The sequence below is a fragment of the Coprobacillus sp. genome, assembly GCF_984815275.1.
The window spans coordinates 57,672-110,484 of sequence record NZ_CFJNYH010000003.1; the positions used below are offsets into that span (position 1 = coordinate 57,672).

Sequence of the window (52,813 nt, forward strand, 5' to 3'; positions counted from 1 at the left end):
TTAGAGCTTTCTCTAGCAACACTCTGTGTTTTACTAAGGAAAATGGCTGAGAATCTTTTTATCGTGACTCCTGATGAACTTCGAAAAGATATGAATAGTATCATTCATTCAAATCGTTTTGAATATAATCGTTTGGAAGTTATTGTTTATTCTCAAAAAGGAAAAGAACATGTTGATTTAAATGCATTGTTAGCATTTTGTCATCATATTCTTTCAAGTGACAAACTTCGTAATTTATAAAGGTTATAATCTTCCTGGGTGATGTATATGAATCTAAGGAAAAATATTGGAATTATTATGATGATGTTGGGTGTTTTATTAACAATTAATCAAAGTGGGCAAGAAAATGAATTTTTAAAACAAGTCGAACTTGTGATTAAAAGTTATTGGCCACTCATTTTAAGTTTTATAGGGATTTATATGATTTCTACACCACGAAAAAGACGATAGCAACTTCAAAGTGCGCTATTGACTGAGTATAGTTGGTAGTATGCAACCAGTTGTACAGTTATGATAATACTGTCAAGATGACTGGAGGAGGAAATAATATTATGGCTTTTTCAAAACAACTTATTCATTTAAGAAATATACGGGGAATGTCGCAAGAAGAACTAGCTGCATTGATGGATGTAACAAGACAATCAGTATCTAAATGGGAAACAAATCAAACCTATCCTGATAGTGAGAAATTGATAAGATTAAGTGAAATCTTTGAAGTGAGTACTGATTATCTTTTAAAGGGAACAGAGACTGAAATAACAGATGGTCAATATAATTCTCAGGCAGGTGTTCAAATGTCAGCAGAAGTCAATGATATTTTAGATCATGTTTATCATATGAGTCGAATAAAAAGAATGATGATTGGTTTAAGTTTATTAGCTGTCATTATTTTCTTATGTATATCGTGTTTTTTAGTATGGAAGTAGGGATGTTCATGAGAGCATCTTTTTAAAATATCAGAATATTATGAAATGTTTTGTAAGATTATCAGATGAAAATCTTGAAATGAATGAATATGTGAAAAAATTAATCTTATAACTTTATTTTTAGGTTATAATTTTGTATAATGAGCGCATATGGAGGTATAGATAATGAAAAAGAGACCTGTGGTTTTATGTATTTTAGATGGTTATGGATTGACTGATCGTATTGATGGGAATGCTGTGAAATTAGCAAATACACCAAATTTAGATGATTTGATGGCAATGTATCCAACAACGACAATCAAAGCTTGTGGTAATGCAGTTGGGTTACCAGAAGGTCAAATGGGTAATAGTGAAGTGGGGCATTTAAATATTGGTGCTGGTAGAATTGTTTATCAATCATTAACTTTAATTAATAAAGCAGTTGAAGATGGAACATTCTATAAAAATGAAAAATTCTTAAAAGCAATTCAACATGCAAAAGACAATAACTCAAAATTACACATTTGGGGATTGTTATCAAATGGTGGGGTTCATTCATCAAATGAACATATCTATGCATTGTTAAAACTTGCTAAAGATCAAGGGTTAGAAAAAGTTTATGTTCATGCATTCTTAGATGGTAGAGATGTTGCACCAGATAGTGGTGCTGATTTTGTTCAAGAATTACAAGATAAAATTGATGAAATTGGTGTTGGAACAATTGCCAGTGTTTCTGGTAGATATTACGCAATGGATAGAGATAAGAGAATGGATCGTGTTGAACTTGCATATAATGCATTGGTTGCTAAAAGTGGTGAAACATATAGCAATCCAGTTCAATATGTTAAAGATTCTTATGCAAAAGATACATTTGATGAGTTTGTTTTGCCAGGATATAATCCTGCTGTTGATGGAGGAGTGAGTGATAATGATTCAATCATTTTTGCTAACTTCAGACCAGATAGAGCAATTCAAATGTCAAATGTCTTTACTGCAGATGTTTATGAAGACTTTAAACCTGCTGATAAGCCTAAAAATCTTGAATTTGTATGTATGATGAAATATGCAGATACTGTTCATGGTGAAGTTGCTTTTGCGTTACCGGATTTAACAAATACTTTAGGTGATTATTTATCATCTCAAGGTATGAAGCAATTAAGAATTGCAGAGACAGAAAAATATGCTCATGTTACATTCTTCTTTGATGGTGGTATTGATAAAGAAATCGAAGGAGCAACTCGTGTTTTAATTAATTCACCAAAGGTTGCAACTTATGATTTACAGCCAGAAATGAGTGCATATGAAGTGAAAGATGCATTAATTGCAGAATTAGATAAAGATATTCATGATGTTGTAATTGTGAACTTTGCAAACTGTGATATGGTCGGACATACTGGAATTATTCCTGCGGCTATTAAGGCAGTTAGTGTTGTTGATGAATGTGTTGGAGAAGTTTATGAAAAGGTTCTTGAACTTGGTGGGACAATGTTAATTACTGCTGATCATGGAAATAGTGAAAGATTATTGGATGAAGAAGATAATCCATTTACTGCTCATACAACAAATCCAGTACCATTAATTCTTACAAATACACACTTAGAATTAAAAGAAGGTGGAAAACTTGGAGATTTAGCGCCAACAATTCTTCAATTGTTAGGATTGCCAATTCCTGAAGAAATGACAGGTGAAAGCTTACTAGGATAAGAGAAATTCTTATCCTTTTCTTTTATCTTTGTTTATGGTATATTAAACAAAATGGAGTGATTCTATGAAAAAAATAATATGTTTTCTTTTGTCTATTCTTGTTTTATGGGGGTGTTCAAGCACAGATACAGCCTCAAAAATACAAATTCAAGGAATTGAAAATATTAATTATGAAAAGTTAACACAAAATTTAAATTCAAATGTTAAATTTATATTGTATATAGGAAGACCTGACTGTGGAGATTGTCAGGAATTTTATCCAATTTTAGAAGAGTATATTGAAAATCATGAAGGAAGCGGTATCTATTATCTAAATATTAAAGATTTTAGAGATCGTGCTAAAGCGGAGAGTGCAACTAAGGAAGAAAAAGATTTCTATGATAATCTTTACAAGGAATTACATTTTGATTGGACTCCAACCATTCATATTATTTCAAATGGAAAGTTTATAAAAACTTATCAGTATCTAGATGAAGATTATATAGAAATTAAGGATCGAGAGAAACAAAAAGCGAAAAGACAGGAGTTTTTAGATCAATTTCAAGTTTTTATGGATGATTATTTTAAGGAGGATTTATAATGAAAAAGTGCCCAAGATGTGGTCATGAAGTGAATAATAATGAAAAATATTGTCCCCATTGTGGATTAGATTTACAAGAAAGATATCGAGCTATTAAGCCTAAAAACAAGGCGATGACATATTTACTATATGTTATTATCTTCTTTTCATTTATCACGATTCCTCTTTTTTATAGTCGTTTATTGAATGCTATAGATAATGATGTAACACAGTTAAATGAAGAGAAAATTGAATTGCCAAAAATCGAAGATACCCAACCGACGTCTATATTAGCAGTTTATGATACACTTGCTGATTTTCAAAAACAATTTACAAATGTCAACACAATTGTTGATGCAATTTCTCAATATGAAGCATCACTTACTCAACGAGGTGATTATACATTTGATAAGACATATCATCTTGTTATTTTAAATAATTATGATATTTATTATACATTAACCTATACAACACAGATTAATGAAAATTTAAGTGTGACTATCCAACGACAATATGATCGTTCACATACTTATAATACTGAAGAAATCACTTTTAAACATACAGGAGCAACAACATTTAATGAATTGTTCTTGAATGAAGAAGAATTAAAAATCGTCAAAACTTTTACAGGTGAACAAAAAATTACTGATGAATTAATTGCAGATTTTTCAAAGCGTCAAGATGAATTTGATACTAAGAAAAAAACATTAGGTCATTATGGATTAGGTAACTACAATGGTCGTTCTTCATTTGTCGCTCATAGACAGGGTGAAAGTTATTACTCAGAATTGGTTTATAACCATGAAGTAAAAGATTATATTCATTAAACAGATGTTTCATCTGTTTTTTTCTTTTTTTATGTGCTATAATAATCTTGTCTAGACAAGACGGAGGAATCGCGATGAAAGAAAATCAATATCAGTATATAAAAATTAAAGATTATATACAGAAGAATATTCAAAAAGGAGTTTATAAGGATGATAGAATTGAGAGTGAAAATTGTTTGGCTAAGCAATTTCATGTTTCAAGGATGACTGTTAGGCAGGCTTTATTATCTTTGCAACAAGAAGGACTGATTTATACTGTACCTAAAAAAGGTGCGTATGTTCAAAAACAAAAATCCTTAAAGACGTTAGATGGATTACAGAGTTTTAGTGAAGATGTTTCACGTTTAGAAGGAGATATTTCTTCACAAATTATTCTTTGTCAAAAAGAAAAAACGGATGATATGAAATTGCAATCTTTAGGATTGTTAGATAAAAATCAGGAAGTTTGGCATATTGTGAGGGTACGTTATATGGATCGTGAGCCCATTGCTTATGAAGATGGTTATTATCATGGAGGTCTTGTTCCAGATATTTCAGTTCAAGTTTTACAACAGTCTTTATATGCTTATTTTGAAAATGAACTTCAATTAAATATTGCTTATTCACATCAACAGATTGATGCTTGCTTGGCTGAACAATTTGCTCATTACTTGGAAATTTCAAAAGAGCAACCATTGTTGAGAATCTTACAAACAACCTATCTTAAAGATGATGTATGTCTTGAATATGGATATACATATTATCGTGTAGATAAGTATAGCTTTAATCAAATAGCTTATAGAAAGAAGGGAGATTTATGAAAGAAATCGGTATTTCTGTTTATCCTGATTTTGATGATTTAGAAACAATTAAAAAGACATTGGATACTGCAAAAGAATTAGGATACAAAGATATTTTTACATCTATAGAACTTGGTGATTTAGGATTTGAAAATACAACAATTGGAATAAATGATAAATTTCAATTTTTATTTGAATATTGTCATCAGTTAGATTTAGAAATACATGTTGATATCAATGATAGAATGTTAAAACACATAGGTGGGGCACCTGATAATCTTAAACCAGTTTTCGACCTCAAGATAAAAGTATTACGTTTAGATAGTGGTTTTACGCATCAAGAAATAGCTTTGATGACCAAGAATCCTTATGGCATTATCATTGAAGAAAATGCTTCTATGCTACAATTTCCTAAAGAGAGAATAGAAACAATTGTTAGCGAAGGAAATATTCAGCAATATTATGCCTGCCATAACTTTTTTCCACTCAATGAAACAGGATTAAGATATGAAGATGCTTTAGCTTCAGCGAAACTGTTTAAAAGTTATGGGATCAAAGTAGGTATCTTTATTGGTTCATTATATTCTAGTCGTGATTTAAATGATGTGGGAGACTATATTGTCACAATAGAAGATCATAGATATAAACCATCATATATACAAGCTATGGAGTTATTTGTTCATCCAGAATTTGATTTTATTATTTTTGGTGATAGTCATCCACGTTTAGACGAATTACAAAAAGTGAGTCAAGTTGCTCAGTATGATTGTTTAGACTTTCTATCAACTCAATATGATATGAGTAGATTGGACAAAAATGATATCAAAGGATTATATTGTGTGGAAATACCTGTTTGGTTTGATATAGATTTAGATGAAGATATTAAAAAAAGATTGACTCATATGGTTTTCTTACCACGCTCAGATCAACCAGAATTGATGGTGCGTGGAACACAGTCAAGAGATATATGTGCTTGTACTCGTTATAATCCTTTGAAAAGAGAAGCATATTCGTTAGTAATGATAAATGAATTTGCAAATCGTTATAATGGTGAACTTCAAATTCCACTAACTGATTTACCAGCAGTGCGTTACGCAAATGTCATTGGTCAAGTGAAGCCATATGCTAGGAGGTTAGTTGAACTTATACAATATGGACAGGCTTTATTTGTTCTTAAGGAGGATTAATATGCAAGAACAATTCGCTCAAAAAATGATTGAAATTTTAAATTTATTTACAGAAACCCAATCAGAAAATATGAAGACTGTTGCGGACATAATTGTTGATAGAATTAAAGAGGGTGGAAGATTCTTTGTGTTTGGAACGGGTCATTCACATATGGTAGGTGAGGAGTTCTATGCGAGAGCAGGGGGGCTTGCTTGTGTTCAACTTATTGCTCCAATGGAATTGACGTTAGGAGAACACCCATTAAAGTCAACTCAAATTGAAAGAATTGCTGAATATGCACATGTGATTATGATGCAGTACGGATTCAAAGATAAAGATATTATTCTCATTTCGTCTAATTCAGGACGAAATGCTATGCCAGTTGAACTTGCTATGGCATGTCATGAATTGGGGATGTGCACAATTGCCTTTACCAATTTAAAACATTCTCAGGTTGTAACAAGTCGTCATAGTCGTGGTCTTAAACTCTATCAAGTTTGTGATTATGTTATTGATAATTGTGGTGTTGTTGGTGATGCTATGATGGAGGTGAAAGGTGTAAAAGGACAGATGGGGGCAAGTTCTAGTTTGATAGGAATGTTTATGGCTCAAACTTTATCCATGCTTATAGCTCAAAAACTTGCTGAAGTAGGAATTGAACCACCTGTTTTCCTTAGTGCTAATGTTGATGAAGGAGATGCTTGGAATCAAAAAATAATGTCTGAATATTATCATATTTAAGAAAAGCTAGCGTTGCTGGCTTTTCTTATACGGAAATATAATGACAAGTTATTATTTTTAAGTATAATAGTAATAAGTCAATAAGGGGGAAGTTATATGATAAAGATGTTATTTAGTGATATGGATGGGACAATTATAGATTTCAATGAAATGAAACATGAACATGATAAAGAGATGTTAGAAGAATTAAAGAAACAAGGTCATTTGATTGCTTTTAATACAGGTAGAAATTTTCAAGAAGCATATTATTGTATAGATCGTCATCACTTCCCATATGATTATTTAATTTTAAATAATGGTGCTCATATTGTAAATAAAGAGGGAAAAGAACTTTTTAAGAAAATTATTCCTCAGCATGTTGGTAGGAAAATTATAGAATATGCAATGAACTTTACAAACTTATTTGTTTTCTTTTATGATGGAAAAAGGACTTTAGGACATTGTAATGGTCAAACTTATGAACATTCATCAGGTGGAAATAGAGAAATTCATGATGTTTGTTTTCAAGAAGCATATCTTCAAGTAGATGAATTTGATATCATTGCAGTACATCAAGTGGATGAAGGTGATAGAGATATTTTAAAGATTCAAAAGTATATTCAAGATAACTTTAGTCAATATGCAGTTGGAACATTAAATACACATTATTTAGATATTACAGCAAGTGGCTGTAGTAAAGGCACTGGTATTACAGTTCTTAAAGAATTGTTGAACGAAAAGGTTGAGACATATTGTATTGGAGATTCATTTAATGATATTTCAATGTTTGAAGTCTCAGACCACGCATATACGTTTCAGCATGTTTCGTCCACTATTTATCAGCATGCTGATAAAAAAGTGAATTATGTTTATGATGTCATAGATGATATGTTAGGAGGAAAAAGAGAATGAGTTGGCAAGAAAAATTAAGAAATGTAGAACCATATCAGGCTGGAGAACAACCAAAGATCAAGAATTTGATTAAATTAAATACCAACGAAAATCCTTATCATCCAGGTGAAAAAGTGATTTCAGCAATCAGTGATTTTGATGCTGCTATCTTATCATTGTATCCTAATCCTGATGCTGATGATTTAAAACATAGTCTTGCTCAGTATCATGGTCTCAAAGATGAACAAGTCTTTTTAGGAAATGGTTCAGATGAAGTTTTGGCACTTATTTTCTTAACTTGTTTTAATGGTCAGGCTCCTGTTTTATTTCCAGATATCAGTTATTCATTTTATCCTGTATATTGCGAACTTTATGATTTGAATTATGAAATGATTCCATTAAATGAACATTTTGAAATTATCAAAGAAGATTATTATAAAGAAAATTCTGGGATTATTTTTCCTAATCCTAATGCACCTACAGGTCTTTTGGTTTCACTTGATTTTATAGAAGATATCTTAAAGCATAATCAAAACAGTATTGTCGTTGTTGATGAAGCTTATATTGATTTTGGAGGAGAAAGTGCAGTCACACTACTAGAAAAATACCCTCATCTGTTAATTACACAGACTTTTTCTAAATTTAGATCTCTAGCTGGTATTCGCTTAGGTGTTGCTTTAGGAAACCAAGAAATCATTGCAAAGCTATATGATGTTAAAAATTCTTTTAATTCTTATCCAATAGATAGCTTGGCACAAGTGATTGGAAAGGCAAGTATAGACGATAGTTTCTATATTAAGGACAATGCACGAAAAATTATAGAAACAAGAGAATATACAAAAAGAGAACTTAAGAATTTAGGTTTTGAGATGCCAGATTCTTATGCTAATTTTATTTTTATCAAACACCCTCAAAAAGATGCTGAAGAAATATTTAAAAAATTAAGAGAGAATGGCATTCTGGTACGTTATTTTAAAAAACCAAGAATTGACCAATATCTACGTGTTACAATTGGTACTCAAGAACAAATGGAAATATTTATTGAAAATATAAAAAAGATAATAGACTAAAAAAACAATGGGTAACCATTGTTTTTAGAATTCAGTTAATATTTTTTGAATTGCAATAATATCTTGTTCTGTTCCTTCATTTTCAATTTTATATAAATAAGGAACATTATATGCTTCACTAATTTTATTTCCAGATTGTGCAAAAGCTTCACCATAACCTGTATCACCGCTAGCAATAACTCCTTTAATATAAGATACATGATGCTCTAAGAAAGTTTCAACTTCTGCGGGGATATCACCATATCCATCAGTATATGTGAATAATAAGAAATCCTCATCCACTTTTTCATCACCACTCATAATACGAGTTGGATTATTTATATTTAATTTGTTCATCAAGATTTCAACATGACCAGTTCTTGACGCATATACTATTTTCATTTATTTCCTCCTTTTGTTAGTCAGTGCTAACTGTGATATAAAATATCATTTCTCTCTAAAAAAAGCAAGCCATTTGATAAAAAAGCTTACTTCCATAAATAGTCAAAATAGACTTTATTCTCTTTTTCCCAAGATGCTTCATTATGTTGTCCATTTTTTATAATGTTCAAGTGAAAGGAAGCACCCCTTAAGTAAAATTGTTTTTCAATTTCATTTAAATTGTTTTTCATTAATTCAATTCCCTTTTTCCCTCTGACTTCTTTTGTACCAAAACTCATATAGACTCGTGTATCAGAATCAATAAATGCTTCCTGCAACTCGTTTTTCAGCTGGGGCATGCACATTGAAATTGCTGAGGACAGACAAGCAGCTTTTGAAAAATATATATTGTACTTAATAACTGTATAAAGTGCCATGAGTCCACCCATTGAGCTTCCACCAATGCCGGTGCATTCACGAAATGGTATTGTACGGTAGTGTTCATCAATGAAAGGTTTTAATTCTTCAATAACCCAATCCATTAATATTTCTCCTTTACCATTGATATGACCAAAATAGGAATTGTCAAATGTATAAGGAGAAAACTCATTTAATCTTTCCTGTCCTTCATGATTACACTCAATTCCAACAATAATAAAAGGTTTATCATAATCATTTAGAAAGTCTTCAAGTCCCCATGACTTTCCATAAGTCGCATCATGATCTTGAAATAAATTATGTCCATCATACATATACATAACAGGATAATGAACTTGTGTTTCATAATAGTTATCTGGTAATGCAATATGAAGCGTTCGTTCTAATTGAAAAGGTGTTATATAAGTCGTTATCTTTTTAATCATAATATTCCTCATTTCCTTTTTCTTATATGATATACTTATAAAGTATGAAATATCAAGCATAATATTAACGTGTGGAGCATGAGTGTGTTATAATACAAAAAGGAGGTCATTATGAAAAAAGCTTTGGCTATTATATTTGATTTAGATGGAACATTATTAAATACTGATTTATTAATTCAAAAAACATTTGAACATGTTTTTGAAAAATATAAACCTGGATATACTTTAAGTAAGGAAGAGCACTTATCTTTTTTAGGACCTACATTAACAGCAACGTTTGAAAGATATTTTCCTGAAAATATGATTGAAGAACTCATTGAATATTATCGTGAGTATAATCATGCGCATCATGAGGACTATGTAACAATATATCCAACAGTAAAAGAAACTTTAGAAAGCTTGAAAAAGGATAATTATCCTTTAGCTGTTGTCACAACAAAATCAACACATGCAGCTTATCTAGGTTTAGAACTTTTTGATATAACAAAATATTTTGATATTGTTTTGGGTATGGAAGATGTTAAGAATGTAAAACCAGATCCTGAAGGAATTAAAAAGGCAATGGAGACTATGAAGTGTTCAAATGCCATATATGTTGGTGATAATCAAACAGATATTCAGGCAGGAAAAAATGCTGAAATTTATACAGCAGGCGTGAAGTGGTCACCAAAAGGAACAAGTGCTATGGAATCATTGCATCCAGATTTCATGATTGATCGTATGGATGATATATTAAAGTTAATAGAGAGGATTGATTAGAATGGTAGATTTAATTGTTATTGGAGCTGGACCATCTGGGTTGACAGCGGCTTTATATGCAACACGTGCAGGTGCAAGTGTTATTGTCTTAGATGGAGGGGCACCAGGTGGAAAATTAAACCTGACTGCTGAAATTGAAAATTATCCAGGTATGATGAAAAAAGGACCTGAGTTAGCATATTCAATGTATGAACAATGCTTATCATTTGGTGCTAAGTATGAATATGGTGAAGTAACTCATATTGAAGACAAGGGAGAACATAAAATTGTTCATACTGCTGACCAGCAATATGATGGTAAATATGTTTTTATTGCAACTGGAACAAAAGAAAGAAAGATGAATATTCCCGGTGAAGATGAAATGAGTGGACGTGGTGTTTCTTATTGCGCTGTTTGTGATGGACCATTCTTTAAAAATAAGACAGTTTGTGTTGTTGGTGGTGGAAATTCAGCAATCGAAGAAGCTATTTATTTAAGTGATATTGTTAAGCAGGTTCATGTGATTGTGCGTCGTGATGTTTTAAGAGCAGATCAATATCTTATTGATAAATTAAAGCAAAAAGAAAATATTGAAATGCACTATCTCAAGAAGCCATCTTCAGTTAAATCACATGATAATAAGGTGAGTGGTTTGGTTATAGAAGATTCCAAGACAGGAGAGTTGTCTTTAATTCCTACAGATGGAATATTCCCATTTATAGGTTTGGATCCAATCAGTGGTTTTGTAAAAGACTTAGCAATAGTTAATGAAAGAGGATATATTGAAGTTGACGAAAATCAGGAAACAAGTGTGAAAGGTATTTTTGCAGGTGGAGATGTTACAGAGAAGAATTTACGTCAAGTTATTACAGCAGCAAATGATGGTGCTATTGCTGGACAATATATTGCATCATTATTAAAGTAGGAAGATGAGAATCTTCCTTTTGTGTTAAATGAAGGAAAGTTTAAAAAAGGGTACACTTATGATAGGAAATTTGGTATAGTATTAACAAAGGAGGAAGAGGTATGGATAAAATAGAAGTTGTCATTGTTACAGGGATGTCAGGTGCAGGAAAAACTCAAGCTATGGCTATCTTTGAAAATATGGAGTATCGCTGCATAGATAATTATCCAGTAGCACTGTTAAAAGAATTTGGAGACTTATTGCGTACATCAACAAAGTATTCAAAAGTTGCTATGGCTGTTTCATTGGGAGATGCCATTCTTGCTGTCCGTGTTTTTTCAAATATGGATTGGGTTGATTTAACAGTAATCTTTTTAGATTGTGAAGATGAAGTTTTATTATCACGTTATAAACAAACAAGGCGTTCACATCCATTAATGATTGGAAATGTGGCTTCTTCCTTAACAGAGGCGATTCAGTTTGAACGTGAAATGGCTGATCCTATTAGTAAATTAGCCAATATTATTATCGATACAACATTACTGAAACCAATAAAATTACAAGATAAATTAGAAATCTACTTTCATAAAGGAAATCAAGATACATTCCGTGTTTCATTTGTATCATTTGGATACAAACATGGAGTTCCTAAAGATGCTGACCTTTTATTAGATGTTAGGTTCTTGCCAAACCCTTTCTATATTGAGGAGTTAAGAGCACAAACAGGAAATGATAAAGCTGTTTATGATTATGTTATGGAACAACCAGAAACACAGGAGTTTATAGAGAAAACAATTGTATATTATGATTATCTGTTAAAGAAATATGAAGAAGAAGGAAAAATGCAAATGATTATTGGAATTGGCTGTACTGGTGGACAACACCGCTCTGTAACATTAACCAATTATTTTGCTGATCATTATGCAAAGTTTTATCAAGTTTATAAATGGCATCGTGATGCTGATCATTAGAAAGGGGAGTTATTGTGATATCATTTTCTAGAGTTGTAAAAGAAGAAATTGTTTTTAATGATTTTGATTCACATTGTGAAAAAGCAATTTTATGTGCAATGATTAAAATTATTGGTACGCTTTCTTTGAATCAATCTGGATTATCACTCACCTTACGCACAGAAAATGCGAAGATTGCTTCAAAACTGCACAAGCTTTTAAAAGATCTCTATCAACCTCATATTGAGTTTAGAGTGTCACGCAAAATGAAGTTGAAAAAGAATAATGTATACATTTTAATTGTTTCTAAAGCAAGAGAGATATTAGAAGATCTTCATTTGATGGAAGGTATTGGAATACAAAGTCTTCCTAATCTGGAACTTTTAAATACAGATGCACAAAGGCGGGCATATTTAGCTGGTGTTTTTTTAGCCTGTGGAAGTGTAAATAATCCGGATACATCTAATTATCATTTGGAAATGAGTGTGGCTGAAGAGGAATTTGCAGCTTTTCTTGAAGATCTTATGAACCAATATGAACTCAATGCAAAAATAATTAAACGTCGAAATAAATATATTGTCTATTTGAAATCAGCAGAAAAAATAGGTGATTTCTTAAGGGCGATTGGTGCTTCTCAATCTGTTATGGATTTTGAAATGACAAGAATAGATCGTTCGATGGCTAACACTGTTAATCGTTGGAATAATTGTGATATAGCCAATGAAATGAAAGCAATGAGTGCATCTACAGCACAAATTGAAGATATTGCTTATATTATTGATAAAGCAGGAGTAGAAATCTTGGATGATAAGACAAGAAAAGTTGCATTATTAAGATTAGAAAATCCTGAATTAACGCTTAATGAATTAGCTGATGTTTATTTACAGCAAACAGGGCGTACAATTAGTAAGTCTGGATTACATCATCGTTTTGCAAAGATTAAAGAAGAAGCACAAAAAATAAGGCAAATGGAGAATGATTGATATGGAAAATATTAATATAAAGTTTGGAAGAAGAGTAAAAGAATTACGTTTGATTCAAAATATTTCTCAAGAAGAACTTGCATTTCGATGTCAACTTTCTAAGAATTATGTATCAGATGTAGAAAGAGGAACAAGAAATGTCACATTAAAAGTTGTTGAAAAATTTGCACAAGGGTTAAAAGTGCCTGTTCACATTCTTTTTAGATGGCATGATGATATTGATGAATAAGTTCATTTGTTGTTTATATTTGTTGTATAAACTATGAAATGAAAAAAGGAGAATAATTATGGGATATAGTTTTATATATTTATTTTGTGTACTGGTTTTATTGATGTTAGCATTAAGATTCTTTTTACCATTTTTTATATATTTATTTCCAATATTAATTATTTTTTGGATTATAAAAGCTATCTTTAGATCAAGAAAACGTACTCATCAATCAAAAGAAGACCAAGCATATTATGAACAACATTCATCATATCAAAATCAACAAACAACATATCAAAATCATCAATCATCTGATCCAGATATTATTGATGTCGATTATAAAGTTGTAGATGAAGAGGATAATACCCAATAGAGTGTGAATTATGAAGGAGGCAGTATATGATTTGTCCTAGATGTAAAAGTGAAGTTAATGATGATATGAATTTTTGTCCACAGTGTGGTATGAAAATAGAACGATGTCCTCATTGTCATCAGCCAATAGTCAGTGGTGCAAAATTCTGTTCTCATTGTGGAAGCAGTGTTCTTAAGAATTATCAGGAAAGCCATATAGAAGGATATTATCGTCCTTTAAGCGATATTCCATATACAGAAAGTTATCATGAACCAGAAGAAAAAGTTGATTTTCAAGAAATTAAAGTGAATAAAAAGGTTAATAAAAATATTCTTGTGATTGCTGTATCTATTATGGTTGTTTTAACAGCTGTAGCATATGTTTATATTTATCATGGACCTAGTTTAAGTAATCATATAAGTGGTGGACAACAATCAACAGATCAACCTAAAGATTTACCTTTAGAGAAAATGGAGATTGGTGGAATGACATCTTTTGCAACTCATACAGGAAATATTAACCAAGAAGGTCATGTCTATCAAGATGAAGATATAATTTATGTTGTGAATGATCAAGGACACTTGGTGAGTATGGATAATAAACTTGAAAATAGAAAGACAATTATCAATGACGATTGTGATTATATTAATGTTGTAGGTAATACTATCTATTTTACAAATGATGATTCACAATTATGTAGTATTTCAACTGATGGAAAAGATAAGAAGGTTGTTTTGAATAAAGAAATTTATTATTTAATAATAAAAGACGATAAAGCATACTATCAAGCACAAGATGATGATTTAGAAAGAATTTATGTCTATGATTTAAAAACAAATAAAGAAACAAGATTAAATAATCGTAATGCTTATAACTTAAATGTTTTGGAAGATAAAATATATTATACAAGTACAGATGGTATCTATGTTGTTGGGTTAGATGGTAAGGGTGAAGAAAAAGTATTGAATGGAAAATATTATAATCTGATTTATCAGAATCAAAAACTTTATTTTTTATCTAAACAAGCAACAGGAAGTATTTCAGGAGCAAATATTAATGTTTATGATATTGCAACACGAAAGACAGAAGTTTTGATTGAAAACACAGGTGGTCTGATGAATATAACAGATGAGTATATTTTTTATACAAATAGTTCTCAAGTTATGAAATATAATTTGAAAACAAAGGAAAACACAAAGATTTATAGTAGTGGATTATGTGAGAGTATTCAGATTATTGGAGATAAGTTGATTTTAGAAGTTCAAAAAAATAGTTTTGAGAAAGATGAATATCTTATGATTATGGATTTTGATGGGCAAAATACACAAAAATTATTCTCATCACAAAATGGAGATTTCATTTAATGGTCATTGTTTTAATTGCAACGCGTTATCAGACAATATTGAATTGGATTCAAAATATTGCTTATCAAGAAATATCATCAATAGGTATTATGAAACAAAATGGTCCTAAGATTTATTTGTATGTAGATAGTCAATTATCTTTTCAAACTATTATCCGTTTGTTTAAACAGACTATCCAGAAGCAAGGTGGTGCTGCTTATGTTTATGAGTTTTATGGTATTTATAATGGAATGATTGATTATAATGCCTATATGTCTGAAACAGGAAAGCAAACTATGAAATATTATCAAAGCATAAAAAAAGATATTACGGATTTAGAAATATTGAATTATCAGCAAGCACACTCTTTATGAGTGTTGCTTTTTCTTTTTCTTAAGAAAAATATCGCTATGGACGTATTGGCATTCTGTGCTATAATAGTGCATATATTAAATATGAGGGATAATTATGCAGATTAAAGAAATTATAGAAGCGACAAATGGTCAACTTTTAAGTGGCGATATGGAATATGATGTGAATGGATTTACACAAGATACAAGAAAGATTGAAAGTGGTAATATGTATATTCCACTTGTTGGAGAGAATGCAGATGGTCATCAGTATATAGCACAGGCATTTAATTTGGGAGCAAGTTCAATTATAACTGCTCATAAGGTTCATTATCCAGATAAAAATGTAATTCTTGTTAAGGATACATTACAGGCTATGAGTGATATGGCTAAATATTTGAGAATGCATAGACAAGTAAAAGTCGTTGGAATTACAGGAAGTGTTGGAAAGACAAGTACAAAGGACATGATTTATTCAGTTGTGTCAACAAAATATAAAACATTAAAGACATTAGGGAATTATAATAATCATATTGGTCTCCCTTTAACAATTTTAAGACTTCAAAATGAAGAAGTCATGATTTTAGAAATGGGTATGAATCATCTTGGAGAAATTGAGCATTTAACTCAGATTGCTTTACCAGATGTCGCAGCAATTACGAACATTGGAACAGCTCATATTGGTGAACTTGGTTCTAGAGAAAAAATTCTTCAAGCAAAAATGGAGATTGTTAATGGACTGAAGTCAGATGGAACTCTTGTTATTAATGATGATAATGATATGCTTCATACAGTGAATTCAAAAAATTATCACATGCTGAGAGTTGGACAAAATGAGGATTGCGATTTAAAAGCTATTAATGTAGAGCTTAGATTAGAAGATTCTTATTTTGATATTGATTATCAAGGTCAGCGATATCATGTCCATGTTCCAGTTTCTGGTGAGCATTTTGTTTACAATGCTTTAATAGCCATAGCTATAGGGCTTTCTTTAGATATTGATATGGATTTATGTGTTGCAGGAGTGGAACATTTTGAGTTAACTAAGAATAGAATGGATATGATTGAGTTAAAAGAAAATATTAAAGTGATAGATGGAACATATAATGCCAATCTTGATTCAATGAAATCAAGTTTAGCCGTTTTAGCTCAGTATCCAAAAAGAAAAATTGCAGTCTTGGCAGATATGTTAGAACTAGGAGAATATGAACAAGCTTTACATGAAGAAGTTGGTAGTTATGTTGTTGAAAAAAATATTGATGAACTTCTTTGTGTTGGAGAAGCGAGTTGTTATATAGTGGAAAAGGCACAATCTTTAGGCTTGATAAATGCTTATCATTTTAAAGATAATCATGCTTTAATGACTTATTTAGATGAAATGCTGGAACCAGAAGATACAATATTGATTAAAGGTTCTAATGGTATGCACTTAAAAGAAGTTGTTGAACATTTAAAGGAGAGAGTATAAATGAAAAAATTATTGATCATTTGTGGAGGACAATCTACAGAACATATCATTTCAAGAATGTCTTGTACTTCTGTACTCAAGAATATAAACAAAGAAAAATATGATATAACTTTAGCTGGTATTGAAAAAGATGGAACATGGTATATTTTAAATCAGGCACAAGATGATCTTGTCAAAGATTCATGGTTAGAAGGTGCTGTAAAAGTAGAAGATGTCTATGGACTATTAAGACAACAAGAAGTTGTTTATCCTATTTTACATGGAATGTATGGGGAAGATGGAACGATTCAGGGTCTGCTTGAACTCGCTGAGGTCCCTTATGTTGGATGTAAAGTCCTTGGATCAAGTGTTGCTATGGATAAAATATATACAAAGAAAATTCTTGAAACAGTAGGAATTCCTCAAGTTAAATCTCTATATGTGAAGAAACGTTATGATGGAACTTTGGTTGTTGTAGACAGTACATTTGATGAATCAACAGATATAACTGGGTTTGTTCAAAAAGAACTCGGATATCCCTGTTTTATAAAAGCAAGTAATTCTGGTTCAAGTGTTGGATGTTATCGTGTAGATGAAGAAAAAGAATTAATGCCTAGACTTGAAGAAGCTGCACAATATGATAGAAAAGTTGTAATCGAAGAATGTGTTGATTGTATTGAATTAGAAACAGCAGTATTAGGAAATGATGATCCAATTGTTTCTCGTGTTGGGCAAATTATGCCACATGGTGAATTCTATACTTTTGAATCTAAGTATGAAGATGAAGAAAGTCAAACATGTATACCAGCACTTGTTGATGAAAAAATTCAAGAGGAGATAAGAAGCTATGCATTAAAAGTTTTTAAAGCTATTGATGGTCATGGATTATCACGTGTAGACTTTTTCCTAGATAAGAAAACAAATAAAGTTTATCTCAATGAAATCAATACAATGCCAGGATTTACAAAAATTTCTATGTATCCTCAATTAATGGCGGACTTTGGTATAACATACAGTGATCTTATTGATAAATTAATTGAATTGGCTTTTGATAGATAGATGCCTTCTGGTATCTATTTTTTTAGTATTTATATTTTCTATATATTGCTTAATATAATGAAATAGAGATGAAATTATGTACTATTAAAGTAAAATAATAATGACTTATATACGATTATGCATATATTTTTAACGTTAATGTAAAAAGTTAATCTACTATCTTGTTATTTTTTATAAAAACAAGTATCTTGAAATAAAGATATTGTGCTATGGAAATCAATTTAGACAGGAGGTATGATACCCATGAGTTAGTTTAAATAAAACAAATTAATAATATTATAAAATGTATTTTAAAGTCATGTCAATGGGTAACTATTCCATACAGTAGAAATGAGAAGAATTTTTATAAGTTATAAGGAAGTCTATTAATGGATACCATTGCCAAACGTATTTTAACCATATAAGTTTGATACCATATTGTTTGTCTTCTATGTGTTAACATATCAAATATATAATTATTTCATGATATATATTCAAATGTTTGCACTTGTTATATTCTATAGTTCATGAGTAATAGAGTATCAAACAATAGAGAATACAAAAAGTATAAGATTATCCCTATAATTATTCTTATATGAATAGTTTTCCTCATATTCTTACATATGTTATTCTGACAGTAATCTTATTAATAATAGCATGTATTAAAAAAACATGGAGTTAAAATATATTAAGTCAATCTCATTTTTGTCGCTGATGGTAGTTGTTGGAGTAATAAGTGGAGCTTCAAGAGTAGGCTTGTATCAAGGTGATGAAATAAAAGAATTATTGAAGTTTAGAAAATACTAGGGAAAGGATATCAGAAATGATATAATAAGGGAAAGAAAATGAAAAGAATGAGAAAAATGCTTACTATATTCTGTTTGCTATTTGTTATGTTGCTACCGATTACAACGAAAGCACAAAATTATTTTTATTCTGATTCATGGAATACATTAGAGTTTAAAGATGTGAATTCATCATCCAATAGAGTGACATATTCTACTAGATATAGTGCTAGACAAGCTTATTGCTATGTTATTGTTAGATATCATGGGCAATTTGTTTCAAATAATGGATTTCAAAACGCATATGTATCTAAAGCAACAACTGTAGATAATAATCATAAACATGAGTATTCAAGTAGTGTTAATCCATATTAAAAAGCAAGTAAGCCTTGCTTTTTAATACTGTTTATTATACTTGAAGAAATCTTAAATATATAATAAAAAGGGTGATAAAATGTATATGAAAAGGATAAAAACATTTATATTAATTATATTTTCATTGCTAATTATTTTATTGATTTATGATAAAGCAAACTCACAAGCAAAATTGTTTCATTCTTCAAAGGGTTTTAATGATAATATAATGCGATATGACATAAGTATTCCTGGAAATCTTTCCCATGAAGAAAAGGATGATTTATTAGCATTTATAATTCAACAAAGTCAACAAGAGAGTTTTATAGTTGAATATGATTTGTATGAAGACTTAGTAACTAAAAGTTATTTATCTAATAGTAAAGATAATTTTCTTAATGAAATTGAAATGAACAAAAAATATCAATTCTATTATATATTTGATTATCATCATGATACTATACAGTATTCAACACTTGATAAGTTAGATGCTCATAATGATTTATATGGTAACTTATATATATATTCTTTTGGTGATGATAATATTGAAAAATTTATTTATAAGTTGCAAACTGAATTTTCTTATTTAACAGTAAGTGTTGATGAACATTATAACGAGAGTCTATTAAATCAAGAGGAAGCCTCACAAAAATATATCTTACAAAGAGCGTTTATAATTATTTCTCTCATGATTTTGTTATATATAACAATAGTATTTGTAGATATATCTAAAAAACAAAATTATATTTCAATATATAAATTTCATGGAGATTCTTCCTTGTATATATATTGGAACTATTTAAAAAGAGAAACATCACTTTTTGGAGTTATATTTATATTTTTATATATGCTATCGATGATTATTCCTGTAACACTTGGTATAATGTTGAAAGTATATTTATCTACTAGTTTTATAATAATTTGTATTGTTTTTGTGATATGGTTACTTTTCTCTATAACATATGGTATTTTAATAAAGAATATTAAAATATATCAATCAATAAAGAAGAGTTATTCTTATCAATTTATTGTTGGGTTTCATTTTATTTTAAAAGGAGTCTTTGTATTTTTAAGTATATTGTTTCTATATCATTCTTTTACATATACATGTTCCATTATTGAAGAGTATACACATTCTCAAATATTATTAGATAAAGTCAATACGATGGTGAGATTAGAAAGTTATTCTACAAAAGTTTCAAGTAGTCCTGAAGAAATGATGGAATATTCAAGCAAAATTTCAAAAATCTTGGAGGAAAGCCATAAAGCTATTTCTATCAATGCATTGAGATATAATGATTCTATGAAGTTCTTGTTTGAAGAAGAAAATGTATATGATCCTTTATATTATTTAGAAAATGCAATCATTGTTAATCCTCATTATCTAGAAGTGGAAAATATATTGGATATCCATGGAAAACCGATTTATGAATCAAACCGTGATTATAAAGAAAAGCCAGTTATTTATGTCCCAGAATCAATGATGAATGATATTGGCGTAAAATCTATTCAAAAAAATCCTGATTTGAATTATTTTGAATTCATTCCAATTTTGGATAATCAAGAAGTCTATTCCTATCAGCCAGGATATATAAAAAGTAGAAACGGATTTATAAAAAATTCTTGTATTATTGTAGATGGATATATATCATTAGAATATTGTCTTATAGATGTAGGTACAGAGAATCTTGAGGAAGGATTCGAAAAATGGTGTCAAGAGAATCAAATTGATTCAGAGGGGATTAATGTAGAAAAAGTAGAAAATGATCTTATCATATACTTAGAACAGTTAAAGCATGAGTTAATGATATATGCAGTTGGATTTATTATAGGATGTATAGGATTAATTATTTTAATATATCAATTTCTTTCTATCTATTTAGATTATCATCTCCGAAAAATATTTATATTAACAATTCATGGAGAATCTGTATTTTATAAATATAGTGCATATTTTGAATATCAATTATACTTGTATACCTTGATGATATTTGTGTGTATTATTTTTAGATATAGTTATTTTATTCCTTTTTGTATAGTTGTTTTGTTTATTGATTATTTCATTGCTTATATGATTATGAAAAGGATTGATAAACAGGTTTATTTATTTGAAAGGAGTGGAGAATTATGAAAATAGTCGAAGTAAATCACCTAAAAAAAACTTTTCAGGATCATATTGTTTTCAACGATTTTCATCTCGTAATTGAGCAAGGGGAAATGATTTCAATTATGGGAGCATCTGGTTGTGGTAAAAGTACCCTTCTTTATATAATTGGAATGTTAGAAGATTATGATGAAGGTGAAGTGATATTATATGGTAAAGATATAAAAAAATATACACAAAAGGAAAGAAGAATGTTATATAAAAATAAAATTGGATTTCTTTTCCAAAACTATGCATTAATGGAAAATGAAACTGTAAAAGATAATCTGATTATACCAATACGTCATGAATCAAAACTAAGGCAAGAAGAGTTGATTACCAAGGTACTTGAACAAGTTGGACTTAGTGATAAATTGAGTCATAAAGTTCATACTCTTTCAGGTGGACAACAACAAAGAGTAGCAATAGCAAGATTGTTATTAAAAGAATGTGATTTGATTTTAGCAGATGAACCAACAGGGAATTTGGATGAAGAAAATAGTCAAAAGATTTATGAACTTCTAAGAAGATTAACACCAGATAAAACAATTGTTATTGTAACACATAATCCTCACCTCGCAGAAAAGTGTGATGTTCAAATAAAGTTATGATAAGACAGAAAAAATTAACTCATAGAAAGTATTGCTTATTAATTAAGAGGGGGGGAAGTTAATGAGAAAAATATTGGTAGCTCTTTGTTTTATTTCTATAATGATTGGAGGATGTTCTTCTCAAACCAATAAGAAAAATACTGAGTCGGATTCAACAAAAAATACAGTTAAAGAAAATATATTTGTAAATATTAGTGATTCAAAGACTCATTTTCCATTGTATGTAGGAGGGGCGTCTTCTAGCGTAGAAATAGATATTCCAATAACTAAAGAAATAGAAAAAAAGGTATTGGAAAATAATAAGTATGAGACACAATATTATATAGACTTCAAATTAAATGATTCTGATGATAAACAAATATTATCTGTAAAAGGTATAAGTTGGAATATTGGTGATGAAAATCCAGTCATTATTTTAGATGAATATGATGTATCAACTAAACAAATTAAAGATATTGAAGAAAATTTACAAAACGAGACTATTCGTACTTCAGTCAGTATTTACACAAATGATTATAATTCAGGAGTGTGGAAGTCACTTGCTGTTTTAAAAAAGAAGATTTAATTTAAATGTTATTTATATATAAATATACTAAAACCAATAATTAATAAGTTATATATAATGCAGATGTAAAAAACTGATATGTTGCCTTAAAAGGAAGAGATGTTCTATTTTAGCATGTTCATCTCTTTTTAATTTTGCTAAAATATAGCTATAATAAAGGAGCGATACCTAATGCTAGAACTTAAAGATATATGTGTCAATTATGAAAATCAAATGATATATCAACATGCTTATTTCAGTGCTAAACATAATGAATTAACTCTTGTTATAGGAAAGAGTGGAAGTGGTAAATCTACACTACATCAAATCATAACTTTCCAAGATAGAGGAAAATGTGAATATTATTATAATGATAAAAATATGACTATTTTATCAGATTGCCAGCAAAAAGATTTTATAAGAGATAAAATGGGAATTGTCAACCAAATTCCAACATTTATTGATGATTTAAGAATTGAGGATCATATTGCCCTTTGTCAATCTATGTTTAATGGATACAATATAGATAAATATATTGATCGTTTGGGTATCAGAGAAGTAATGAATGAATACCCACAACAATTATCGGGTGGAGAAAAGATTAGAGTTAGTATTTTATTAGCTATGCTCCATCAGCCTGAAATTCTTGTCTTTGATGAACCAACTGCATCATTAGATAAACATCATACTCAAATTATTGTTGAACTACTAAAAGAGTATGCTCATCAAGGTCATATTGTCATTATTTTTACTCATGATAATTTTATGAAAAATGAGGCTGATGTCATCTACCAAATAGATAACCATACTCTTAATTGTATCCAGTGTAAAAAAAATGTAAGTAAAATCAAAGAAGAACATTTTATTAGAGTTAATTCGAAACATTACTTACAATATATTTATCAAATGTTTCAACATAAAAGAATATTTAAAATATGCATGATTGGGTTTGTAGCATTTGCCATAGCACTCAGTTGTTTTTCAATATTATATGGTTATTCTGTAATAAACAAGTACCAAAATCAATTATCAACAATTAATAAAGCAGGAATATTATACAGAGCTAGTGATACAAATTATTATAGTCAACAATTACCTATTGGTAGTGAAGAATTACAAACAATTAAACAGAATACTCACATTGAGGGTATATGGCCTTATATTATAAATTATCATGTTGAATTAAAAAATAATGAAAATCAATTTGAAGTTTATCAGAATGGACAACTTCTTGCTAATAGAAATTTAAATGATGAGTATATTTATGGTGTTGCTACTTATAATGAAGAATATGAATATTCAGATAAGTATCTTTTAAATCAAATTGATGTTAATGAAGGGATATATATAGATTCATATTTTCTATATTATTTAATAACTGGTGAATATGATATTCCTCAAATTGATCAAAGTGAGTATAAAGAAATTATATCAAATATTGATGAGAAAACCGAAATAGTATTTTATGTCCCTATTCCTATTTATGTGAGAATGGAAAAAGATGCTCAAGATGTAATCTATAAAAATGTTAAGATGAAAATGAAAATCAAAGGTATTTATGATAAGCCAATAAATTTACAATTAGGCAAAGAAAATGATAATGATTTTTCATTGTTTTATCCATTAAGCATAGAAGAAAGATATAGAGAAGAGTTAAAGCTAGATACATTACTCATGCAAGATGGATTATTAGATTATGGTTCTGAGGTTGTCAATATGCCTTTTTACCCCACGTATTACCAATTTGTGGTAAATGATAAATATACTTTCTCAAAAGTTAAAGAAGAGATAGAATCTTTAGGGTATAAAGTAGATTCTGAATATTCTGATAAGGAAGTACAAGTAGAGATTGCTCAAAATATGAATCAAGGCGTTCTTTTAATATCAGGGTTAATTATATGTGTTGTTTTAATGTTATTATTTGGAGTGAAATTCAATCAGAAAAAAGAATATGTTGATTTTATAAAATTTTTTACAAACAGAGGATTAACATATAAAAAATCAAAGCAAATATTGAGTTTTTATTTTATGTATGAGGCATTTATATGTACAATACTATCTTGGATTTTGATGCTATTTATTGTTTTTGTTTATTATTATTTTGTTAACTCAGATATGTTTATAATTCATATGTCATTTTTTATTTTCTGTTTTGCTATGGCATTTATAATAGAAGTTGTTCTCCCGTTATTAATGATTGGTGGTGATAAAGGTGATTGAATTAAAGAATATTTTTATGAAGTTTTCAAAACGCTCTATCAAAATTGATAATCTTAAAATACCTGAGAATAAGATTACACTAATCAGAGGATTGAGTGGGAGTGGGAAATCTACTTTATTATATAAATTTGCATTAATTTCTAAAGAAAATGATTATGAATATATATATCATGAAAAAAATATAACAGCTCTTTCAGCGACACAGAAAGCATCTTTAAGAAGGTATAGTATAGGTTATGTTTTTCAGGATTTTTGCTTAATTGAGAATATGAGTATTTATGAATGTTATCAGTATTACTGTCATGTGTCAAATAGGAATGGAAATAAACGAGATTTATTAAAATTATTAAATCATGTTCACCTCAATAATTCATTGGAACAGAAAATCCATACATTATCTGGTGGAGAAAAACAGCGATTGGCTATTGCTTGTGCCTTGATAAAAAAACCAAGAATTCTTATTTTAGATGAGCCAACGAGTGCATTAGATGAAACTAATGAAAGAGAAATCTTTATGTTGTTGCAAGAAATATTGAAGCAGGATCAATGTACAATTATTATAGCAAGTCATAGTTATATTGCTAATGAATATGCTGATGAAATTTATGAATTGAATAATCAGGGTATTTCTGAAATTAGGAAAGCAGATGATATACCTTGTGATAGAGACTTTATAACTTATAAAAAAAATTGGTCATTTCTATGGTTTTATATTAAGCATAATCTTATAAATGAAAAGTTTATGAATTTTATAATGATTTTTATTTTATTAATAGGTTGTATAGGTGTTCTTGGAATTCAGCATACTCTCCAGCAATCTTTAGATAATGTTGATAAAAGAATTAATAAAATTGCAGATTATCAGATAATGATTGAAAGTCAGGATGTAGGGGAAAAGGTTGGAGTATATGATGAGGCGACTCCTATTGATGAAGATGTTATAAAAAATTTAGAACAGCAAGAAGGTGTTAGAAAAATATATCCTTATTATGATTTAAAAGTACAAGTTGATGATAAAACGATAGATGTATATCCTTTATATAAAGAAAATCGTTTAAATGGTAAATTATATCAGACTTTCCAAGATGAAAGACATTTATACCCCTCTTATCATAGCATATATAAAAATGTAGAATCCTTGAATAAAAATACCACATACTCTCAATTTATTTTTAATCATAAAGTCTATCTAAATAAATCTGTTAAGATAAGTGGCATTATGTCTATTGGAAGAATAACTGCTTATAGTAATGATTTAGATTATATGCTAATGGATTATAATGATATGGCTGAACTTGCAAAAAAAACTAATGTAGAACCAGTGAAAAGTGCTTATGTTATTTTTTGTGATAATATAAATACATTGGACGATATCATAACTTATGTTGCCAATGAATATTCTAATCTCCGCATTAATTCGAATTTCCAAGATACTCAATTACTGTTAAATATGAAATATGAAACAATGAGTATGTTTGAAATGGAAAAAATAGTGACTATTCTTTTGATATCTTTGGTATTTATCTATATTTGTTATTGGATGATGAAGAAAAGAGAAAAAGAATTAACAATTTTGATGACAAATGGTGTTATGCCTTTAGAAATGATATTTATATTAGGAGTAGATGTTATATTTAAAATACTCATATCATATATACTTACATTTTTATTAGTATATATTTTTAAAGGGAATATCCTTATTGACAGTATGGGTAATATATCTATTCTTTTATTTATAATGTTTAGTATTGTTGTTATAAGCACGGTAGCATTATCTATAGTTATAGTAAAAAAACTAAATCCTGAGAAAATATTTAGAAACTGATAATTAAATAAATAGGAGTAAGTATTATATTCGTGATTAGTTAATTAAATTGATACAACTCATATTTCAATAATTAAATATGATATGTTATACTGAAACTAAAGGAGGTTTTTTATGAAAAAGATAATTATATTGATATGTTTGTTTGTTATAACTGGGTGCACAAATGGAAAGAAACAAGAGAATGCAACGACACCACTATCAAACGAGAATGTCACATCTCAAACTGAAGAATTTAAAAATGATAATTATGTAAAGTTTCCTGAAGTGAAAAACATTGTTTCATATTTAAAAGTATCACCTCAAGAAGTGATGATTCTTAATCAAACGGATGCTAGGCTTGTTTTTGGCTTAGCTATTGATGAAGTAGATGCTCATGATGAATCAATTCCTTCGATTTATAATTATGTGAAAATGTTAGAAAAAGAGGGATATAGTGTAGAGCTGTATGATGGAACAATTTCTTCAACCTTTGTATTACAAAAGGATCATTACAAAATATCAATTACGACTATTTCAATGATTGATGAGTGGAAAGAAACTCATAAAGATGAAATGGATGTTGAAAAATTAAGTAATGAAAATTTAGTTTATGAAATAATTCAAAATAATCAATAAGTCTATTCATATAAATATGTATATATCTAATTTTAAGATAATTTAGTGAAAATCCAAAATATAATATATACAATTTTCCAAAACTAAAAATTCACAAACAAAAAACTGAAATTCTTATTGACTATAAATGGAAAAGAGTATATGATATATGCAACAACCCTATAGGAAATACAAAGATAGGAAATAGTAAATAATGATATGAAGCATAGAGAGACTTTGGTTGGTGAAAAAAGTCGAGAATACATTATTGAACTCATCCTTGAGTGGAGCACTGAAACAATAGGAGTAAGCTGCTACGGAACTTGCGACCGTTATCACGCTAGAGTATGAACTTATAAATAAGCGTACTTGATAAGGTTATTGTCGTGAGGCAATAATAAATATGAGGTGGAACCACGAAGTGAGTAACTCTCGTCCTCTATTATGAATTTCTTTCATGATGGAGACGAGATTTTTTATTATATAGGGAAGAGGGAGGCAGAACATGAACTATAAAAAGTATAAGAAGTTTGAAACAGTGAAGTTGAAAGATCGTACTTGGCCAGACAATGAAATTGTCAAAGCACCAATTTGGTGTTCTGTTGATTTACGTGATGGTAATCAAGCACTCATTACACCAATGAAAATCGAAGAAAAAGTAGAGATGTTTCAATTATTAGTTGATTTAGGGTTTAAGGAAATTGAAGTTGGTTTTCCATCTTCATCACAAATTGAATATGATTTCTTAAGATTATTGATTGATGAAAATTTAATTCCTGATGATGTGACTGTGCAGGTTTTAACACAGGCAAGAGAACATTTGATTAGAAGAACATTTGAATCATTAAAAGGATTAGATAAAGCCATTGTTCATATTTATAATTCAACTTCAATTCTACAAAGAGACGTTGTCTTTGGAAAAGGAAAAGAAGAAATTAAGAAAATTGCTGTTGAGGGAACAAAATTAGTCAAAGAATTATCTCAGGAATTTGAGGGAAAAGTTATCTTAGAATATTCACCAGAAAGTTTTACAGGAACAGAAGTAGACTATGCATTAGAAATTTGTGAAGCTGTCATGGATACATGGGGAGCAACACCTGATAATAAAGTTATCATTAATTTACCATCAACTGTTGAAATGGATACACCAAATGTTTATGCAGATCAAATTGAATGGATGTGTAAGAACTTTAAAGACAGAGAACGTGTTATTGTCAGTTTGCATCCACATAATGATAGAGGTTGTGGTGTAGCGACAACTGAGCTTGGATTATTGGCAGGAGCAGACAGAGTAGAAGGAACATTATTTGGAAATGGTGAGAGAACAGGAAATGTTGATGTGATTACTTTAGCATTGAATATGTATACTCATGGAATTGATCCAGAACTTGAATTAAGTCAAATGAATCATATCAAAGCAATCTATGAAAAAGATACAAAGATGGAAGTTCCACCACGTCATCCATATGCTGGACAACTTGTCTTTACAGCGTTCTCGGGTAGTCATCAAGATGCTATTAATAAAGGAATGCATGCTTATCACGAAAGAGGTCAAGAACTTTGGGAAGTTCCATACTTACCAATTGATCCAGCTGATTTAAATAGACAATATGAACCAATTGTTCGTATTAATTCACAATCAGGAAAAGGTGGGGTTGCATTTGTGATGGATACTGTCTTTGGTTATCAATTACCAAAAGCCTTACAAGCAGATTTTGCAAAAGCAATTCAAAATATTAGTGAAACAGAAGGTGAAGTCTCACCTGAAAGAATCTATGATACTTTCAAGAAAGAATATATTGATAATGAGACACCATATAAGTTTATTAAACAAAGATTAATTGATATCAGTGATGAAGGTGAATATGAAAGAAGAGCAGAAGTCACGATTGAAGATCGTGGAGTCATGAAAACTTTAGTTGGATATGGAAATGGTCCAATTGATGCTGTGAAGAATGCTTTTAACTCACAAGAGGATTTCTTGTATACTGAGTTAATTAATTATAGTGAACATGCTTTAACAGCTGGTTCTTCTGCTAAAGCTGCCGCTTATATTCAACTGCGACCTAAAGGCAGTGCAGTGTGTGAATATGGAGTCGGTGTTCATCCAGACATTACAACTGCAACAATTAAGGCAATGATTTCGGCAATGAACCGTATTCATAAATATATGAAAAAGGAAGGATAGATTATGGAAGAACTCATTTTATCAATTCTTGTTCATAACAGTTCGGGTGTTTTGACACGTGTCAGTGGATTGTTTGCTCGACGTGGTTATAACATTGATAGTTTAACTGTTGGACCAACAAGTACAGAGGGTGTTTCTCGTATGACTGTTGTCGCTCAAGGCGATCAGCAGATTCTAGAACAGATCGAGAAACAGTTAAGAAAGTTAGAAGATGTTATTGAAATATTTGCATTGCCACGTGTCTCTTCAGTATATCGTGAATTATTGATGGTGAAAGTAGAAGCAGATCAATCAACAAGAGCAGATATTGTTTCAATAGTAGATATCTTTAGAGCAAAAATTGTAGATGTATCACCTGATTCACTGGTTGTAGAAGTCACTGGTGATCACAGTAAGATTAATGGCTTATTAGCCATGTTAGATGGTTTCAATATCGTTGAGATTGTACGTACTGGTTTAGCTGGTATTTCAAGAGGTCTTAGTGATTTTGATATAAAAAAAGTAGAAAACAAATAGGGGGTCAAGAAAATGGCAAAAATTTATTATCAGTCAGATTGTGATTTATCTTTATTAGATAACAAAACAGTAGCAATCATTGGGTATGGTTCTCAAGGACATGCTCATGCATTAAACTTAAAGGAATCTGGAGTTAACGTTATTATCGGTTTATATGAAGGTTCTAAATCTTGGGCAAAAGCAGAAGCACAAGGATTTGAAGTTTACACTTCAGCTGAAGCTGCTAAGAAAGCAGATATCATCATGATTTTAATTAATGATGAGTTACAAGCAAAATTATACAAAGAATCAATTGAGCCAAACTTAGAAGAAGGAAACATGTTAATGTTTGCTCATGGTTTCAATATTCATTTTGGACAAATTGTTCCACCTAAGAATGTCGATGTCACTATGGTTGCGCCAAAAGGACCAGGACATACAGTTCGTAGTGAATATCAAGCTGGAAAAGGTGTTCCTTGTCTAGTTGCAGTAGAACAAGATGCAACAGGAAGAGCACAAGATATTGCATTAGCTTATTCATTAGGTATTGGTGGAGCAAGAGCTGGTGTACTAGAAACAACATTTAGAACAGAAACAGAAACTGATTTATTTGGTGAACAAGCTGTTTTATGTGGTGGTGTTTGTGCCTTAATGCAAGCTGGTTTTGAAACATTAGTAGAAGCTGGATATGATGAAAGAAATGCATATTTTGAATGTATTCATGAAATGAAATTGATTGTAGATTTAATTTATCAATCTGGATTTGAAGGTATGAGATATTCTATCTCTAATACAGCTGAATATGGTGATTATATTACTGGACCAAAAATTATCACTGAAGATACAAAGAAAGCAATGAAAAAAGTTTTATCTGATATTCAAGATGGAACTTTTGCTAAAGATTTCTTATTAGATATGTCTGAAGCTGGTGGACAAGCTCACTTTAAAGCTATGCGTAAATTAGCAACTGAACATATATCTGAAAAAACTGGTAAAGAAGTTAGAAAATTATATAGCTGGTCTGATGAAGACAAGTTAATTAATAACTAATCAATACACACACTTTTGTGTGTGTTCAGTAAAGAGTCTTAGACTCTTTAGTGATGACATACAAAGGATGAAGGGGGAAGTAATTATGTCGATGACAATGACACAAAAGATATTAGCTGATCATGCAGGTTTAAAACAAGTTGTAGCTGGTCAATTGATAGAAGCAAAATTAGATGTTGTAATGGCTAATGATATTACAGGACCAATGGCATTGCCTATTTTTAAACAAATGGCTAATGAAGTCTTTGATAAGGATAAAGTGATTTTGGTTCCAGATCATTTTACACCAAATAAAGATATTAAATCTGCTGAGAATTCAAAGGCAATTAGAGAATTCTCTTTAAATCAATGCTTAACACATCATATGGAACAAGGAAAATGTGGTGTTGAACATGCTATCTTACCTGAAAAAGGAATTGTTGTAGCAGGGGAATGTATTATTGGAGCAGATTCTCATACATGTACTTATGGAGCTTTAGGAGCATTTTCTACTGGTGTTGGAACAACTGATATTGCGACTGGTATGGCAACTGGCGAATTGTGGTTCAAGGTACCAAGTGCTATTCAATTTGTATTAAAAGGAAAATTACAACCTTATGTAAGTGGTAAAGATGTTATCTTACACATAATTGGTAAAATTGGTGTTGATGGAGCTTTATATAAATCAATGGAGTTTACAGGTGAAGGAGTTGCTGAACTTTCAATGGATGACCGTTTTACAATCTGTAATATGGCTATTGAGGCAGGAGCTAAAAATGGAATTTTCCCTGTTGATAATCAAACAAGAGATTATATGAAGAAACATTCAAAGAAAGAGTATAAAGAATATATAGCAGATAAAGATGCAGTTTATGATGAAGTGATTGAAATTGATTTGTCTTCAATTGTTCCTACTGTTGCATTTCCTCACTTACCAGGAAATGCACATACAATGGATGAAATCAATAATGAAGAGAAAATTATGATTGATCAAGTTGTCATTGGATCATGTACAAATGGAAGAATGAGTGATTTACGAAAAGCAGCTGCTATTCTAAAAGGAAAGCAGGTTGCTCATCATGTACGTGTGATGGTTGTTCCAGCAACACAAAAAATCTTTGTACAATGTATTCAAGAAGGATTGGCTGAAATCTTTGTTGAAGCAGGTTGTGCTTTTAATACACCAAGTTGCGGTCCTTGTATGGGTGGACATATGGGTGTTATGGCAAAAGGTGAAAAATGTGTTTCAACAACAAATCGTAATTTTGTAGGAAGAATGGGAGATACGCAGGCACTTATTTATTTGGCTTCTCCTGAAGTCGCAGCTGCAAGTGCAATTGCAGGATATATTGCAGATCCTAGAAAGGATGGGGAGTAACATGTTAGCACACGGTAAAGTCTTAAAATATGGTGATAATGTTGATACTGATGTTATTATTCCAGCAAGATATTTGAATTCGTTTGATGCAAAAGAATTAGCAAGTCATGCCATGATTGATATTGATCCGACCTTTGTAGAAAGAGTAGAGCCTGGTGATATTATGGTTGCTGGAAAAAACTTTGGTTGTGGATCGTCTCGTGAGCATGCGCCTTTAGCATTGAAGACAGCAGGTGTAAGTTGTGTTATTGCAAAATCGTTTGCAAGAATTTTCTATCGTAATTCTATTAATATTGGTTTTGCTATCTTAGAATGTGAAGAAGCAGCAAATGATATTGATGAAGGAAATGAAGTCGAAGTAGATTTTGATACAGGTAAAATTATAAATAAAACAAAGAATATAGAATATCAGGCACAGCCATTTCCAGAATTTTTACAAAAAATGATTCAAGCAAATGGTTTAGTAAACTATGTGAATGAAAAGAAGAAAGGATAAATGTATGGAAAAGAATATTGCAGTCATTAAAGGTGATGGAATTGGACCAGAGATTGTGAATGAAGCATTAAAAGTCTTAAATGCAATTTCAAGAAAATACAATCATACTTTTCATTATCGTGAGATTTTAATGGGAGGAGCTTCTATTGATGCATATGGGGTGCCATTAACAGATGAAGCCATTCAGGTGGCACAAAATAGTGATGCTGTCTTGTTGGGATCAATTGGTGGAGATACAAATACATCTCCATGGTATCAGTTAGAACCAGCACTTCGACCAGAAGCGGGATTATTAAAAATCAGAAAAGAATTAAATTTATTTGCAAATTTAAGACCCGCTTATCTATATGATGAATTAAAAGGGGCTTGTCCTTTAAAAGAAGAAATCACTGAAGGTGGTTTTGATATGATGATTATGCGTGAATTGACAGGTGGCTTGTATTTTGGAGCAAGAGAAACAAAAGAAGTCAATGGGCAAATGGTAGCACATGACAATTTAATATATAGTGAAAATGAAATCAGAAGAATTGCTATTCGTGGATTTGATATTGCCATGAAACGTAGAAAGAAAGTAACAAGCGTTGATAAAGCGAATGTTCTTGATACTTCTCGTTTATGGAGAAAAGTTGTGAATGAGGTTGCTAAGGATTATCCTAGTGTTGAAGTTGAACATATGTTAGTGGATAATTGTGCAATGCAATTGGTTAAGAATCCTCGTCAGTTTGATGTGATTTTAACAGAAAACATGTTTGGAGATATTTTAAGTGATGAAGCCAGTATGGTTACAGGGTCAATTGGAATGTTATCTAGTGCATCATTAAGAGATGATAAATTAGGAATGTATGAACCTAGCCATGGGAGTGCACCTGATATTGCAGGAAAAAATATTGCAAATCCAATTGCTACAATTCTTTCAGCCGCTATGATGTTAAGATATTCATTTGATATGGATCAAGAAGCAGAGGCTATTGAAAGAGCGATTGAAAAGGTTTTAAAGGATGGATATCGTACAATTGATATTATGTCTGATGGACAGACAAAGGTATCGTGTTCACAAATGGGTGATTTGATAGTTGAGAGACTATAGAGGGAGGAAAAGCATGAAAAGTGATAATGTCAAAACAGGTGTTGAAAGAGCACCTCATAGATCTTTATTTAATGCATTAGGAATGACAGAAGAAGAACTAGCTAGACCGTTAATTGGAGTTGTTAATTCTTATAATGAAATTGTTCCTGGACATATGAACTTAGATAAAATAGCCGAAGCAGTCAAGAAAGGAATTTATTTGGCAGGTGGAACACCAATTGAAGTTCCAGCTATTGCAGTTTGCGATGGGATTGCTATGAATCATACAGGAATGAAATATTCATTGGTTACAAGAGAGTTGATTTGTGACAGTACTGAATGTTTAGCTAATGCACATCAATTTGATGGATTGGTTATGATTCCTAATTGTGATAAAAATGTTCCTGGATTATTAATGGCAGCTGCTAGATTAAACATTCCAACAATTTTTGTAAGTGGCGGACCAATGTTAGCTGGTAGAAGATTAGATGGGAAACAAACTTGTTTATCAACTTTATTTGAAGCTGTTGGAGAATTTAATTCAGGTAAAATAACTGAAGCAAAATTAAAAGAATTTGAAGAAAAAGCCTGTCCTACTTGTGGATCATGTTCAGGTATGTATACTGCTAATTCTATGAATTGTTTAACAGAAGTTCTTGGAATGGGATTAAAAGGAAATGGAACAATTCCGGCTGTTTATAGTGAAAGAATTAGACTGGCAAAACATGCTGGAATGCAAATTATGGAATTGGTAGAAAAAGATATTAAACCAAGAGATATTATGACACCAAATGCTTTCTTGAATGCCTTAACTGTTGATATGGCTTTAGGATGTTCAACAAACTCAATGTTGCATTTACCAGCAATTGCTTATGAAGCAGGTGTTGATTTGAACTTAGAAATTGCCAATGAAATCAGCAAGAAAACACCTAACTTATGTCATTTAGCTCCTGCTGGAGATACATTTATGGAAGATTTGAATGAGGCTGGTGGGGTTTATGCAGTTATGAATGAATTAGATACTTTAGGCATTTTGCATACAGATGTTATGACATGTACAACAAAAACATTAAAAGAGAATATTGAGGGTTGTGTCAATCTTGACCCAAATATTATTAGACCTATTACTAATCCTTATAGCAAAACTGGTGGTATTGCAGTCTTAAAAGGGAACTTAGCACCAGATAGCTGTGTTGTAAAGAAATCAGCAGTGGCACCAGAAATGATGCAACATAAGGGACCGGCAAGAGTCTTTGATTGTGAGGAAGATGCAATTGCGGCTATTCGTGCAGGTAAAATTGTGGCTGGTGATGTCGTTGTGATTCGTTATGAAGGACCTCGTGGTGGTCCAGGAATGCGTGAAATGTTATCCCCTACAAGTGAAATCGCTGGGATGGGGTTAGATAAAGATGTTGCTTTGATTACTGATGGACGTTTCTCTGGTGCGACTCGTGGTGCATCAATTGGACATGTTTCTCCTGAAGCAGCAGTTGGAGGACCAATTGCTTTTGTTCAAGAGGGAGATATGATTGAGATTGATATTGAGAATAATAGTATTCAATTATTAGTCAGTGATGAGGAAATGGCAGAAAGAAAGAAAAACTGGGAACCTAAAATGCCTGAAGTGAAAGGATATTTGAAGAAATATGCTGCAATGGTTACTTCAGCAAACACTGGAGCAGTTTTAAAAGTTAAAGATTAAAGAAGAGGAGGAAAGATACTATGGAAATGAAAGGATCAGATATTGTTGTTGAATGCTTACTTGAACAAGGTGTTGATACTGTGTTTGGGTATCCTGGTGGAACAATTTTAGAAATCTATGATAGTCTATATAAATATCAGGATAAGATTAACCATATCTTGACTTCTCATGAACAAGGTGCATCTCATGCTGCTGATGGATATGCTCGTGCAACTGGTAAGGTAGGTGTTTGTCTAGCAACAAGTGGTCCAGGAGCAACAAATCTTGTCACTGGAATTGCAACTGCACAAATGGATTCGATTCCTCTTGTTGCAATTACAGCCAATCAGGCGGTTTCATTACTTGGAAAAGATAGCTTTCAAGAAGTTGATATTGCTGGAGTGACAATGCCAATTACTAAGCATAACTTTATTGTTAAGAAAATTGAGGATTTAGCTCCAACTATTCGTAAGGCATTTCAAATCGCTAAAGAAGGAAGACCTGGGGCTGTCCTCGTTGATATTACAAAAGATGTCACTATTAAAAAGGGTGATTATAAACCACAAGTTCCTGAAGTCATTGAAAGACGTAGTTATACTTATCCAACAGAGACAATCAAGAAAGCTATTCAGATGATTGAAAAGAGTGAAAGACCATTTGTGTTTGTTGGCGGTGGAGCTATTGCCGCTGGAGCATCTGAAGAACTTAAAGAATTTGTAGAAAAAATTGATGCACCTGTAGCTGATTCATTGATGGGAAAAGGGGCTTATGATGGAACTAACCCACGTTATACAGGAATGCTAGGGATGCATGGAACAAAAACGAGTAATTTAGGTGTTTCTCGATGTGACTTATTAATTGTTGTGGGGGCTAGGTTCAGTGATCGTGTCACTGGAAATACAGCCAAATTTGCAAGAAATGCTAAGATTATTCATATTGATGTTGATGCTGCAGAAATTAATAAGAATGTTGCAGTTGACTTGGGTATTGTTGGAGATGCTAAGAGTATTTTAGGGGCATTAAACTTATTGTTAGCACAACAAAATCATCCCCAATGGTTAAAAGAAATCAGAGGGTTAAAAGAACAATTCCCATTAACATATAATCCAGATATTTTAACAGGACCTTATGTTATTGAACAAATAGAAGCTATGACAGATAGTAATGCTATTATTTGTACAGAAGTTGGCCAAAATCAAATGTGGGCTGCTCAGTATTACCATTTTAGAAGACCTCGCCAATTGATTACAAGTGGTGGGTTAGGAACAATGGGATACGGTCTAGGGGCTTCTATGGGGGCAAAATATGGAAAGCCAGATCAAGTTGTTTTCAATATTGCTGGAGATGGATGTTTTAGAATGAATCTCAATGAATTGGCAACGGCATCTCGATATAATGTTCCAATCATTCAAGTTGTTTTAAATAATCATGTCTTAGGTATGGTTAGACAATGGCAAACACTATTCTATGATAAACGTTATTCTGCAACAATCTTAAATGATAAAGTTGATTTTTGTAAAGTTGCTGAAGGTTTAGGGTGTAAAGCTATTAGGGTGACAAAGAAAGAAGAAGTTTTACCTGCGATTCAAGAAGCCATTGATTATAATGGACCAATTGTTATTGAATGCATTATTCAAGAGGATGATAAAGTGTTCCCAATGGTTGCACCAGGAGCACCTATTGATGAAGTCTTTGATGAAAATGATATTAGTGAATAATTAAAAATAGCCTTGTAGACATAAATAATTGTCTATAAGGCTGTTTTGTTATTTTTTTCTTGTAATATTTTTGTATACTGGACGCAAATGAGATCTGAAATAATAATCAGAGGATAAGGATGACTTGCGAAATCATTTCGACTGTGATAACGGACATATGCGTCTATATAAGGGAGGGAGATACTAAAATTAGATGTTATCATATATATTTTAGGTTTCATTTTTAAATTCTTAAATGGTTTGGTTCGCTGAAAGACACGATCAAAATAAGTTCCGGACTCTGAGAAGATAATAATTAAAGTTTCTTCATCAGCATTATTGATATAATCAACTTGATCAATAAACTTGATACAAGTAAAAAGTATTTTACCATTTGTTTGTAAGTCATATTGTAGATTTAAAGCAACATTTTCAGATTGCATATATCCAAAAGCAGCAACTTTCTTATATGCGTGTATATCTTCTACCAAATGCTCAAGATCATTTTCAATATGACTATTATAAAGTGTTTTTAAATTATCTATAACACTCAAAATATAAGATTTACTTAAGGATTGAGCTTCAAAATCTTTAAAGTTGAATTTGCCTTTTGCATGTTCGTGTTCAATCGCAAATCTAGCTATTTGATTCTTTAAAGCATGAAAATCCCTTAAGCCAATATCACGGCAGAAACGTGAGATGCTGGAATTAGAAACATAGCAACTTTGGGCAAAATCAGTTAAAGTAAATTCCTCTAAATTATGAATATTTTCAATAATAAATTTTGCTATTTTATAATTATTAGAGTCTTTTGGTTCACTATTAATAGTAGATAATAGAATAATCATCAAATTAAACATAGTTTTTCCCTCTTTTCGACATATATATTATATATATCATGAAAGTTGGGAGAATACAATTTATTTCTTTATGACAAGAGTATTAGCTATCTTATCGTGGAATGCCTGTGACATTGGCTGAAAATATGCATAGCCAATAGAAACAATTGTAAGTGCATAGGCAATATATTTAAGTGGTGTTACAAAACTTGCTAAACCAAACAAAGGTAGTAATTTTCTTATGTATGTTGCAGTTATAATGATTCCACCTTCTAAAATAACAGCACCGAGTAATTCTCTTTTTAAAATAGTTTGTAATGTGAGTTCATTGGCATTTTGATCAATGACTTGTATTTTACATAGCTTCTTTCCTAATGTCTGACCTTTCCAAACAAAACTAGGAATGACAACATAATAGACAATACCAATGATAATTGCATAAATTCCAAGCAATAGTCCAATTTGAAAACTATATTCATTGAGTTCAAACATATAGGGTTGTAAGTAATCGTCTCCACGAAAATAAAAAGTGATAGGAATAACAGCAAGCATATTGGTAAGATACCAATCAATCACCATAGCAAAAAACCTACACATTCTCACTTCAATAATATCGTATTTATTTGTCATCATTGTTTTTTTCTTAGTCATATTTTTTACCTCATTTTTTATATAGTTAAGTATATCAATCTCCATATATAAGACCAAGGGATTTCCATGAAATAAAAAACTTTTCCAGATTTTGGAAAAGAGTTGATAAAAGGAAAACGAACGATGTTGTTTTCCTTATAAAAATTAAAGTCTCTTATAATCTTCCCTATTTAATAAAGAAGCAGCTTCTTTATCACAGATAACTGTAAAATTAGGATGAAGTTTTAAGACAGTTGCTGGCAATTCATCTGTAATCGGTGAATCTAAGACTTGTTTTAAAATTTCAGCTTTTTCTTTGCCTGTAACAATCATGACCAGATGTTTAACACGCATTAAACTTTTTGGACCCATTGTTAATGTAACAGGTAAATGTGGTTTGGCTGGATATGTAGGATTTGCAGCATTTTTTGTTGCACGGTCCATTGGATAAGTATAGCTATCCATTGGTGTACATCTTGGACAATTGCTACAGAAATGGCCATCAAATCCTAGTCCAATTAACATAACATCAATGCCACCAGCATCACGAATTTCCTGATCATATGTTTCCCAGTTTTCCATAGTTGTGGTATGAATTCTTTTGGCAGGAATATGGGCATCTTTAAAGAATAATTCTTGCATTTCTTCCCAGTTAGGGCCATAAGGTTTATCAAGATATGGGGCTTCATCAAATAAGTAATACTCAATATCTTTAAATTTTTCTTGATCCTTGACATAAGGAATCATCATCTTGTACAAATTGATTGGAGATTTCCCAGCAGTTAAAGAAATATTAACTCTCTTATCCTGCATCATTGTACCTAGTAAAATGTGCATAGCACTTTCACTCATTTTTTGTTCATTTTCTTCAATAATTAACTTCATAAACTTTTTCCTCCTTGATCTCGTTGTGTTTTTCACACATCTTTCACAAGAAGATAATACTCACACATGTCCCATTATAATTTTTTTTAGACTTGTGTCAAGAATATATTTTGATATTTAAATTTATGATTTTTCGAATAATTTAACACTAATTTATAAATATATAACAATTATAGATCATTATCAACTCATTTCCACATTGTGGAAATGTTTTCGACAATATGGAAAATAATTGAATTTGTAAGAGCCATAATTATATAATCAGGGTACAGATTCAGGAGGGAGGAATATTCATGAATTTCATGGAAAAATTCAATGAACTTGCAAATCGTACGCTTGTACCGATTGCAAATAAATTAGGGAATCAAAGACATCTGGCTGCTATTCGTGATGGAATGGTTGTTGCTATTCCGTTATCTATCTTAGGTGGTGTATGTTTAATTATTTCAACACCGCCATTTAAACCAGATACGTTACCTAATTGGGGATTTATTAGTGATTTGTTGTTAGGATGGTATAATTGGGCACAGGCTAACAAAGCGATGCTGCAATTACCATATAATATGACGATGGCTTTAATGGGGTTATTTGTAGCCTTTGCTATTGCATATCATTTGGCTAAGAGATATAAGATGCCAACATTAAATACTGCAATTGTTTCGACAGCTGTTTTTTTTATAGTGACATCACCAGCTGTATCTGCTGTCCCTACAAGTGCTATAAGCGAAGGATCAAATATGACTGATTTATTAGGTATGGCAGGTAATTATATACCAATGACATTCTTAGATGCGAAGGGAATATTTACAGCTATCATTGTTGCTATTGGCTGTGTTGAAATTATGCATTTTATGTTAGCTAAAAATATTCGTTTTAAGATGCCAGAAGGTGTTCCACCAGCGATTAGTTCTTCATTTGATGCAATTATGCCATTATTTGTCTGTGTTATTACATTCTATGCTATTTCGTTATTCATTCAAAATGTGAGTGGAGAATTGTTACCAAGTATGATTATGACACTTTTAGCACCAGCAATTTCAGGATTAGATTCTTTATTGGGAATTTGTTTAATTACAATTATTGCTCAGACATTCTGGTTCTTTGGATTACATGGTGCAAGCATTACACAACCAATTAGATTGCCTTTTATGCAAATGTATTTAGTTGCTAATATTACTGCATTTACTGCTGGTGAACCCATTGCCCATTTCTTTACACAACCATTTTGGTCATATGTGATAACACTGGGTGGCGGTGGAGCAACTTTAGGATTATGTATCTTACTGCTTCGTTCGAAATCAGTGGAATTAAAAACTTTGGGGAAACTTTCAATAGGACCAGCAATCTTTAATATTAATGAACCAATTATCTTTGGATTACCAATGGTGTTAAATCCATTAATGATGATACCGTTTATTTTTGTACCAGTTATTAATTCTATTATTGCTTATGCGTGTATGGCATTTCAGATTGTTGGAAAAGGTGTTATTGAAACACCATGGACAACTCCTGCACCATTAGGAGCTGCATTGGGATGTATGGATTTTAGAGCAGCTATTATGGTTATCGGATTAATTGTATTGGATATGTGTTTATATTATCCATTCTTTAAATTACTTGAAAAACAAAAATTAAGTGAAGAAAGCGGAGTTCAAACAACAGAAAACTAAATATAAGAAGATAAAACTCACACACACAAACTTCGTTTCATCATTTAATGATCTCTGATTATTATTTTATAATTAGAGATTTTTATATTTTATTATGATTTATAGTATTCTTTCGTTTTTCTTTAGAAATTATTAGACAAAATAATCATAAATTATCTATAACAATATGATAATATAATGTAAAGTTTATGTGAATAATTATGAGTTTTGAAAGAAATATGTTATGATAGAAAACAAAAGTAGGTGTAAGTGTGAGAAAAGTCAAAGGATTAACAAATGAACAAGTTCAAAATGAAATGAAATTAGGACATATGAATATATCTCCTAAGCCACTCGTAAAGAGTTATCGTCAAATTGTCATTGAACATGTTTTTAATTTATTTAATGCATACAATTTTGTAATAGCTGTTGCTTTAATTATGGTTCAAGCATGGTCTAGTTTATTTTTTGTCGTTATTGTAACTTCTAATACAGTCATTAGAATTTATCAGGAAATAAGATCAAGAAATATGGTAGCCAAACTTAATTTAATTATCTCACCAAAGACAAAAGTTTTAAGAGATGACCAAATTCAAGAAATAGATAATGAAGAAATAGTTCTTAGCGATGTTATTTATTTAGAAACAGGAAATCAAATATCTGCTGATTCTATAGTTTTAGATACAGCAGTAGAGGTTGATGAGTCATTACTTACTGGTGAAGTTGATCCTGTTTTAAAAAGAGTTGGAGATCATCTTTTGTCAGGGAGCTTTATTGTTTCAGGTGCTTGTCATGCTGAAGTAGAGCATGTCGGAATAGATAACTATGCAACAAAGATTGCTAATGAAGCAAGAAACCGTAAACCAGTGATTTCTGAACTTGTGACATTTTTTAATAAAGTCACAAAGTTTACAAGTTTTCTTGTTTTACCATTGAGTATATTGATGTTATATCAAGCATTAATTGTGCGTGATGAGTCAATGACAATGGCTATAGTTAATACTTCTACAGCATTGCTTGGGATGTTGCCAAAAGGATTGGTATTATTAACAAGTGTTTCAATGGCTGCTAGTATTGTTCGATTAGGGAAAAAAGAGGTTCTTGTTCAAGAAATGTTCAGTATTGAAACATTATCTCATGCTGATGTATTATGCTTGGATAAAACAGGGACATTAACACAAGGAAAAATGGAAGTTCAAGATCTCATTTTATTTGACCATAAATTACCTTATGATATTAATGATGTTATGTCTTCATTTGTTAGTGGTAGTCTTGATAACAATGCAACATTTCAAACATTGTCGAAATATTTCCAAGGAAATACAAAATATGACACCAAGGATAGAGTCTCTTTTTCTTCAGCTAGAAAATGGAGTGCTTCTTTCTTAGAGAACGTAGGAACAATAATTGTAGGGGCTCCAGAATTTATTATACCTGATTTGGTAATGCCACAAAGTGTTGAGGTGGCAAAACAAAAAGGTGCACGTGTTCTCCTTGTTGCTCATCATCCTGATTTTGAAACATTTCAAGATGATTTGAAAAACGCAATACCTATGGCAGCAATTGTGATTCTTGATCCATTAAGAGCAGATGCTAAAGAAACAATTGATTTCTTTAGAGAAAATGATGTTCTTATTAAAGTGATTTCAGGTGATAATCCAGTGACTGTGAGTGCGTTGGCAGCTCAAGCTGGTGTCGAAAATTCAAGCCATTATCTGGATGCAACAACATTACAAACAGATGAAGATATTGAAAATGCTATTATGAATTATAATGTTATTGGTCGAGCAACGCCTCATCAAAAACACAAAATGATATTAGCGCTTCAAAGCCATAAATTAAAAGTTGCGATGACTGGTGATGGAGTGAATGATGTCTTGGCATTGAAAGATGCAGATGTTTCTATTGCAATGGGATCGGGGTCAGATGCTGCTAAACAAATATCTCAATTTGTAGTCATTAATGGTGAATTATCTACAATGGTCGATGTTGTCAAAGAAGGACGTTTAGATACTAATAATGTGGAGCGTTCTGCTTCTATGTACTATTTAAAAACCATTTATACAATTTTGATTGCCATAGCAATGGTTTTATTGAATATGCCTTATCCATTTATTCCTTTTCAAATGACTTTATTAGATAACTTTGTAGAAGGTTTTCCATCATTTATGATTTTGTTTGAAAAGAATATTAGTAAACAAAAAGAATCAATTGCACGTCATACTTTACGTTATTCTGTTCCAAATGCGATGGCAGTTGTTTTGAGTGTTATTTGTATGAGTATCTTTTCTGATCAATTAGGATTAAATTTAAATGAATTGTTTACAATTCTTTATTTCTCAACTGCAATGATTGCTATCCACTTGATTTATCGTATTTATAGTCCAGTAAACTGGTACAGAGGTTTTGTATTGATTATTGATGTCATTGGATTTATTATTGCAACTCGTTTGTTCTGGGATTGGTTACAACTTGCGCCAATGACATGGGGATTATTCCAGTATATTTCTATCATTGTGATAGGTGGTATTATCTTATCAACAATCATCTCATACTTTATAAATCGTTATCTTGATAAAGATATAGCTGAAAGATGAAAATCATTCAGTTTTCTTTCATATGAGGAAAAAAAGAGTATAATAGAAAATAGAAATGGAGGTTTGATTATGAAAAGATTATTAAATTGTACAACAAGTGAAATGTTAAGTATGAACAAGGATGAATTAAAACAATCTATTCTTGCATGTGAAGGAAGAACTGTGATGACTGAAACAGTCTGCGCAATTCCACCTTTATTAGGAGATTTAACAAATGCTGAATTGGCTGTTTCTTTTGGAAGTGATATGGTCTTATTGAATGTCTTTGACTGCAATCATCCTACAATTATGGGTTTGCCAGAAACAGAGCAACCTGTTCAGTTATTAAAAAAACTAATAGGAAGACCTGTAGGTTGTAATCTAGAACCAATTGATAATGATGCTACTATGATGGAAGATAGATATGAAATATCTAGTGGACGTCATGCAACAAAAGAGACATTCATAAAAGCAAAAGAACTTGGTTTTGACTTTATTTGTTTAACAGGTAATCCTGGAACTGGAGTAAGTCATGCATCTATCGAAAAAGCAATATTATTAGCAAAAGAATATTTTGGTGGTCTCATTATTGCTGGAAAAATGCATTCTTCTGGAATTGATGAAGCATTGGTTGATTTGAAAAGTATTGAAGGATTTATTGAAGCGGGAGCAGATATTATCTTAATGCCAGCTGTGAATACAGTCCCTGGTTTAACTGAAAAAGAATTACATACAGCTTGTCAATTCATTAAATCTAAAGGTGCATTATCATTAAGTGCAATTGGAACATCTCAAGAAGGTAGTGATGAAGCAACCATTAGAGAGATTGCATTAATGAATAAGCGATGTGGTATTGATATTCAACATATTGGTGATGCGGGATGGTGTGGTATGGCTTTACCAGAAAATATTATGACATTATCTATTGCTATTAGAGGTAAACGTTGGACATATCATAAGATTGCATCTTCAGTCAATCGATAATATGGAAAGAGCACTTTATCACAAATTGATAGGTGCTTTTTTATAAAAACAAGAAAAAGATCTGCTAAAAAAACATATGGTTTTCTCAATTTTGACAATAAATGAGTTAATTTTCACTTCGATTATTTGAAAAAGTTTTTTTGGCATTTCTTTTTATGCATAAATGTTGCATAAAAAATAATGATGTGTTATTCTATATATGGTTAGCGAAGACTAACTTTGTGTGTATAAATGATTTTCTATCCTATGCCAACCACATAGGGTAGGAACTCTATTTAAGGAGGACGAAAGATGGATAAAATTAGTCGTATCTATGCAAGAGAAGTGTTAGATTCTCGTGGGAATCCAACAGTCGAAGTTGAAGTTAGCAGTGAATATGGAGCATTTGGTAGAGCCATTGTCCCTAGTGGTGCATCTACAGGTGTTCATGAAGCAGTGGAATTAAGAGATGGAGACCAAAATAGATATTTGGGGTTAGGAGTATCAAAAGCAGTTGATAATGTTAATGAAATTATTGCGAAAGAAATTGTAGGTAGAGATGTCACTGCCCAAAGAGAAATTGATGAAGCAATGATTGCCTTAGACGGGACTGCAAATAAAGGAAAATTAGGAGCAAATGCAATTCTTGGTGTTTCATTAGCAGTTGCAAGATGTGCAGCAGATAGTTTAAATGTCCCATTGTATAAATATATTGGTGGAGCTAATGCCCATGTTTTACCAACACCAATGATGAATATTATAAATGGTGGTGCACATGCAGATAATAATGTAGATTTCCAAGAATTTATGATTATGCCAGTAAGTGCAGGTTCATTTAAAGAGACAATTCGAATGGGAGCAGAAATTTTCCATGCTTTAAAGAAGGTCTTGAAGGCTAAAGGATTAAATACAGCAGTTGGTGATGAAGGTGGTTTTGCACCGAATTTAGCATCTAATGAAGAAGCAATTCAAACAATTCTAGAAGCTATTGAAAAAGCTGGATATCAACCAGGTACTGATGTGAAATTAGCAATGGACGTAGCCAGTTCAGAATTCTATAAAGATGGTATGTATACATTACCTGGTGAAAACAACAAATCTTTTACATCAAAAGAACTTGTTGATTTCTATGTTGAGTTATGTGAAAAGTATCCAATTATTTCAATAGAAGATGGATTGGATCAAGATGACTGGGAAGGATGGGATTATCTAACTGAGAAGTTAGGTGGTAAAGTTCAACTTGTTGGTGATGATTTCTTTGTCACAAATACAAAAAGATTACAACAAGGTATTGAAAGAGGTGTTGCGAATTCAATCTTAATTAAAGTGAATCAGATTGGAACATTAACTGAAACATTAGAAGCTATTGAAATGGCTCAAAAAGCTAATTATACAGCAGTTATTTCACATCGTTCTGGTGAAACAGAAGATACAACAATTGCTGATATTGCAGTTGCTACAAACGCTGGACAAATCAAAACTGGTTCTGCTTCAAGAACAGATCGTATTGCAAAATACAATCAATTATTAAGAATTGAAGATGAATTGTCAGCCCAAGGTCAATTTGCAGGGTTAGAGGCATTCTATCAATTGTCAAAGTCATAATCTAAAAGCCATCAATCTATGATGGCTTTTAAAAATACATATCATTTTGCACATTTAAAAAGGCTTGAAATCCTCCTGATATATAATAGGCTTGAAATCCTAATTGGGATAATTGACGAGAGAGTTCCTCAGTTCTTTTTCCACTATAACAAATCAAAACAATTGGTTTTGATTTGGAAAAAGTTAAGATATCTCTTAATAGTTGATCAGGTTGAATATTTAGAAAGTTTTTAATATGCAGTTGATTGTATTGGTGTGGATCTCTTATATCAATAAAAGTATAATCTTGATTTACAAGTTGATAAATCATTTCTGGTTCAATAGCATTATTCATAGAATCACCTAATTTAAAGTATTCATTATTTTGAAATATGTGATTTATAATAATAGTTGACTCTTCATAGAAACTCCATATAAATATGTTATTATGGCTACAGGTGATAGAGATGATGAAAAAAAAGAAATTAATAATGATACAACTGATGATGACTATACTTATTATATCGATATTGTTTAGTTTATGGATATTACATGTATTTGATATTTTTAGAGAATTGCAATTTATTTTAGCTTGTTTAATTGGTGTCATTGGGATCTGCAGTATTCTTCTTTCGCTTTATAAGTTATTGTCGAATCGTAAAGAACCTATCAAAGCATATCGAAGATAATCAGAATTTTACGAATTTTCTTTCTGACATTATTTAAAAAAGTATGATATAATGTAAGAAACTCAACGCGTTGTTTGCCCAAACGTAAATCCAGTTGGTGCAGGTAATGCGTTGTTTTATTATAAGGAGGATGATGAATGTATAAGATTAACGATATGGTGGTATATGGGAATGAAGGCGTATGTAAGATAACTGATTTAACAAAGCGCTCATTTGCAAATAAGGTTGTTGAATATTATGTATTAAAGCCTGTATATAATGAACATTCAATTGTATATATACCTATTGATAATGAAGAATTGGTATCTAAGATCAAGAGAATTCTTTCGGTTGAAGATATTCATGAATTAATTCGAACACTTCCTAATGAAGACTATTGCTGGATTGAAAATGATAATCAGCGAAAAGAAAAATATCGTGAGATTATAAAAAGTGGTAATCGTAAAGAATTGATGAAAATGATTCGAACACTCTATTTATATCAACAGGAGTTAAAGAAAGATGGTAAAAAAATTCATGCTGCTGATGATAAATTTTTTAAGGATGCAGAAAAAGTTCTATATGACGAATTTGCTTATGTATTAGATATTGAACAAGAAGATGTTGTTTCTTTTATTTGTGATCAATTTGAAGTTAATGAGGTATAGATGTATGTATGATCAAAATGATTATATTGTTTATCAAGATGGTATTGCTAGAGTTATAGAAGTAGAGAACAATCAAGTCATTATAGAAGATTATATAAGTCAGGAAATCAAAAATATAAATCACCATCATATTATCAGAAAGATTTGTTCTTTAGAAACTATTAAAGATATTTTAGAGAGAATAGAATTTATAAGAACAGTTTATGCTCCTCAAAAGAAAGTTTTAGAAGAACTCTATCAAGAGGCAATGATGAAATATGATGAACTTGAATGGGTAAAAGTTATTAAAAGTGTTTATGTAAGAGAGAAAATGAAGAAAGCATATTCTTTTGAAAGAGCGTATCGAATACAGGCAGAACACTTTTTAAATAGTGAGATTTCTATATTATTACAAATTCCTGAAGAAGAAGTGAATCAATATATTATCAATTCTATTCATGAAAATGGATAGAATGGAAACGTTATGTAAAGACAAAACATAACGTTTTTCTTCATATGAAAATGCGAAAAATAGCGATATAATGAAAGATAAGAGAAAGCCTTGATAAATGCTTCACATAAGCAAAGAAAGCGATTGAAAATCGTCAGTAAGAGTGTTATAATTCAACCATGGAGGAATGTGAAAAATGGATAAAAAAACAATTAAAGATATTGAAGTTGCTGGAAAAACTGTCTTAGTTCGTGTTGACTTCAATGTACCTAGAAACAAAGAAACAGGAGAAATTACAAACGACAACAGAATTGTTGCTGCTTTACCAACTCTAAAATATTTATTAGCAGAAGGACCAAAAGCAATTGTATTATTTTCTCATTTAGGGAAAGTAAAAACTGAAGAAGACAAAGCTAAAAATGATTTAGCTGTTGTTGCTCCTAGATTATCTGAATTATTAGGAGTTGATGTTAAATTCGTTAATTGTACTAGAGGAGCTGAACTTGAAAATGCAGTGAAAGAAGCTAATAATGGTCAAGTTATTTTAGTACAAAATACACGTTATGAAGCTGGTGAAAGTAAAAATGATCCAGAACTTGGAAAATACTGGGCATCTTTAGGTGATGTATTTGTTGAAGATGCATTTGGTTCTGTACATAGAGCTCATGCTTCTACAGCGGGAATTCCTGCTCACTTACCATCAGCAGCTGGTTTCTTAGTAGAAAAAGAAATCGCATATATTGGAAAAGCTGTAAGTAATCCAGAAAGACCTATGGTAGCGATCTTAGGTGGAGCTAAAGTTTCTGATAAAATTTTAGTTATTGAAAACTTATTAAAGATTGCTGACAAAGTTATTGTTGGTGGAGGTATGACTTATACTTTCATGAAAGCAATGGGACATAACATTGGTAATTCTTTAGTTGAAGAAGATCGTATTGAAGTTGCTAAAGAAATTATTGCTAAAGGTGGAGATAAATTAATCTTACCTGTTGATTCTGTTATCAATAATGCGTTTGCAGAGACAGGTGATATCAAAGTTTGTGGTGAAGATGTACCTGAAGGATATATGGGATTAGACATTGGACCTAAATCTGTTGAAAACATCAAAAATGCTTTAGCAGGTGCAAAAACAGTTATCTGGAATGGACCAATGGGTGTATTTGAAATGGAACCATTTGCAAAAGGAACAATTGCTGTATGTGAAGCATTAGCTAATTTAGATGATGCCAATACAATTATTGGTGGTGGAGATAGTGCTGCTGCTGTTATGCAATTAGGATATGCAGATAAAGTTTCTCACATTTCTACAGGTGGAGGAGCTTCATTAGAATACATGGAAGGTAAAGTTTTACCTGGTATTGCTGCTATTGATGATAAATAATTAGGGAGAATGAAAATGAGAAAACCAATTATCGTAGGAAACTGGAAAATGAATAAAACAATTGCAGATACAAAAGCGTTTGTTGCTGCAGTTGATAGTGCTTGTAATGATAATGCTGATTGGGGAATTGCTACTCCATATTTAGCTTTACAAGCTGCTAAAGAAGGTGCAAAAAATTTAATTATTGCAGCTGAAAACTGTCACTTTAAAGATAGTGGTGCTTATACTGGTGAAATCAGTGTTGAAATGTTGAAAGAAATCGGAATTGAATGGGTTATCTTAGGACATTCTGAAAGAAGACAATATTTTGGTGAAACTGATGAAACAGTCAATGCAAAAATGTTACAAGTTTTACACAATGATATGACTCCAATCGTATGTGTTGGTGAAACATTGGAAGAATATGAAGCTGGAACAACTAAAGATGTTGTCAAGACACAAACAGTTGCTGCTTTCAAAGATGTATGTCCAAACTGTGCTGGAAGAGTTGTTATTGCTTATGAACCAGTATGGGCTATTGGTACAGGTAAAACTGCAACGAATGAAATTGCACAAGATGTTTGTGCATATATTAGAAGCGTTGTTGCTGAATTATATGGTCAAGAAGTTGCTGATAAAGTAAGAATTCAATATGGTGGATCTGTGAAACCTGAAGGATTAAAAGAATTATTAGAACAACCTGACATTGATGGAGCATTGGTTGGTGGAGCTTCTTTAGTAGAAGATTCTTATAAAGCTATGATTGCTGCATTAGATTAATATAAAGATTCGGACTCATAACTTTTGTTATGAGTTTTTCTTTATTTTTAAATAGTTCTTGCAAGTTTGGATGAATTCATGGATACTAGGGAAGTAGAAACGAGGGTAATTATGAAATTTAAAGAATTGAATATTGATGGAAGAATACAAGATGCACTTGAAAAGTTAGGATATAGTGAAGCAACAGAAGTCCAGTCTGCAGTCATCCCAGAGTTAAAACAAGAACGTGATGTCATTGTCAAAGCAAAGACAGGAAGTGGGAAGACAGCAGCTTTTGCAATTCCGCTTTTAGATTCAGTTGTTTGGGAAGAGAATAAACCACAAGTACTGGTATTAACACCAACAAGAGAGCTTGCTATACAGGTAAAAGAAGATTTTGATAATATTGGCACTTATAAAAAAATAAAGACTTTAGCTATTTTTGGGAAACAGCCATATAAGTTTCAAACACAAGATTTAAAACAAAAAACACATGTTGTTGTAGCGACACCAGGTCGTATATTAGATCATTTACAGAGAGGAACATTTGATGCAAGTCATTTAAAATATCTAGTTTTAGATGAAGCGGATGAAATGCTAAATATGGGTTTTATTGAAACTGTTGAAAAAATTATTGAAAAATTACCAGTCAAAAGAACAACTTGTCTTTTTTCAGCAACCTTACCAGAAGAGATTAAAAAACTCGCAGCAAAATTTATGAAAAATCCAGTACAGGTCAATATAAAGCAATCTCAAGTCATTAATCAAAAGATAGAAACATATGCATATGAAGTCATGTCATATGAAAAAGCAGGTTTTCTTTTAAAGCTGATTGTTCATGAAAAGCCTTCAAGTGCTATTATTTTTTGTGAAACACAAGAAAGAGTTAATGAAGTTTATGATATGTTATATAAAAATGGTATATCTGTGCATAAAATACATGGAGGTATGTTACAAACTGATCGTCTTGAAAATATGAATGATTTTCGTTTAGGGAAAGTTCAATTTTTAGTTGCAACTGATGTAGCAGCAAGAGGAATTGATATTGAAAATATTTCTCATGTTATAAATTATGATTTACCTAGGGAAGCTCAAAATTATATTCATAGAATTGGCAGAACAGCAAGGATTGGGAAAGCAGGAATTGCTATTTCATTATTGAGTAAAGATGATTATAAACGTCGTATGTGTATTGAAGACTATACAGAGACATCATTTGATATAAAGGATAATGAATCTATTTTTAATACGGTTGTTAATTGTCAATCATTAAATGAACTAAAAAAGATGGTTGTTCAAAAGGAAAAGAAAAATAAAGTTTTACAGGAAGATATTATGAGACTTTATTTTAGTGTAGGTAAAAGAAAAAAGATAGCAGCAGGAAATTTGGTAGGAGCTATCTGTGCTCTTGAAGATGTTAATGGTGATGATATTGGAATTATCCAAGTTCAGGATATGTGTAGTTATGTAGATATTTTAAATGGTAAAGGTAAGAGTGTTGCTCAAAGACTCAACAATACACTTATTAAAGGACGGACAATGAAAGTAGAGATTGCTAATAGAAAAATGTAGGTAGGTTATATATTAAGAAAATCTTAAGAATTGTTTTGTTGACATTAATTTCCAAAATGTATACTATATGAGTATAAGTGGAGGGACAAATATGAAATTGAAGCGAATAATAGCATGTTTGTGCGCTGTGATGTTAGTTGGGTGTGGGAGTTCAGATAAACCATCTGGTTCATCAACACAAAAAGGTCTTTATGAAAATTTGGATGGTAAAGCAACACTAGGCGAAGTTATAAAGAAGATGAATAATGATGTTTCTTATGTAAAAAGTGATATTGATGAAAATGGAAATATTGTGAATAATGAAATCTATAAAATAGATAATCATTTATGTTTTGTTTCTAAATCTGTATTTGAAGAAGGTGCATATAATACATTATCTTATACAATAACGCAAGGAAATAATTTTCATTCACTTTATTTAGGTGATGATAATACATATAAATATGATATCATGAACGATTATTCTCATATTGTAGAAAAAATACATGTTGATTATTTAAATGATAAGAATTATGAAGTCTATAATGTAGAGAGAAAAGATGAAGATAATCAAATTGTTTTGACTATAAAATTAAAGATGACTGAAATAACTGGTGGTGGTATTGAAGAAACAGAAACACGATATGCAATCAGTCAAATAGTTATTAATAAGGATGGTTATATATCACAAGAAGAAATTACTTATTATACAAATGATCAATTTTCAGAAACTTCAGGAGATATCAAAACAATAAAGAATTCTGATTTTAATAGTAAGAATCAGAAAGATTTTGAAAAAGAAATTGATTTAATGAAATCATGCGATGGATTAACTGATCAAGAAGTCAAAGAAAAGTTAAATATAATAACAGAAGAAGCTTAGCTTCTTTTTTCATTAAATGAAAATATTTTAATGTTTTTGGAACGGAATTTCAATAAACAAAGTGATAATCAACATAATTTGACATCTTAATTCCAAAAAAG

At 30.9% G+C, this 52,813-nt stretch carries 53 protein-coding genes and 1 other annotated feature (1 of these 54 running past the window's edge); of the genes, 47 read left to right on the top strand and 6 right to left on the bottom strand.

Annotated features, from left to right (window positions below):
* The 11 genes from AC5M21_RS02105 to hisC all read left to right on the top strand — a co-directional run.
* Nucleotides 1-240, top strand: partial view of a hypothetical protein gene (locus AC5M21_RS02105; RefSeq protein WP_008790114.1) — the 3' portion only. Its footprint begins 162 nt before the window's first position; 240 of the gene's 402 nt are visible here — the last part of the coding sequence; the start codon falls outside the window, past its left edge; it ends in the stop codon at nucleotides 238-240.
* A gap of 27 nt (nucleotides 241-267) precedes the next feature.
* Entirely contained in the window at nucleotides 268-450 is a 183-nt protein-coding gene (locus AC5M21_RS02110; RefSeq protein ID WP_017144089.1) for a hypothetical protein, read from the top strand.
* A 101-nt stretch (nucleotides 451-551) separates the two neighbouring features.
* Nucleotides 552-926, top strand: a complete 375-nt coding sequence (locus AC5M21_RS02115; RefSeq protein ID WP_008790112.1) for a helix-turn-helix domain-containing protein — start codon at nucleotides 552-554, stop codon at nucleotides 924-926.
* Between the two features lie 165 nt (nucleotides 927-1,091).
* A complete protein-coding gene (gpmI, locus tag AC5M21_RS02120) occupies nucleotides 1,092-2,609 on the top strand; it encodes a 2,3-bisphosphoglycerate-independent phosphoglycerate mutase (protein WP_008790111.1) in 1,518 nt (505 codons plus the stop codon).
* Nucleotides 2,610-2,673: 64 nt separating this feature from the next.
* Nucleotides 2,674-3,189 (top strand): DUF6568 family protein, encoded by a 516-nt coding sequence (locus tag AC5M21_RS02125; protein WP_008790110.1) that lies wholly within the window; start codon nucleotides 2,674-2,676, stop codon nucleotides 3,187-3,189.
* Complete coding sequence (locus AC5M21_RS02130; protein ID WP_008790109.1) at nucleotides 3,189-3,995, top strand: zinc ribbon domain-containing protein; 807 nt, start codon at nucleotides 3,189-3,191, stop codon at nucleotides 3,993-3,995. Before AC5M21_RS02125 ends, AC5M21_RS02130 begins: the two co-directional genes overlap by 1 nt.
* Nucleotides 3,996-4,069: 74 nt before the next feature.
* Nucleotides 4,070-4,795, top strand: a complete 726-nt coding sequence (locus AC5M21_RS02135) for a GntR family transcriptional regulator (RefSeq protein WP_008790108.1) — start codon at nucleotides 4,070-4,072, stop codon at nucleotides 4,793-4,795.
* A complete protein-coding gene (locus tag AC5M21_RS02140; protein WP_008790107.1) occupies nucleotides 4,792-5,961 on the top strand; it encodes a MupG family TIM beta-alpha barrel fold protein in 1,170 nt (389 codons plus the stop codon). Before AC5M21_RS02135 ends, AC5M21_RS02140 begins: the two co-directional genes overlap by 4 nt.
* A 1-nt stretch (nucleotide 5,962) precedes the next feature.
* Nucleotides 5,963-6,682, top strand: a complete 720-nt coding sequence (locus AC5M21_RS02145; RefSeq protein WP_008790106.1) for an SIS domain-containing protein — start codon at nucleotides 5,963-5,965, stop codon at nucleotides 6,680-6,682.
* Between the two features lie 96 nt (nucleotides 6,683-6,778).
* On the top strand, nucleotides 6,779-7,573 hold the full coding sequence (locus AC5M21_RS02150) for an HAD-IIB family hydrolase (protein ID WP_008790105.1): 795 nt from the start codon (nucleotides 6,779-6,781) through the stop codon (nucleotides 7,571-7,573).
* Nucleotides 7,570-8,622: a histidinol-phosphate transaminase gene (hisC, locus tag AC5M21_RS02155; protein ID WP_008790104.1), complete on the top strand. Its 1,053-nt coding sequence runs from the start codon at nucleotides 7,570-7,572 to the stop codon at nucleotides 8,620-8,622. The genes AC5M21_RS02150 and hisC overlap by 4 nt, the downstream gene beginning before the upstream one ends.
* A gap of 24 nt (nucleotides 8,623-8,646) precedes the next feature.
* Here hisC and nrdI read toward each other — a convergent pair whose 3' ends face one another.
* Nucleotides 8,647-9,003, bottom strand: coding sequence for a class Ib ribonucleoside-diphosphate reductase assembly flavoprotein NrdI (nrdI, locus tag AC5M21_RS02160; protein WP_008790103.1), 357 nt, complete (start codon nucleotides 9,001-9,003; stop codon nucleotides 8,647-8,649).
* 86 nt (nucleotides 9,004-9,089) lie between these two features.
* The gene (locus AC5M21_RS02165; RefSeq protein ID WP_008790102.1) at nucleotides 9,090-9,845 is read right to left on the bottom strand and encodes an alpha/beta hydrolase; all 756 of its coding nucleotides are present in this window, start codon (nucleotides 9,843-9,845) and stop codon (nucleotides 9,090-9,092) included.
* A 111-nt stretch (nucleotides 9,846-9,956) separates the two neighbouring features.
* Between AC5M21_RS02165 and ppaX the strand changes: the two genes are divergently transcribed.
* From ppaX to ilvB, 25 genes are all read left to right on the top strand, one after another.
* Nucleotides 9,957-10,604, top strand: a complete 648-nt coding sequence (gene ppaX, locus AC5M21_RS02170; protein WP_008790101.1) for a pyrophosphatase PpaX — start codon at nucleotides 9,957-9,959, stop codon at nucleotides 10,602-10,604.
* A gap of 1 nt (nucleotide 10,605) precedes the next feature.
* Nucleotides 10,606-11,508, top strand: coding sequence for a thioredoxin-disulfide reductase (trxB, locus tag AC5M21_RS02175; RefSeq protein WP_117769013.1), 903 nt, complete (start codon nucleotides 10,606-10,608; stop codon nucleotides 11,506-11,508).
* Nucleotides 11,509-11,609: 101 nt separating this feature from the next.
* Entirely contained in the window at nucleotides 11,610-12,458 is an 849-nt protein-coding gene (gene rapZ / locus AC5M21_RS02180) for an RNase adapter RapZ (RefSeq protein ID WP_278666057.1), read from the top strand.
* 14 nt (nucleotides 12,459-12,472) lie between these two features.
* Nucleotides 12,473-13,420 carry a DNA-binding protein WhiA gene (gene whiA / locus AC5M21_RS02185; protein WP_008790098.1) on the top strand — a complete coding sequence of 316 codons (948 nt, stop codon included), beginning with the start codon at nucleotides 12,473-12,475 and terminating at the stop codon, nucleotides 13,418-13,420.
* Between the two features lies 1 nt (nucleotide 13,421).
* Nucleotides 13,422-13,649, top strand: coding sequence for a helix-turn-helix domain-containing protein (locus tag AC5M21_RS02190; RefSeq protein ID WP_008790097.1), 228 nt, complete (start codon nucleotides 13,422-13,424; stop codon nucleotides 13,647-13,649).
* 58 nt (nucleotides 13,650-13,707) lie between these two features.
* Complete coding sequence (locus tag AC5M21_RS02195; RefSeq protein WP_008790096.1) at nucleotides 13,708-14,001, top strand: DUF4834 family protein; 294 nt, start codon at nucleotides 13,708-13,710, stop codon at nucleotides 13,999-14,001.
* Between the two features lie 26 nt (nucleotides 14,002-14,027).
* Entirely contained in the window at nucleotides 14,028-15,344 is a 1,317-nt protein-coding gene (locus AC5M21_RS02200; protein WP_008790095.1) for a DUF5050 domain-containing protein, read from the top strand.
* Nucleotides 15,344-15,697, top strand: a complete 354-nt coding sequence (locus tag AC5M21_RS02205) for a hypothetical protein (RefSeq protein ID WP_008790094.1) — start codon at nucleotides 15,344-15,346, stop codon at nucleotides 15,695-15,697. The genes AC5M21_RS02200 and AC5M21_RS02205 overlap by 1 nt, the downstream gene beginning before the upstream one ends.
* A gap of 94 nt (nucleotides 15,698-15,791) precedes the next feature.
* Nucleotides 15,792-17,141: a UDP-N-acetylmuramoyl-tripeptide--D-alanyl-D-alanine ligase gene (locus AC5M21_RS02210; RefSeq protein ID WP_302280509.1), complete on the top strand. Its 1,350-nt coding sequence runs from the start codon at nucleotides 15,792-15,794 to the stop codon at nucleotides 17,139-17,141.
* A complete protein-coding gene (locus tag AC5M21_RS02215) occupies nucleotides 17,142-18,179 on the top strand; it encodes a D-alanine--D-alanine ligase family protein (protein WP_302378327.1) in 1,038 nt (345 codons plus the stop codon).
* Between the two features lie 824 nt (nucleotides 18,180-19,003).
* Nucleotides 19,004-19,318 (top strand): hypothetical protein, encoded by a 315-nt coding sequence (locus tag AC5M21_RS02220; RefSeq protein WP_302280512.1) that lies wholly within the window; start codon nucleotides 19,004-19,006, stop codon nucleotides 19,316-19,318.
* A gap of 85 nt (nucleotides 19,319-19,403) precedes the next feature.
* Complete coding sequence (locus AC5M21_RS02225) at nucleotides 19,404-21,428, top strand: bacteriocin-associated integral membrane family protein (protein ID WP_302280513.1); 2,025 nt, start codon at nucleotides 19,404-19,406, stop codon at nucleotides 21,426-21,428.
* Nucleotides 21,425-22,051 (top strand): ABC transporter ATP-binding protein, encoded by a 627-nt coding sequence (locus AC5M21_RS02230; protein WP_008790089.1) that lies wholly within the window; start codon nucleotides 21,425-21,427, stop codon nucleotides 22,049-22,051. The genes AC5M21_RS02225 and AC5M21_RS02230 overlap by 4 nt, the downstream gene beginning before the upstream one ends.
* Before the next feature lie 61 nt (nucleotides 22,052-22,112).
* The gene (locus AC5M21_RS02235; protein WP_008790088.1) at nucleotides 22,113-22,616 is read left to right on the top strand and encodes a hypothetical protein; all 504 of its coding nucleotides are present in this window, start codon (nucleotides 22,113-22,115) and stop codon (nucleotides 22,614-22,616) included.
* 171 nt (nucleotides 22,617-22,787) lie between these two features.
* Nucleotides 22,788-24,815 carry an ATP-binding cassette domain-containing protein gene (locus AC5M21_RS02240; RefSeq protein ID WP_008790087.1) on the top strand — a complete coding sequence of 676 codons (2,028 nt, stop codon included), beginning with the start codon at nucleotides 22,788-22,790 and terminating at the stop codon, nucleotides 24,813-24,815.
* Nucleotides 24,808-26,640 carry an ABC transporter ATP-binding protein/permease gene (locus AC5M21_RS02245; protein ID WP_008790086.1) on the top strand — a complete coding sequence of 611 codons (1,833 nt, stop codon included), beginning with the start codon at nucleotides 24,808-24,810 and terminating at the stop codon, nucleotides 26,638-26,640. Before AC5M21_RS02240 ends, AC5M21_RS02245 begins: the two co-directional genes overlap by 8 nt.
* Before the next feature lie 114 nt (nucleotides 26,641-26,754).
* A complete protein-coding gene (locus AC5M21_RS02250; RefSeq protein ID WP_008790085.1) occupies nucleotides 26,755-27,258 on the top strand; it encodes a hypothetical protein in 504 nt (167 codons plus the stop codon).
* A gap of 164 nt (nucleotides 27,259-27,422) precedes the next feature.
* Nucleotides 27,423-27,680: a binding site (T-box leader), on the top strand.
* A gap of 62 nt (nucleotides 27,681-27,742) precedes the next feature.
* Entirely contained in the window at nucleotides 27,743-29,425 is a 1,683-nt protein-coding gene (gene leuA / locus AC5M21_RS02255) for a 2-isopropylmalate synthase (RefSeq protein ID WP_008790084.1), read from the top strand.
* Between the two features lie 3 nt (nucleotides 29,426-29,428).
* Nucleotides 29,429-29,941 carry an acetolactate synthase small subunit gene (ilvN, locus tag AC5M21_RS02260; protein ID WP_008790083.1) on the top strand — a complete coding sequence of 171 codons (513 nt, stop codon included), beginning with the start codon at nucleotides 29,429-29,431 and terminating at the stop codon, nucleotides 29,939-29,941.
* Between the two features lie 12 nt (nucleotides 29,942-29,953).
* Complete coding sequence (gene ilvC / locus AC5M21_RS02265) at nucleotides 29,954-30,970, top strand: ketol-acid reductoisomerase (RefSeq protein ID WP_008790082.1); 1,017 nt, start codon at nucleotides 29,954-29,956, stop codon at nucleotides 30,968-30,970.
* Between the two features lie 85 nt (nucleotides 30,971-31,055).
* The gene (leuC, locus tag AC5M21_RS02270) at nucleotides 31,056-32,327 is read left to right on the top strand and encodes a 3-isopropylmalate dehydratase large subunit (RefSeq protein ID WP_017144092.1); all 1,272 of its coding nucleotides are present in this window, start codon (nucleotides 31,056-31,058) and stop codon (nucleotides 32,325-32,327) included.
* Between the two features lies 1 nt (nucleotide 32,328).
* The gene (leuD, locus tag AC5M21_RS02275) at nucleotides 32,329-32,823 is read left to right on the top strand and encodes a 3-isopropylmalate dehydratase small subunit (protein WP_008790080.1); all 495 of its coding nucleotides are present in this window, start codon (nucleotides 32,329-32,331) and stop codon (nucleotides 32,821-32,823) included.
* Between the two features lie 4 nt (nucleotides 32,824-32,827).
* Complete coding sequence (gene leuB / locus AC5M21_RS02280) at nucleotides 32,828-33,910, top strand: 3-isopropylmalate dehydrogenase (protein WP_008790079.1); 1,083 nt, start codon at nucleotides 32,828-32,830, stop codon at nucleotides 33,908-33,910.
* Between the two features lie 13 nt (nucleotides 33,911-33,923).
* Nucleotides 33,924-35,591, top strand: coding sequence for a dihydroxy-acid dehydratase (gene ilvD, locus AC5M21_RS02285; RefSeq protein ID WP_008790078.1), 1,668 nt, complete (start codon nucleotides 33,924-33,926; stop codon nucleotides 35,589-35,591).
* 20 nt (nucleotides 35,592-35,611) lie between these two features.
* Nucleotides 35,612-37,288 (top strand): biosynthetic-type acetolactate synthase large subunit, encoded by a 1,677-nt coding sequence (gene ilvB / locus AC5M21_RS02290; protein ID WP_008790077.1) that lies wholly within the window; start codon nucleotides 35,612-35,614, stop codon nucleotides 37,286-37,288.
* Nucleotides 37,289-37,320: 32 nt separating this feature from the next.
* Here the strand turns inward: ilvB and AC5M21_RS02295 are convergent, their stop codons facing one another.
* The 3 genes from AC5M21_RS02295 to AC5M21_RS02305 form a co-directional block, all read right to left on the bottom strand.
* Nucleotides 37,321-38,127: a MurR/RpiR family transcriptional regulator gene (locus tag AC5M21_RS02295; protein ID WP_008790076.1), complete on the bottom strand. Its 807-nt coding sequence runs from the start codon at nucleotides 38,125-38,127 to the stop codon at nucleotides 37,321-37,323.
* A 60-nt stretch (nucleotides 38,128-38,187) separates the two neighbouring features.
* A complete protein-coding gene (locus tag AC5M21_RS02300) occupies nucleotides 38,188-38,757 on the bottom strand; it encodes an RDD family protein (protein ID WP_008790075.1) in 570 nt (189 codons plus the stop codon).
* Nucleotides 38,758-38,901: 144 nt separating this feature from the next.
* Nucleotides 38,902-39,621, bottom strand: coding sequence for a 6-phosphogluconolactonase (locus AC5M21_RS02305; RefSeq protein WP_008790074.1), 720 nt, complete (start codon nucleotides 39,619-39,621; stop codon nucleotides 38,902-38,904).
* A 293-nt stretch (nucleotides 39,622-39,914) separates the two neighbouring features.
* Here AC5M21_RS02305 and AC5M21_RS02310 point away from each other — a divergent pair, with 293 nt between their 5' ends.
* The 4 genes from AC5M21_RS02310 to eno all read left to right on the top strand — a co-directional run bounded on the left by AC5M21_RS02310 (nucleotide 39,915) and on the right by eno (nucleotide 46,414).
* Nucleotides 39,915-41,291, top strand: coding sequence for a PTS sugar transporter subunit IIC (locus tag AC5M21_RS02310; protein ID WP_017144093.1), 1,377 nt, complete (start codon nucleotides 39,915-39,917; stop codon nucleotides 41,289-41,291).
* A 251-nt stretch (nucleotides 41,292-41,542) separates the two neighbouring features.
* Nucleotides 41,543-43,867 (top strand): HAD-IC family P-type ATPase, encoded by a 2,325-nt coding sequence (locus AC5M21_RS02315; RefSeq protein WP_117599064.1) that lies wholly within the window; start codon nucleotides 41,543-41,545, stop codon nucleotides 43,865-43,867.
* A 69-nt stretch (nucleotides 43,868-43,936) separates the two neighbouring features.
* Nucleotides 43,937-44,830, top strand: a complete 894-nt coding sequence (locus tag AC5M21_RS02320) for a DUF7916 family protein (protein WP_054689206.1) — start codon at nucleotides 43,937-43,939, stop codon at nucleotides 44,828-44,830.
* 291 nt (nucleotides 44,831-45,121) lie between these two features.
* On the top strand, nucleotides 45,122-46,414 hold the full coding sequence (gene eno, locus AC5M21_RS02325; protein WP_008790070.1) for a phosphopyruvate hydratase: 1,293 nt from the start codon (nucleotides 45,122-45,124) through the stop codon (nucleotides 46,412-46,414).
* A gap of 28 nt (nucleotides 46,415-46,442) precedes the next feature.
* On the opposite strand, the gene AC5M21_RS02330 is transcribed toward eno, so the two are convergent.
* Nucleotides 46,443-46,748 carry a rhodanese-like domain-containing protein gene (locus AC5M21_RS02330; protein ID WP_008790069.1) on the bottom strand — a complete coding sequence of 102 codons (306 nt, stop codon included), beginning with the start codon at nucleotides 46,746-46,748 and terminating at the stop codon, nucleotides 46,443-46,445.
* A gap of 115 nt (nucleotides 46,749-46,863) precedes the next feature.
* On the opposite strand from AC5M21_RS02330, the gene AC5M21_RS02335 reads away from it, so the two are divergent.
* From AC5M21_RS02335 to AC5M21_RS02365, 7 genes are all read left to right on the top strand, one after another.
* Nucleotides 46,864-47,082, top strand: a complete 219-nt coding sequence (locus AC5M21_RS02335; protein WP_017144094.1) for a hypothetical protein — start codon at nucleotides 46,864-46,866, stop codon at nucleotides 47,080-47,082.
* Nucleotides 47,083-47,219: 137 nt separating this feature from the next.
* Complete coding sequence (locus AC5M21_RS02340) at nucleotides 47,220-47,729, top strand: CarD family transcriptional regulator (RefSeq protein WP_008790068.1); 510 nt, start codon at nucleotides 47,220-47,222, stop codon at nucleotides 47,727-47,729.
* 4 nt (nucleotides 47,730-47,733) lie between these two features.
* Nucleotides 47,734-48,180: a hypothetical protein gene (locus AC5M21_RS02345; RefSeq protein ID WP_008790067.1), complete on the top strand. Its 447-nt coding sequence runs from the start codon at nucleotides 47,734-47,736 to the stop codon at nucleotides 48,178-48,180.
* A 175-nt stretch (nucleotides 48,181-48,355) separates the two neighbouring features.
* Nucleotides 48,356-49,540, top strand: coding sequence for a phosphoglycerate kinase (locus tag AC5M21_RS02350; RefSeq protein ID WP_008790066.1), 1,185 nt, complete (start codon nucleotides 48,356-48,358; stop codon nucleotides 49,538-49,540).
* 15 nt (nucleotides 49,541-49,555) lie between these two features.
* Nucleotides 49,556-50,299 carry a triose-phosphate isomerase gene (tpiA, locus tag AC5M21_RS02355; RefSeq protein WP_008790065.1) on the top strand — a complete coding sequence of 248 codons (744 nt, stop codon included), beginning with the start codon at nucleotides 49,556-49,558 and terminating at the stop codon, nucleotides 50,297-50,299.
* 111 nt (nucleotides 50,300-50,410) lie between these two features.
* Nucleotides 50,411-51,850: a DEAD/DEAH box helicase gene (locus AC5M21_RS02360; RefSeq protein WP_008790064.1), complete on the top strand. Its 1,440-nt coding sequence runs from the start codon at nucleotides 50,411-50,413 to the stop codon at nucleotides 51,848-51,850.
* A gap of 91 nt (nucleotides 51,851-51,941) precedes the next feature.
* A complete protein-coding gene (locus tag AC5M21_RS02365; RefSeq protein ID WP_008790063.1) occupies nucleotides 51,942-52,712 on the top strand; it encodes a hypothetical protein in 771 nt (256 codons plus the stop codon).
* Nucleotides 52,713-52,813 lie beyond the last annotated feature (101 nt).

Excerpts from the sequence above, each read along its gene's own strand:
- AC5M21_RS02110 (WP_017144089.1), top strand. The coding sequence starts at position 268 with ATGAATCTAAGGAAAAATATTGGAATTATTATGATGATGTTGGGTGTT.
- AC5M21_RS02115 (WP_008790112.1), top strand. The coding sequence starts at position 552 with ATGGCTTTTTCAAAACAACTTATTCATTTAAGAAATATACGGGGAATG.
- gpmI (WP_008790111.1), top strand. The coding sequence starts at position 1,092 with ATGAAAAAGAGACCTGTGGTTTTATGTATTTTAGATGGTTATGGATTG.
- AC5M21_RS02125 (WP_008790110.1), top strand. The coding sequence starts at position 2,674 with ATGAAAAAAATAATATGTTTTCTTTTGTCTATTCTTGTTTTATGGGGG.
- AC5M21_RS02130 (WP_008790109.1), top strand. The coding sequence starts at position 3,189 with ATGAAAAAGTGCCCAAGATGTGGTCATGAAGTGAATAATAATGAAAAA.
- AC5M21_RS02135 (WP_008790108.1), top strand. The coding sequence starts at position 4,070 with ATGAAAGAAAATCAATATCAGTATATAAAAATTAAAGATTATATACAG.
- AC5M21_RS02140 (WP_008790107.1), top strand. The coding sequence starts at position 4,792 with ATGAAAGAAATCGGTATTTCTGTTTATCCTGATTTTGATGATTTAGAA.
- AC5M21_RS02145 (WP_008790106.1), top strand. The coding sequence starts at position 5,963 with ATGCAAGAACAATTCGCTCAAAAAATGATTGAAATTTTAAATTTATTT.
- AC5M21_RS02150 (WP_008790105.1), top strand. The coding sequence starts at position 6,779 with ATGATAAAGATGTTATTTAGTGATATGGATGGGACAATTATAGATTTC.
- hisC (WP_008790104.1), top strand. The coding sequence starts at position 7,570 with ATGAGTTGGCAAGAAAAATTAAGAAATGTAGAACCATATCAGGCTGGA.
- nrdI (WP_008790103.1), bottom strand. The coding sequence starts at position 9,003 with ATGAAAATAGTATATGCGTCAAGAACTGGTCATGTTGAAATCTTGATG.
- AC5M21_RS02165 (WP_008790102.1), bottom strand. The coding sequence starts at position 9,845 with ATGATTAAAAAGATAACGACTTATATAACACCTTTTCAATTAGAACGA.
- ppaX (WP_008790101.1), top strand. The coding sequence starts at position 9,957 with ATGAAAAAAGCTTTGGCTATTATATTTGATTTAGATGGAACATTATTA.
- trxB (WP_117769013.1), top strand. The coding sequence starts at position 10,606 with ATGGTAGATTTAATTGTTATTGGAGCTGGACCATCTGGGTTGACAGCG.
- rapZ (WP_278666057.1), top strand. The coding sequence starts at position 11,610 with ATGGATAAAATAGAAGTTGTCATTGTTACAGGGATGTCAGGTGCAGGA.
- AC5M21_RS02190 (WP_008790097.1), top strand. The coding sequence starts at position 13,422 with ATGGAAAATATTAATATAAAGTTTGGAAGAAGAGTAAAAGAATTACGT.
- AC5M21_RS02195 (WP_008790096.1), top strand. The coding sequence starts at position 13,708 with ATGGGATATAGTTTTATATATTTATTTTGTGTACTGGTTTTATTGATG.
- AC5M21_RS02200 (WP_008790095.1), top strand. The coding sequence starts at position 14,028 with ATGATTTGTCCTAGATGTAAAAGTGAAGTTAATGATGATATGAATTTT.
- AC5M21_RS02205 (WP_008790094.1), top strand. The coding sequence starts at position 15,344 with ATGGTCATTGTTTTAATTGCAACGCGTTATCAGACAATATTGAATTGG.
- AC5M21_RS02210 (WP_302280509.1), top strand. The coding sequence starts at position 15,792 with ATGCAGATTAAAGAAATTATAGAAGCGACAAATGGTCAACTTTTAAGT.
- AC5M21_RS02215 (WP_302378327.1), top strand. The coding sequence starts at position 17,142 with ATGAAAAAATTATTGATCATTTGTGGAGGACAATCTACAGAACATATC.
- AC5M21_RS02220 (WP_302280512.1), top strand. The coding sequence starts at position 19,004 with ATGAAAAGAATGAGAAAAATGCTTACTATATTCTGTTTGCTATTTGTT.
- AC5M21_RS02225 (WP_302280513.1), top strand. The coding sequence starts at position 19,404 with ATGAAAAGGATAAAAACATTTATATTAATTATATTTTCATTGCTAATT.
- AC5M21_RS02230 (WP_008790089.1), top strand. The coding sequence starts at position 21,425 with ATGAAAATAGTCGAAGTAAATCACCTAAAAAAAACTTTTCAGGATCAT.
- AC5M21_RS02235 (WP_008790088.1), top strand. The coding sequence starts at position 22,113 with ATGAGAAAAATATTGGTAGCTCTTTGTTTTATTTCTATAATGATTGGA.
- AC5M21_RS02240 (WP_008790087.1), top strand. The coding sequence starts at position 22,788 with ATGCTAGAACTTAAAGATATATGTGTCAATTATGAAAATCAAATGATA.
- AC5M21_RS02250 (WP_008790085.1), top strand. The coding sequence starts at position 26,755 with ATGAAAAAGATAATTATATTGATATGTTTGTTTGTTATAACTGGGTGC.
- leuA (WP_008790084.1), top strand. The coding sequence starts at position 27,743 with ATGAACTATAAAAAGTATAAGAAGTTTGAAACAGTGAAGTTGAAAGAT.
- ilvN (WP_008790083.1), top strand. The coding sequence starts at position 29,429 with ATGGAAGAACTCATTTTATCAATTCTTGTTCATAACAGTTCGGGTGTT.
- ilvC (WP_008790082.1), top strand. The coding sequence starts at position 29,954 with ATGGCAAAAATTTATTATCAGTCAGATTGTGATTTATCTTTATTAGAT.
- leuC (WP_017144092.1), top strand. The coding sequence starts at position 31,056 with ATGTCGATGACAATGACACAAAAGATATTAGCTGATCATGCAGGTTTA.
- leuD (WP_008790080.1), top strand. The coding sequence starts at position 32,329 with ATGTTAGCACACGGTAAAGTCTTAAAATATGGTGATAATGTTGATACT.
- leuB (WP_008790079.1), top strand. The coding sequence starts at position 32,828 with ATGGAAAAGAATATTGCAGTCATTAAAGGTGATGGAATTGGACCAGAG.
- ilvD (WP_008790078.1), top strand. The coding sequence starts at position 33,924 with ATGAAAAGTGATAATGTCAAAACAGGTGTTGAAAGAGCACCTCATAGA.
- ilvB (WP_008790077.1), top strand. The coding sequence starts at position 35,612 with ATGGAAATGAAAGGATCAGATATTGTTGTTGAATGCTTACTTGAACAA.
- AC5M21_RS02295 (WP_008790076.1), bottom strand. The coding sequence starts at position 38,127 with ATGTTTAATTTGATGATTATTCTATTATCTACTATTAATAGTGAACCA.
- AC5M21_RS02300 (WP_008790075.1), bottom strand. The coding sequence starts at position 38,757 with ATGACTAAGAAAAAAACAATGATGACAAATAAATACGATATTATTGAA.
- AC5M21_RS02305 (WP_008790074.1), bottom strand. The coding sequence starts at position 39,621 with ATGAAGTTAATTATTGAAGAAAATGAACAAAAAATGAGTGAAAGTGCT.
- AC5M21_RS02310 (WP_017144093.1), top strand. The coding sequence starts at position 39,915 with ATGAATTTCATGGAAAAATTCAATGAACTTGCAAATCGTACGCTTGTA.
- AC5M21_RS02320 (WP_054689206.1), top strand. The coding sequence starts at position 43,937 with ATGAAAAGATTATTAAATTGTACAACAAGTGAAATGTTAAGTATGAAC.
- eno (WP_008790070.1), top strand. The coding sequence starts at position 45,122 with ATGGATAAAATTAGTCGTATCTATGCAAGAGAAGTGTTAGATTCTCGT.
- AC5M21_RS02330 (WP_008790069.1), bottom strand. The coding sequence starts at position 46,748 with ATGAATAATGCTATTGAACCAGAAATGATTTATCAACTTGTAAATCAA.
- AC5M21_RS02335 (WP_017144094.1), top strand. The coding sequence starts at position 46,864 with ATGAAAAAAAAGAAATTAATAATGATACAACTGATGATGACTATACTT.
- AC5M21_RS02340 (WP_008790068.1), top strand. The coding sequence starts at position 47,220 with ATGTATAAGATTAACGATATGGTGGTATATGGGAATGAAGGCGTATGT.
- AC5M21_RS02345 (WP_008790067.1), top strand. The coding sequence starts at position 47,734 with ATGTATGATCAAAATGATTATATTGTTTATCAAGATGGTATTGCTAGA.
- AC5M21_RS02350 (WP_008790066.1), top strand. The coding sequence starts at position 48,356 with ATGGATAAAAAAACAATTAAAGATATTGAAGTTGCTGGAAAAACTGTC.
- tpiA (WP_008790065.1), top strand. The coding sequence starts at position 49,556 with ATGAGAAAACCAATTATCGTAGGAAACTGGAAAATGAATAAAACAATT.
- AC5M21_RS02360 (WP_008790064.1), top strand. The coding sequence starts at position 50,411 with ATGAAATTTAAAGAATTGAATATTGATGGAAGAATACAAGATGCACTT.
- AC5M21_RS02365 (WP_008790063.1), top strand. The coding sequence starts at position 51,942 with ATGAAATTGAAGCGAATAATAGCATGTTTGTGCGCTGTGATGTTAGTT.